Origin of the sequence: Endozoicomonas sp. 8E (assembly GCF_032883915.1) — a bacterium.
Classification (GTDB): Bacteria; Pseudomonadota; Gammaproteobacteria; order Pseudomonadales; family Endozoicomonadaceae; genus Endozoicomonas_A.
Map to the genome: position 1 here is coordinate 7,219,955 of NZ_CP120717.1, position 57,671 is coordinate 7,277,625.

The 57,671-nt window shown below is 48.0% G+C and carries 51 protein-coding genes, 2 tRNA genes and 2 rRNA genes (2 of these 55 running past the window's edge); 25 read left to right on the forward strand and 30 right to left on the reverse strand.

Features of this window, described 5'->3' with window-relative positions:
* The 4 genes from P6910_RS25860 to P6910_RS25875 form a co-directional block, all read right to left on the reverse strand.
* Positions 1-413: ribosomal RNA gene (locus P6910_RS25860) — 23S ribosomal RNA — on the reverse strand; it reaches 2,542 nt to the left of the window's first position.
* Positions 414-830: 417 nt separating this feature from the next.
* A tRNA-Ala gene (locus tag P6910_RS25865) sits at positions 831-906 on the reverse strand.
* A 17-nt stretch (positions 907-923) separates the two neighbouring features.
* Positions 924-1,000, reverse strand: a tRNA-Ile gene (locus P6910_RS25870).
* Between the two features lie 141 nt (positions 1,001-1,141).
* Positions 1,142-2,681 (reverse strand): 16S ribosomal RNA (locus P6910_RS25875).
* Together the 16S and 23S rRNA genes with 2 tRNA genes alongside form the textbook arrangement of a ribosomal RNA operon.
* Before the next feature lie 336 nt (positions 2,682-3,017).
* Between P6910_RS25875 and P6910_RS25880 the strand changes: the two genes are divergently transcribed.
* A complete protein-coding gene (locus P6910_RS25880; RefSeq protein WP_317144104.1) occupies positions 3,018-3,146 on the forward strand; it encodes a hypothetical protein in 129 nt (42 codons plus the stop codon).
* Positions 3,147-3,250: 104 nt separating this feature from the next.
* Here the strand turns inward: P6910_RS25880 and epmA are convergent, their stop codons facing one another.
* Both epmA and efp read right to left on the reverse strand, forming a co-directional pair.
* On the reverse strand, positions 3,251-4,240 hold the full coding sequence (epmA, locus tag P6910_RS25885; protein ID WP_317144105.1) for an EF-P lysine aminoacylase EpmA: 990 nt from the start codon (positions 4,238-4,240) through the stop codon (positions 3,251-3,253).
* Positions 4,241-4,361: 121 nt separating this feature from the next.
* A complete protein-coding gene (gene efp / locus P6910_RS25890; RefSeq protein WP_317144106.1) occupies positions 4,362-4,931 on the reverse strand; it encodes an elongation factor P in 570 nt (189 codons plus the stop codon).
* Positions 4,932-4,960: 29 nt separating this feature from the next.
* Between efp and epmB the strand changes: the two genes are divergently transcribed.
* The 3 genes from epmB to P6910_RS25905 all read left to right on the forward strand — a co-directional run bounded on the left by epmB (position 4,961) and on the right by P6910_RS25905 (position 8,173).
* Positions 4,961-6,016, forward strand: coding sequence for an EF-P beta-lysylation protein EpmB (epmB, locus tag P6910_RS25895; RefSeq protein ID WP_317144107.1), 1,056 nt, complete (start codon positions 4,961-4,963; stop codon positions 6,014-6,016).
* Positions 6,017-6,109: 93 nt separating this feature from the next.
* Positions 6,110-7,786: a hypothetical protein gene (locus P6910_RS25900; protein ID WP_317144108.1), complete on the forward strand. Its 1,677-nt coding sequence runs from the start codon at positions 6,110-6,112 to the stop codon at positions 7,784-7,786.
* A 132-nt stretch (positions 7,787-7,918) separates the two neighbouring features.
* Entirely contained in the window at positions 7,919-8,173 is a 255-nt protein-coding gene (locus P6910_RS25905) for a hypothetical protein (protein ID WP_317144109.1), read from the forward strand.
* Positions 8,174-8,251: 78 nt separating this feature from the next.
* Here the strand turns inward: P6910_RS25905 and P6910_RS25910 are convergent, their stop codons facing one another.
* The gene (locus P6910_RS25910; RefSeq protein ID WP_317144110.1) at positions 8,252-9,115 is read right to left on the reverse strand and encodes a YicC/YloC family endoribonuclease; all 864 of its coding nucleotides are present in this window, start codon (positions 9,113-9,115) and stop codon (positions 8,252-8,254) included.
* Positions 9,116-9,432: 317 nt separating this feature from the next.
* On the opposite strand from P6910_RS25910, the gene rph reads away from it, so the two are divergent.
* On the forward strand, positions 9,433-10,152 hold the full coding sequence (rph, locus tag P6910_RS25915; RefSeq protein WP_317144111.1) for a ribonuclease PH: 720 nt from the start codon (positions 9,433-9,435) through the stop codon (positions 10,150-10,152).
* Between the two features lie 313 nt (positions 10,153-10,465).
* Positions 10,466-11,965: a hypothetical protein gene (locus tag P6910_RS25920; protein ID WP_317144112.1), complete on the forward strand. Its 1,500-nt coding sequence runs from the start codon at positions 10,466-10,468 to the stop codon at positions 11,963-11,965.
* A gap of 299 nt (positions 11,966-12,264) precedes the next feature.
* Here P6910_RS25920 and P6910_RS25925 read toward each other — a convergent pair whose 3' ends face one another.
* On the reverse strand, positions 12,265-13,041 hold the full coding sequence (locus tag P6910_RS25925) for an exodeoxyribonuclease III (RefSeq protein ID WP_317144113.1): 777 nt from the start codon (positions 13,039-13,041) through the stop codon (positions 12,265-12,267).
* 913 nt (positions 13,042-13,954) lie between these two features.
* Between P6910_RS25925 and pyrE the strand changes: the two genes are divergently transcribed.
* A complete protein-coding gene (gene pyrE / locus P6910_RS25930) occupies positions 13,955-14,599 on the forward strand; it encodes an orotate phosphoribosyltransferase (RefSeq protein WP_317144114.1) in 645 nt (214 codons plus the stop codon).
* A 146-nt stretch (positions 14,600-14,745) separates the two neighbouring features.
* Here pyrE and slmA read toward each other — a convergent pair whose 3' ends face one another.
* From slmA to coaBC, 4 genes are all read right to left on the reverse strand, one after another.
* Complete coding sequence (slmA, locus tag P6910_RS25935) at positions 14,746-15,336, reverse strand: nucleoid occlusion factor SlmA (protein ID WP_317144115.1); 591 nt, start codon at positions 15,334-15,336, stop codon at positions 14,746-14,748.
* Between the two features lie 120 nt (positions 15,337-15,456).
* Positions 15,457-16,362 carry an acetylglutamate kinase gene (argB, locus tag P6910_RS25940; RefSeq protein ID WP_317144116.1) on the reverse strand — a complete coding sequence of 302 codons (906 nt, stop codon included), beginning with the start codon at positions 16,360-16,362 and terminating at the stop codon, positions 15,457-15,459.
* A gap of 105 nt (positions 16,363-16,467) precedes the next feature.
* Positions 16,468-16,923 (reverse strand): dUTP diphosphatase, encoded by a 456-nt coding sequence (gene dut / locus P6910_RS25945; protein ID WP_317144117.1) that lies wholly within the window; start codon positions 16,921-16,923, stop codon positions 16,468-16,470.
* On the reverse strand, positions 16,920-18,164 hold the full coding sequence (gene coaBC / locus P6910_RS25950; RefSeq protein WP_317144118.1) for a bifunctional phosphopantothenoylcysteine decarboxylase/phosphopantothenate--cysteine ligase CoaBC: 1,245 nt from the start codon (positions 18,162-18,164) through the stop codon (positions 16,920-16,922). Before coaBC ends, dut begins: the two co-directional genes overlap by 4 nt.
* 191 nt (positions 18,165-18,355) lie before the next feature.
* Between coaBC and P6910_RS25955 the strand changes: the two genes are divergently transcribed.
* The 3 genes from P6910_RS25955 to P6910_RS25965 all read left to right on the forward strand — a co-directional run bounded on the left by P6910_RS25955 (position 18,356) and on the right by P6910_RS25965 (position 20,903).
* Positions 18,356-18,550, forward strand: a complete 195-nt coding sequence (locus P6910_RS25955) for a hypothetical protein (RefSeq protein WP_317144119.1) — start codon at positions 18,356-18,358, stop codon at positions 18,548-18,550.
* A gap of 378 nt (positions 18,551-18,928) precedes the next feature.
* Entirely contained in the window at positions 18,929-19,474 is a 546-nt protein-coding gene (locus tag P6910_RS25960) for an RING finger domain-containing protein (protein ID WP_317144120.1), read from the forward strand.
* Positions 19,475-19,913: 439 nt separating this feature from the next.
* A complete protein-coding gene (locus P6910_RS25965; RefSeq protein ID WP_317144121.1) occupies positions 19,914-20,903 on the forward strand; it encodes a hypothetical protein in 990 nt (329 codons plus the stop codon).
* Positions 20,904-21,156: 253 nt separating this feature from the next.
* Here the strand turns inward: P6910_RS25965 and P6910_RS27055 are convergent, their stop codons facing one another.
* The gene (locus tag P6910_RS27055; RefSeq protein WP_410493954.1) at positions 21,157-21,450 is read right to left on the reverse strand and encodes a flagellar protein FlhE; all 294 of its coding nucleotides are present in this window, start codon (positions 21,448-21,450) and stop codon (positions 21,157-21,159) included.
* A 201-nt stretch (positions 21,451-21,651) separates the two neighbouring features.
* On the opposite strand from P6910_RS27055, the gene P6910_RS25970 reads away from it, so the two are divergent.
* From P6910_RS25970 to P6910_RS26020, 11 genes are all read left to right on the forward strand, one after another.
* The gene (locus tag P6910_RS25970; RefSeq protein ID WP_317146602.1) at positions 21,652-21,867 is read left to right on the forward strand and encodes a hypothetical protein; all 216 of its coding nucleotides are present in this window, start codon (positions 21,652-21,654) and stop codon (positions 21,865-21,867) included.
* On the forward strand, positions 21,800-21,991 hold the full coding sequence (locus P6910_RS25975) for a type II toxin-antitoxin system HigB family toxin (RefSeq protein WP_317144122.1): 192 nt from the start codon (positions 21,800-21,802) through the stop codon (positions 21,989-21,991). The genes P6910_RS25970 and P6910_RS25975 overlap by 68 nt, the downstream gene beginning before the upstream one ends.
* On the forward strand, positions 21,966-23,177 hold the full coding sequence (locus P6910_RS25980; RefSeq protein ID WP_317144123.1) for an ImmA/IrrE family metallo-endopeptidase: 1,212 nt from the start codon (positions 21,966-21,968) through the stop codon (positions 23,175-23,177). Before P6910_RS25975 ends, P6910_RS25980 begins: the two co-directional genes overlap by 26 nt.
* Positions 23,178-23,261: 84 nt before the next feature.
* Positions 23,262-23,957: a RadC family protein gene (gene radC, locus P6910_RS25985; protein ID WP_317144124.1), complete on the forward strand. Its 696-nt coding sequence runs from the start codon at positions 23,262-23,264 to the stop codon at positions 23,955-23,957.
* Between the two features lie 356 nt (positions 23,958-24,313).
* A complete protein-coding gene (gene rpmB / locus P6910_RS25990; protein WP_317144125.1) occupies positions 24,314-24,550 on the forward strand; it encodes a 50S ribosomal protein L28 in 237 nt (78 codons plus the stop codon).
* 20 nt (positions 24,551-24,570) lie between these two features.
* Positions 24,571-24,738 carry a 50S ribosomal protein L33 gene (rpmG, locus tag P6910_RS25995; protein WP_135508917.1) on the forward strand — a complete coding sequence of 56 codons (168 nt, stop codon included), beginning with the start codon at positions 24,571-24,573 and terminating at the stop codon, positions 24,736-24,738.
* A gap of 193 nt (positions 24,739-24,931) precedes the next feature.
* Complete coding sequence (locus tag P6910_RS26000) at positions 24,932-25,261, forward strand: AAA family ATPase (protein WP_317144126.1); 330 nt, start codon at positions 24,932-24,934, stop codon at positions 25,259-25,261.
* A 91-nt stretch (positions 25,262-25,352) separates the two neighbouring features.
* A complete protein-coding gene (locus P6910_RS26005) occupies positions 25,353-26,123 on the forward strand; it encodes an AAA family ATPase (protein WP_317144127.1) in 771 nt (256 codons plus the stop codon).
* A 53-nt stretch (positions 26,124-26,176) separates the two neighbouring features.
* Complete coding sequence (locus tag P6910_RS26010) at positions 26,177-26,371, forward strand: hypothetical protein (protein WP_317144128.1); 195 nt, start codon at positions 26,177-26,179, stop codon at positions 26,369-26,371.
* A gap of 128 nt (positions 26,372-26,499) precedes the next feature.
* Positions 26,500-27,822 (forward strand): tRNA 5-hydroxyuridine modification protein YegQ, encoded by a 1,323-nt coding sequence (gene yegQ, locus P6910_RS26015; protein WP_317144129.1) that lies wholly within the window; start codon positions 26,500-26,502, stop codon positions 27,820-27,822.
* A 145-nt stretch (positions 27,823-27,967) separates the two neighbouring features.
* Complete coding sequence (locus tag P6910_RS26020) at positions 27,968-28,630, forward strand: DUF47 family protein (protein ID WP_317144130.1); 663 nt, start codon at positions 27,968-27,970, stop codon at positions 28,628-28,630.
* 41 nt (positions 28,631-28,671) lie between these two features.
* Here the strand turns inward: P6910_RS26020 and P6910_RS26025 are convergent, their stop codons facing one another.
* The 10 genes from P6910_RS26025 to P6910_RS26070 form a co-directional block, all read right to left on the reverse strand.
* Entirely contained in the window at positions 28,672-29,103 is a 432-nt protein-coding gene (locus P6910_RS26025; protein ID WP_317144131.1) for an H-NS family nucleoid-associated regulatory protein, read from the reverse strand.
* A 48-nt stretch (positions 29,104-29,151) separates the two neighbouring features.
* Positions 29,152-29,820: an epoxyqueuosine reductase QueH gene (locus tag P6910_RS26030; protein ID WP_317144132.1), complete on the reverse strand. Its 669-nt coding sequence runs from the start codon at positions 29,818-29,820 to the stop codon at positions 29,152-29,154.
* A 441-nt stretch (positions 29,821-30,261) separates the two neighbouring features.
* On the reverse strand, positions 30,262-30,615 hold the full coding sequence (locus P6910_RS26035; protein WP_317144133.1) for a hypothetical protein: 354 nt from the start codon (positions 30,613-30,615) through the stop codon (positions 30,262-30,264).
* On the reverse strand, positions 30,600-32,444 hold the full coding sequence (locus P6910_RS26040) for a hypothetical protein (protein ID WP_317144134.1): 1,845 nt from the start codon (positions 32,442-32,444) through the stop codon (positions 30,600-30,602). Before P6910_RS26040 ends, P6910_RS26035 begins: the two co-directional genes overlap by 16 nt.
* Positions 32,445-32,681: 237 nt before the next feature.
* On the reverse strand, positions 32,682-34,520 hold the full coding sequence (locus P6910_RS26045; RefSeq protein WP_317144135.1) for an F-box/WD40 repeat-containing protein: 1,839 nt from the start codon (positions 34,518-34,520) through the stop codon (positions 32,682-32,684).
* Between the two features lie 272 nt (positions 34,521-34,792).
* Positions 34,793-36,643, reverse strand: a complete 1,851-nt coding sequence (locus P6910_RS26050) for a hypothetical protein (RefSeq protein WP_317144136.1) — start codon at positions 36,641-36,643, stop codon at positions 34,793-34,795.
* 271 nt (positions 36,644-36,914) lie between these two features.
* Entirely contained in the window at positions 36,915-38,765 is a 1,851-nt protein-coding gene (locus P6910_RS26055; RefSeq protein WP_317144137.1) for a hypothetical protein, read from the reverse strand.
* A 215-nt stretch (positions 38,766-38,980) separates the two neighbouring features.
* Positions 38,981-40,831, reverse strand: a complete 1,851-nt coding sequence (locus tag P6910_RS26060; protein ID WP_317144138.1) for an F-box/WD repeat-containing protein — start codon at positions 40,829-40,831, stop codon at positions 38,981-38,983.
* Positions 40,832-41,254: 423 nt separating this feature from the next.
* Positions 41,255-43,105 carry a hypothetical protein gene (locus tag P6910_RS26065; protein WP_317144139.1) on the reverse strand — a complete coding sequence of 617 codons (1,851 nt, stop codon included), beginning with the start codon at positions 43,103-43,105 and terminating at the stop codon, positions 41,255-41,257.
* Between the two features lie 193 nt (positions 43,106-43,298).
* Positions 43,299-44,867 carry an FAD-dependent oxidoreductase gene (locus tag P6910_RS26070; RefSeq protein WP_317144140.1) on the reverse strand — a complete coding sequence of 523 codons (1,569 nt, stop codon included), beginning with the start codon at positions 44,865-44,867 and terminating at the stop codon, positions 43,299-43,301.
* A gap of 419 nt (positions 44,868-45,286) precedes the next feature.
* Between P6910_RS26070 and P6910_RS26075 the strand changes: the two genes are divergently transcribed.
* Positions 45,287-45,505, forward strand: a complete 219-nt coding sequence (locus tag P6910_RS26075; RefSeq protein WP_317144141.1) for a hypothetical protein — start codon at positions 45,287-45,289, stop codon at positions 45,503-45,505.
* A 107-nt stretch (positions 45,506-45,612) separates the two neighbouring features.
* Here the strand turns inward: P6910_RS26075 and P6910_RS26080 are convergent, their stop codons facing one another.
* On the reverse strand, positions 45,613-46,746 hold the full coding sequence (locus P6910_RS26080) for a glycerate kinase (protein WP_317144142.1): 1,134 nt from the start codon (positions 46,744-46,746) through the stop codon (positions 45,613-45,615).
* Positions 46,747-46,991: 245 nt separating this feature from the next.
* On the opposite strand from P6910_RS26080, the gene P6910_RS26085 reads away from it, so the two are divergent.
* Together P6910_RS26085 and parC are read left to right on the forward strand one after the other, a co-directional pair.
* On the forward strand, positions 46,992-47,585 hold the full coding sequence (locus P6910_RS26085; RefSeq protein ID WP_317146593.1) for an endonuclease: 594 nt from the start codon (positions 46,992-46,994) through the stop codon (positions 47,583-47,585).
* A gap of 87 nt (positions 47,586-47,672) precedes the next feature.
* Complete coding sequence (gene parC, locus P6910_RS26090; protein ID WP_317144143.1) at positions 47,673-49,940, forward strand: DNA topoisomerase IV subunit A; 2,268 nt, start codon at positions 47,673-47,675, stop codon at positions 49,938-49,940.
* Between the two features lie 95 nt (positions 49,941-50,035).
* On the opposite strand, the gene P6910_RS26095 is transcribed toward parC, so the two are convergent.
* The 5 genes from P6910_RS26095 to trxA all read right to left on the reverse strand — a co-directional run bounded on the left by P6910_RS26095 (position 50,036) and on the right by trxA (position 55,434).
* A complete protein-coding gene (locus P6910_RS26095) occupies positions 50,036-50,686 on the reverse strand; it encodes a TetR/AcrR family transcriptional regulator (RefSeq protein WP_317144144.1) in 651 nt (216 codons plus the stop codon).
* Positions 50,687-50,854: 168 nt separating this feature from the next.
* Positions 50,855-51,589 (reverse strand): NAD(P)H-flavin reductase, encoded by a 735-nt coding sequence (locus P6910_RS26100; RefSeq protein ID WP_317144145.1) that lies wholly within the window; start codon positions 51,587-51,589, stop codon positions 50,855-50,857.
* Positions 51,590-51,706: 117 nt separating this feature from the next.
* Positions 51,707-53,173, reverse strand: a complete 1,467-nt coding sequence (ubiD, locus tag P6910_RS26105; RefSeq protein ID WP_317144146.1) for a 4-hydroxy-3-polyprenylbenzoate decarboxylase — start codon at positions 53,171-53,173, stop codon at positions 51,707-51,709.
* A gap of 83 nt (positions 53,174-53,256) precedes the next feature.
* Entirely contained in the window at positions 53,257-54,516 is a 1,260-nt protein-coding gene (gene rho, locus P6910_RS26110; protein ID WP_257276489.1) for a transcription termination factor Rho, read from the reverse strand.
* Positions 54,517-55,110: 594 nt separating this feature from the next.
* The gene (gene trxA, locus P6910_RS26115) at positions 55,111-55,434 is read right to left on the reverse strand and encodes a thioredoxin TrxA (RefSeq protein ID WP_317144147.1); all 324 of its coding nucleotides are present in this window, start codon (positions 55,432-55,434) and stop codon (positions 55,111-55,113) included.
* 489 nt (positions 55,435-55,923) lie between these two features.
* Between trxA and ppx the strand changes: the two genes are divergently transcribed.
* The gene (ppx, locus tag P6910_RS26120) at positions 55,924-57,420 is read left to right on the forward strand and encodes an exopolyphosphatase (protein ID WP_317144148.1); all 1,497 of its coding nucleotides are present in this window, start codon (positions 55,924-55,926) and stop codon (positions 57,418-57,420) included.
* On the opposite strand, the gene P6910_RS26125 is transcribed toward ppx, so the two are convergent.
* A protein-coding gene (locus P6910_RS26125) for a Na/Pi symporter (RefSeq protein WP_317144149.1) crosses the window boundary here: on the reverse strand, positions 57,406-57,671 show its 3' end. The gene runs 1,579 nt beyond the window's last position; the window shows 266 of its 1,845 coding nt (coding positions 1,580-1,845); its start codon lies beyond the right edge, outside the window — the gene reads right to left on this strand; its stop codon occupies positions 57,406-57,408. The two genes, ppx and P6910_RS26125, sit on opposite strands and share 15 nt — an antisense overlap.

Consider the following 57,671-nt stretch of genomic DNA (forward strand, 5'->3'; position numbering starts at 1 on the left):
TGGAGGATGGTCCCCCCATGTTCAGACAACATTTCACGTGTGCCGTCCTACTCGATTTCACAATAACTGGCTTTTCGCGTACGGGGCTATCACCCACTATGGCCACACTTTCCAGAGTGTTCCGCTAAACCAAAAATTGCTTAAGGGCTGGTCCCCGTTCGCTCGCCGCTACTGGGGGAATCTCGGTTGATTTCTTTTCCTCCGGGTACTTAGATGTTTCAGTTCCCCGGGTTCGCCTCCTAAACCCTATGTATTCAGGTCAAGGATACTCACTTGTGTGAGTGGGTTTCCCCATTCGGACATTCCTGGATCAGGGCCTGTTTATCGGCTCCCCAAGACTTTTCGCAGATTACCACGTCCTTCATCGCCTCTGACTGCCAAGGCATCCACCGTGTACGCTTAGTCACTTGACCATATAACCCAAAACGATCTGTTTGGCTGCGTCTTTTTGCTTTACTCGGCGTCGCAATCTTCACTCTGTCAGTCACATACCATGGGTATGCTCTTTCCGTCGTTCAGCTTGCGCCTTGATTAAAACAAAAATACTTTGCCAACCCCCGAAAAAGGGGTCCGATCCATTGGGCAGTCATATAACTACCTTTAACGATCTTCAGTTCATCACTGGCCACTGTTAACGGACCACTGACAACCGAACGCCATACACTTGAGAGTGTCTCAGCAAGAATATCATTAAAAGACAAAAGCCTTTTAAATCAACTCAGCTTATTTAAGTTTGGATTCCACATTGTTAAAGATCGCATTATCCGCTTTCTGTTAAAGAAAAGGACAATGAAGCAAAATATGCTTAATGAATGAGTCGTCCGGATTAATGGTGGAGCTAAGCGGGATCGAACCGCTGACCTCCTGCGTGCAAAGCAGGCGCTCTCCCAGCTGAGCTATAGCCCCATATTCCGAATCACGATTGGTGGGTCTGGGCAGACTCGAACTGCCGACCTCACCCTTATCAGGGGTGCGCTCTAACCAACTGAGCTACAGACCCAATCCTGCTGGTTCAGCGCACCGCTAAAACAACCGATTCATTAAACACTCTTTTTTAAAGAACAAAACAACACCAGACGACTTTCGCCGTTGGTGTTATCAAACAATTCGTGTGAACGCTTATGGAAGGTCGGTCTTCGTTTAAGGAGGTGATCCAGCCCCAGGTTCCCCTAGGGCTACCTTGTTACGACTTCACCCCAGTCATGAATCACTCCGTGGTGATCGCCCTCCCGAAGGTTAGGCTAACCACTTCTGGAGCAACCCACTCCCATGGTGTGACGGGCGGTGTGTACAAGGCCCGGGAACGTATTCACCGTGACATTCTGATTCACGATTACTAGCGATTCCGACTTCATGGAGTCGAGTTGCAGACTCCAATCCGGACTACGATGCACTTTCTCAGATTAGCTCCACCTCGCGGCTTGGCAACCGTCTGTATGCACCATTGTAGCACGTGTGTAGCCCTGGCCGTAAGGGCCATGATGACTTGACGTCGTCCCCACCTTCCTCCGGTTTGTCACCGGCAGTCTCCCCAGAGTGCCCACCCGAAGTGCTGGTAACTGAGGATAAGGGTTGCGCTCGTTGCGGGACTTAACCCAACATCTCACGACACGAGCTGACGACAGCCATGCAGCACCTGTCACTGCGTTCCCGAAGGCACCAAACTATCTCTAGTAAGTTCGCAGGATGTCAAGGCCAGGTAAGGTTCTTCGCGTTGCTTCGAATTAAACCACATGCTCCACCGCTTGTGCGGGCCCCCGTCAATTCATTTGAGTTTTAACCTTGCGGCCGTACTCCCCAGGCGGTCTACTTATCGCGTTAGCTGCGTCACCAGAAATGCAAGATCCCCGACGACTAGTAGACATCGTTTACGGCGTGGACTACCAGGGTATCTAATCCTGTTTGCTCCCCACGCTTTCGTACCTCAGCGTCAGTGTCAGACCAGAGTGTCGCCTTCGCCACTGGTGTTCCTTCCTATATCTACGCATTTCACCGCTACACAGGAAATTCCACACTCCTCTTCCGCACTCTAGCTTGCCAGTTTTGGGTGCCGTTCCCAGGTTAAGCCCGGGGCTTTCACATCCAACTTAACAAGCCGCCTACGCACGCTTTACGCCCAGTAATTCCGATTAACGCTCGCACCCTCCGTATTACCGCGGCTGCTGGCACGGAGTTAGCCGGTGCTTCTTCTGCGAGTAACGTCACAGATGCAGGGTATTAACCTACACCCTTTCCTCCTCGCTGAAAGTGCTTTACAACCCTAGGGCCTTCTTCACACACGCGGCATGGCTGCATCAGGCTTGCGCCCATTGTGCAATATTCCCCACTGCTGCCTCCCGTAGGAGTCTGGGCCGTGTCTCAGTCCCAGTGTGGCTGATCATCCTCTCAGACCAGCTACGGATCGTTGCCTTGGTAGGCCTTTACCCCACCAACCAGCTAATCCGACGCAGGCTCATCCGATAGCGCAAGGTCCGAAGATCCCCTGCTTTCCCTCTTAAGGCGTATGCGGTATTAATCCGGATTTCTCCGGGCTATCCCCCACTACCGGGCAGATTCCTACGTGTTACGCACCCGTCCGCCGCTCGTCAGCAACTAGCAAGCTAGTCCTGTTACCGCTCGACTTGCATGTGTTAGGCCTGCCGCCAGCGTTCAATCTGAGCCATGATCAAACTCTTCAGTTTAAATCGTTTTGTCAGTCGCCCCGAAGAACAAACCGACTGCTCAATCATTTGCAATTAAACGTACATGAATTACAGGTATGTTCGCTTGCTTGATCAGCATTTAAATCATTTCAGAGCCAAGCTCTGTTGACCGATGCCATTCGCACAAGCGCCCACACGAATTGTCTGATAATTTGTTAAAGAACTGGATTAAAACAAGAAGGTTTTAATCGGCTGAACCAGCGGTCAGTGCTGTTCAGCGAGGCCGCTATCTTACCGCGACCGTTTTTGTTGTCAAGCCTTGTCTTTGCCAAGGAGCCAAAGCGGCTTTCCAACCCGCTAAACTGGCAAACACTTATGATTAATCAGCGTTGCTTTTCCTGTTCAGCGGCGGCGCATTTTACATTGCCAAACCAAACTGTCAATCAATATTTTATTGATTGCGCTGCCGCCTGCCAGCAATGGAATGTTGCGCCGAAGAAGTGAATGAATTATACGTCTGAAACCGACTATGACAACAGGGGATTAATACCTAATCATCAATAGTGCTATTTAGGCACTCAATCATTCCAGCGACAAATGTCGCTTGTTCAGGCTCTGAAGAAATCGAACGCAATGACATCTGCAATTTTCTTTTTATTCAGCATTAACATCAGGAGGCGATCGAGCCCCATAGCGACACCAGCGCAATCGGGCATACCTGATCTCAAGCCTTCAACAAGATGATGATCATAGGGGTAAACAGGTCTGCCCCGTTCTCTACGATGAGTCTGCTCCGTTTTGAAACGCATCTGCTGCTCTTCAGCATGGGTCAGTTCGTGGTAACCATTGGCCAGTTCGACACCGTTAACAAAAAGCTCGAATCTTGCTGCCACCCGGTCGCCTTGATCATTTGTATAAAGCTTCGCCAGAGCAGCCATACTGGCTGGGTAGTCGTAGACATAAACGCCATTGAGCTCACCGATCTCACCAACACCGAGCGCGGGTTCAATCTTCTTTGAAAACAACAGATCAAGACAGTCATTTCTTTCCAGGCCTGAGAGCCCCTCATCGACATGTTTTTTAACCAGATCAGAAAGCGCTTCATCTGATGCCCCATGAGGATTCAGTCCCAGTTTTTCCTGAAAAATGTCCCCATAGCTGACTCTCTCTATCTCTTTAAAGGCTGTCACTGAAGACAGGAGTGTGGTCATGTCATCCATTAATTGGTGCTGATCTATTCCAAGCCGGTAATATTCAAGCATGGTGAATTCAGGATTATGCCGCCCACCTGCCTCTCCATTACGGAACACTCGACCCAGGGAATAAATATCACCACTGCCTGCAGCCAGAAGCCTTTTCATTGGAAACTCGGGTGATGTATGCAGATAGCAGGTTTGCTCACTAACCCCACCGATAGGTGCAAAGCGAGTGACAAAACTGTCGATATGAAGATCTACCGTCGCGCTGGCAGAAAGCATGGGCGTATCCACTTCCATCACCTGCTGCTCGTCAAAGTAGTGCCGGATTCTGGTGAACAGCCGGGCTCTTTCTTGCAGTGTCGAGATTGAGGCAGTGGGCTTCCAGTTGTCGGATGACATGTAAGTCATACTCCATTCGTCGAAATGAGTCACATGTTAGCCCTTAGAGGGACGCAATCAATTAAAGCAGCGCACGATGTGCGTAAGCCCTCCAGCCAAAGAGGCTGGAGGTAACGGCCAATTACTTCACACGACCCACGTACTCACCAGTACGGGTATCGATTTTCAGAACTTCACCTTCAGTGATAAACAAAGGCACCTTCACGGAAGCGCCTGTACTTAGTCTGGCTGGCTTGGAGCCGCCCTGGGCGGTATCACCTTTCAGGCCCGGATCGGTTTCAATGACTTCCAGTTCTACGAAATTAGGTGCGCTCACAGAAAGGGGGGATCCGTTATACAGGGTTACAGAGTATACTTCCTGCTCTTTGAGCCAATCGAGAGTGTCTCCCACGGCTTCCCTGCTGGCAGCGTGCTGCTCGAAAGAACCGTCAGTCATCATGAAGTGCCAGAATTCACCGTCGGTATACAGGTACTCCATGTCATAGTCCATCACGTCTGCCGCTTCGATGCTTTCACCAGACTTGAAGGTACGCTCCCAGACACGGTTGCTCATCAGGTTGCGGAACTTGACGCGGTTGAAGGCCTGACCTTTACCCGGTTTTACAAACTCGTTCTCAATAATGACGCAGGGATCACCTTCCAGCATCACTTTGAGACCCGAACGAAATTCGTTGGTACTATAACTAGCCATTGGACACTACCAGCAAAATGAAAACCCCTATGATAACCCGTTACGAGGACGGTGTGCATACTGACAAGCTATCAACCCGCTTTCTGCTTCCTGGAGAACAGCCAGACGACTGGAAAAAAGTGCTGGCAGACTCAGTCACCGATCCTGAAGTATTACTCAACATTCTGAATCTTCCAGACACTCTGCTGCCGGGAGCCATTAGAAGCGACAAGTCTTTTCGTATGCGGATTCCACGTCCTTTTATAGACCGGATGACCAGGGGTGACCAGCATGATCCGCTGCTCAGACAGGTTCTGCCTCTGGGTGAAGAGTCTGAGGAAGTCAGTGGGTTCAGCCTCGACCCTCTGGCAGAACAGTCTCAGAACCCAACCGAGGGCATTATTCATAAATATCAGGGAAGACTGCTTCTGATCATCAGCGGAGCCTGTGCCATAAACTGCCGCTTCTGCTTTCGACGACATTTCCCTTACGAGGACAACCGGCTGGGCGGAGACAACTGGATGCAGGCGATAGATTACATTCGCTCTCAGGACAGTATTCATGAGGTTATATTAAGCGGCGGAGACCCACTGGCTGCCACGGATAGTCGCCTTGCCCGCATGGTAGAGGCACTGTCCGATATACCTCATGTAAAAACGCTTCGAATACACACCCGCCTGCCTATTGTTATTCCCCAGAGAGTCACCAAAGAAATGCTTCATTGGTTTTGTGGCGGAAGGCTGAAACCCGTTATGGTGATTCATTGCAACCATGCCAATGAGATCGATGAACAGGTTGAACAGGCGCTGAAAAAGCTGAGGCAAGCGGGTGCAATAGTATTGAACCAGACGGTGCTGCTTAAAGGCATCAATGATGATTCCGGATCACTGGCTGATCTGAGTCACGCCCTGTTTAATGCCGGAGTTCTGCCTTATTACTTGCATCTTCTGGACCGGGTTCAGGGTGCTGCCCACTTTGACGTAAACGAAGAGAGAGCCAAAGTGCTCGTTAATGAGCTGATGCAGAAATGTCCGGGTTACCTGGTCCCCAGGCTGGTCAGAGAAGTAGCAGGAGAAGCCAGCAAAACTCCCATACCGGTTAATTAGCCTGTCTGTCGTGCTGGATTCTTTAAGCCTGTGATCTTAATATAAGGAATGGTCCTAAAGGATTTTTAGCAGTCAGATAATCAGGATGATTTCATGGACGCGCAGAACGAAAGGATTCCGCTGCAGCTCCCGTCTCAAAGCCTGAACACTTTATCGTTCAGCCAGGCCGATGTGCACGGGGTTCACCAATGGCTCAGTGAGCTGACTAAAATTGATAGATCATTGTCGTTTAAAACAATAGGGCAGGCACTGGAGGAACTGGCTCGCCTCAAAGTAAAACCTTCTCTTCAGTGGTCTCTGGTTGAGCAATTCAGACCCGTCGTTTATTTTCTGGTTCATCAGAGTCAGAATCAGGCTCTGAAAGATATCGTCACTTTTAACGATGCTCAGCAAGAAGAGTACAATAACTGTCTGAAACTGCTGCTAAGGCTGCTGAGAGTCTACAAAGTGATTGTACGCAGCAGCCAGAGCCAGGAAGATGCTTCCAGCCCTCTGGCCGCCGCATTGCATCGATCACTGACTGAAAGTGCCTCCATTCTGCTCTTTACCTGTGAGTATTATCGACCTGTTCCTGAGCGGGTGTGGCTGGAAATGCACACCCTGTACTTTGCTGCCCACACACAAAATCTTGAAACTTTCAGCCTTGAGGATTCCATCACTACCAAGGCCAGAAAACTGTCTCTTTCAGATCTCTATAAGCGTGCATTGCTACTCAGTCGCTCCCGATCCAACCAGCTGAGACCTCAGGAAATCCGACAGATTTTCAAGGCCCTCTGTCTCTGGGCACCGCACAGCAAACTCGAGCCGGTTGAAAATAGCCGGTCGCACTTTATGGTCAATCTGGATTCCGATGAAGGGCTGCTCTACAGCTCTCTATTGGAAGGAGAAAAAAATGATCACCTTCTGGCTCTGGATTCCAGACTGCTGACCGCGCACCTCAAAAAGCTGAGCGAATCGGTCTCGGAAGAAAAGCCCGGGGCTCTGACAAAACGGGTCATCGATCATCTGGCCGCTGCATGGAGCCTTCCCGGGCAACGAAAACACCAACGTCAGAAAAGCTCAGACACCTGTGAAATCTGCTTTGGCTTCAGCGCTGTTCATTATTTCCTGCACGGCCAGCAGTCGTTTGATGAAATGGTTTCCGGACATATCGCCCATAACAAATCCGGTATGAGTAGTTTCTCTTCCAATGACAGCAGTGATGCTTGGTCCGAAGCCCATGATACCCATACGGATGAAGATACAAAGATGTCCACGAGCTCTTCACTCATTCACTTTACCCGCTCTGGCAATCAGGGCTCTCTCTATCCCGTCTATGATTGCTCGATCATCAATACCTGCGCAGGGGGTTACTGCCTGAGCACCAGTGGTGATCTTGAACGCCAACTGCGAACCGGGGAGCTTCTGGCCGTCAGGGAAACCGGCCAGAAAAACTGGTTACTGGCCGCAGTCCGTTGGGTTCAGGTGAATAATCAAAAAGATCTGCTCATGGGTTTGGAACTTCTGTCTGCCTCAACAAAACCCTGTGCACTCACGCCTCTGAAAAAAAACATGGACACCAGTCACTATCAGAGAGCTTTCCTTCTACCGGTCATGCCACCCGTGAACGATATGCCCACCCTGATAACGCCCAGGGTCTCATTCAAAAGTGGACTGAAATTCACTCTGCTTCAGGGAGACAAAATCCGAAAAGGACAACTGCTGGAATGCATCTCCAGCTCACCAGGCTATAGACAGTTCAAATTTCGACTGCTGGAAGATCAGTACTGATCGCTTCTATACTTTTTTCGATTCAACCCTGAAGGTCGAAGCAGGGGCAATAAAGTGTTCAGCAACCATTCTTTGCAATATGTACTACCATTCATCTTCCTTCTGACAGGCTGTAGCACCACTCAGGAGGTCATGGACTCCTGGCACGGCCACCACGTAGAAGAAGCCATCAGTAACTGGGGAGCCCCCAGTTCCATGCTGGAACTGAAGAATGGTAATAAAGTTTATAGCTGGGTCTCTAACTGGGGCTCAGCCTACCTGATGAGCACTTGTCGGCAGTCGTTTACTACTTCTTCCAAAGGCGTCATTCAAAACTGGCGATACACGGGTTGCCCGTACTGGCAATCCATATCGATGGATAAAATTAAAAAGATGTCGTCTGAGTGACACTCCCACCGCCTCCAGAACACAAGGGAGGCGGAATGATTAGCACTTAACGATGTTCAGAACTGATACCAGAACAATTTACTCTATATTCTGAACCTGCTCCCGCATCTGCTCAATCAACACCTTAAGATTAACGGCACTCTGTGTCAGACCGGCGTTGATGGATTTTGAGGACAGCGTATTGGCTTCCCGGTTGAGTTCCTGCATCAGGAAGTCAAGTCGGCGCCCGATAGCTCCTTTCTTGCCCAGGGTGTGTTTAACTTCAGAAACGTGGGTCGACAAACGGTCCAGCTCTTCATCAACATCCATTTTCTGAGCCAGAAACACCAGTTCCTGTTCCAGTCGATCCGGGTCCAGTTCAGCCTTGGCCTCTTTCAGACGGTCCATGATTTTTTGTCTCTGGGACTCCAGCAAATCAGGAAGAACAGAACGCACGCTCTCTACTTCTTCGATAACGCCTTCCAGCCTTAACCGGATGAACTTCTCCAACTCGGCCCCTTCTCTGCGACGGGAGTCCGACAGCTGTATCAGAGCCTCTTCAAAGGCTTTGATAGCCGCAACATGAACCGTAGCCATGTTGGTCTCTTCATTGTCCATAATGCCGGGCCATTGCAAGACCTCCAGAGGATTTACGCCAGAAGCATTGATGAAGTAGGTTTCAACTTTGTTGACCAATGACTGCAGAGCTTCCAGGGCTGATTCATTGACGTTCATCTGCTGCTGACCTTCTGCCAGTTGCAGCTTTAATGAACATTCTACCTTGCCCCTATGCAGATGCTTTCTCAATACTTCCCGCAATGCAGGTTCTACTTCCCTGACAGCTTCTGGCAGACGAAAATGAGGCTCCAGGTAGCGATGATTGACTGAACGAATTTCCCACACCAGATTGCCCCAGCCCTCCTGGAGCTGAGTGCGAGCAAATGCCGTCATACTGGAAGTCATAAGTGTTCCTGTTAAAAGAACCGTCAGCCACAACGGCTGAACATAAATTACTGCACTGAAAAGCAACCGCCCCGAGTGCCGCCTGTGAAGATGTCGGAATCCTGATCAACCCGGATCAGGGAACGGAACGGGAGCCAAACGGTCTTTTTCAAAGCGAAAGTTTGTGATCCGATGTTGCAGGATACATCAACAGCAAGCAGTATCAAGCCTCGATCAACTTCCGGTCATCAACGGTTATTTTATGGCAAACATAGAGGCCAAAGCCGGCCTTGGTTATAATTCCGCTTTTAATATTCCCGGCGGTAGAAGGTAAGAAAATGCGGCGTCCCAGTGGAAGAACTGCAGATCAGTTACGTAACATTAAAATCACTCGTGAATACACCATGCACGCTGAAGGATCAGTGCTGGTTGAGTTTGGCAACACCAAAGTGATCTGCACAGCGTCTGTCGACAGATCAGTTCCCCGATTTCTGAAAGGTTCCGGACAAGGCTGGGTGACTGCCGAATATGGTATGCTGCCCCGTTCAACAACAGACCGTATGGGCCGCGAAGCCGCCAGAGGCAAGCAGGGTGGCCGCACTCTGGAAATTCAGCGTCTCATTGGCCGCTCACTGCGCGCTGCTGTGGACCTGAAAAAGCTGGGTGAGAACACCATCACCATCGACTGTGATGTTATCCAGGCAGACGGTGGTACTCGTACAGCATCTATCACCGGTGCCTGCGTGGCTCTGGTTGATGCTATCCGCCATATGCAAAGGAAAAAGATCATTAAGAATGATCCATTCCTTCAGCTGATTGCTTCTGTTTCTGTTGGTATTTACAAAGGCAGCCCGGTTCTGGATCTGGATTATCCTGAAGACTCCAACGCTGAAACCGATATGAACGTTGTCATGACAGAAGAGGGTGGCTTCATTGAGATTCAGGGTACCGCTGAAGCAGCACCCTTCAGTCAAAACGAGATGACAGCCATGTTAGCTCTGGCCAAAGCGGGCATTGATGACCTGGTTAAACTGCAGAAAGAAGCTCTGGCAGAATAAACCGCTTGATCCAGACCGCCTGCCGGTCTGGCGTAACCCGATGGGACGCAAGGATATGGATAACCGATAGTCTGGCAGCAGCTATCAGTTAAATGCGAAAAAGTCTGCGAGAATGCAAAAATCCTGTCGAATCACAAAAGAGCACATCGAAAGCGCAAGACCTTTTGATGTGAACCGGGATGATTTCCCAAGCCCTGTTACTGACATCTGCCCTTTCATGAGTGAAGACACAAAAACACACTTATTTTCTTGATCTATTCTTCCTCTCTGTAAACCAGGAGGCAGGGATAGAATTATTAAACACTTACTCTTTGTGGCACTGCTGTTACTGACGTTGTCTGTCATCTGCCAGGCTAAACTCTCGACAAAACATTTTGTTATCGAGCTTGAATGGAATGCAGATTTTTCAAACCAGAACTTTTTGATAAAGCTTGATCGACGAACATTGTCAGGCAACCCGTCTGACATTGCCGACACAAACGGCTATACAGAACCCGATTCACAGACTGATAAAAAACGACACGAACCTGACAGTTACTGGATAAAACCAACACTCATTGATTCAATTTCGTGGCAATGGCTATACGCTACGAATCTGCTGGTTGCTTATGAACTGATCCTGACCAACAAAAATACCTCTCAGTGCCCAACCCCTTATTCATGGCTGCTTCTGGAAGCGGTTGTCACTGTCGGCTGGCTTTTAAAAAGCTATTGGAACCCCGACTCATCGCTGTTTAACCCAATTGAAGGGCAGGAGACGAGTCAAAATCCCCCGTTTGCGATCACCACTATGATGCCTGGCACTGAACAGGACCAACCACAATATCAACCATCACAATCACCGGGTCAGAATACCTCACAGGCCACTACTCATATTACAGGCTATTACACCAGCCTCCTGCATTCTGACACTGGCGGCGGTAATGAAGACCCTGGACAATCCCTCCATACTTTGGGTTTAAATTGTTTTGTCTATCCCTGTGACGATGTTTGTCGATTCCGACAATCTCCCAACCCTTCCGATAGCGTAAACGGGGTCGCCTCAGGCTCGATTTCAGAGGCAGCCGATACAACTCCTCCTGTCGGACAAGCAACCTGCAACGTGATCCTGATGATAGATGATGGCCAGCTGCGACAATGCGGGAAGGTCTTCAAGAATAAAAAAGTACTTCTTTCTCACAAAAGCAAATACCACACCGGGCAAAAAACCTGCGACTTAACCTCAGTCGGGGAGGATGGTCAGCTTGAGCCATGCGGAATGGTCTGCAAGAATGCCAGAGCCCTGTCGAACCACAAAAACCGATATCACACCGGGCAAAAAACCTGTTATGCCACCGTGTTTGGAGAGGATGGCCAGATTTACCCATGCGGGAAGGTGTGCAAGAATGCTCAAGCCCTGTCGAACCACAAAACCCATTATCACACCAGGCAGAAAACCTGTGGCGTAAGAGTCTTCGGGGAAGTTGGCCAGCTTCGGCCATGCGGAATGGTCTGCCAGAATGCACAAGTCCTGTCGAATCACAAAAGGTACGCCCATACCAGGCAACAAATCTGTGATGCAACCGTTACCGGGGAAGATGGCCGACAGCGACTGTGCGGGAAGATCTACAAGCATACGCTAGCCCTGTCGTATCACAAAACCACATACCACACCGGGCAAAAAACCTGTGACGTAACACTAGTCAGCGAGGATGGCCCGTCAAGGCCGTGCGGAATAGTCTGCAAGAATGCTAAAGCACTTTCGAATCACAAAAGAATACATCGAAAACGCAAGCCTGTTGATGCGAACCAGGACAATGACCTCACTCCTTGAACTAATACCCGCCCTTTGATGGGGAAGACAAAAAAACATACCTATTTTCTTGATCTATCCTTCCTCTCTGTAGATGGAGGCAAGGATAGAATTATTAAACACTCACTCTTTACGACACTGCTGTTACTGTCGTTGTCTGTCGTCTGCCAGTCTAAACCTTTGACAAGACGTTTTGTTATCGAGCTTGAACAGAATGCAGATTTTTCAAATCAGAACTTTTTGATAAAGCTTGGCCGACAAACATTGTCAGGCAACCCGTCTGATATTATCGACACAAACAGCTATAAAGAAGGTACAGATCAGCTCTCCAGCTCCCAGTCAAAGTCGATGATGACCGGCGCGTGACTGGAGAAAGTCTGGTTTTTGTAGATACCGCCATTCAAGACACTGTGACGCATCCCGGCCGTGATGATCTGATAATCAATACGCATGCCCAGATTATCGTGACGCAGAAACTCATTTTGCCACCAGCTGTATTTGCCAGACTCACGATCCACTTCACGATAAGCATCAAAGAAGCCCATATCACCCAGCAGGCCTTCCATCCAGCCACGTTCGGCAGGCTGAAAACCGGAAACTTCTTCAGAATCGCGCCAGTTGGCCACATCAATCTTGCGATGAGCAATATTCCAGGTACCCGCCATAATGAATTCACGGCGCTTGCGACGCTGCTTGTTCAGGTGGTGGGAGTAATTGTCCAGGAAGCGATACTTGAAGTTCTGGCTGGCAGCATCATGACCTTCAGGCACATACATGCTGGCAATACTGATCTTGTCAAAGTCAGCCTGAATATAACGCCCTGTTTCATCCGCCTCGGGAAAACCAAGCCCGCTGATAATAGCTTTGGGCGCCTGACGTGTATAAATAGCTACACCGCCACAATCTTTCCTGTCATAACCATCGTATGCATAACAGAAATATCCATTGAGCTGATAATGGTCTTCTTCCATTGCAAACTCATCCTCACGAATGTCCTGCAAACAGATGACATCGGCATCCTGGTCCATCAACCAGCCAAACAGGCCTTTTTCACGCGCGTTTTTTATGCCTTCGCAATTAAAGCTGATAACTCTCATTATTGACTACACCTTGCCTGAACCAGACCTGGCCCGGCATAAAGCAAACTACCTGATTCAATTGTCAACCTGAGTCAACAGTCATTAAAACAGGCTTAATCCTGTATCTGCCTCACGCCAATGAGGGTGCTGCAAAAGTAGCGACAAAGCTGAGACAGGGCAAAAAGTGGCAAAAAGCGCAGTTTACAGGGAGTAAATGAGCATTTTTGAGTCACCTTTTAACGCAGTATCAGCGAAGCGCAGCACCTTTGCGACGGCCTCCAATGACTTGGGAATCGACTCATAACCTGAATAGTCACAGGTCTCTCTCCATAACCAGAGCATTGCCTCCCGGATTCGGGACCAGCTTTATACAGCCCTGATTAAACCCTGGAAATGACTTAATAGTTAAAAGAGCTGCATTTCCACGGTAAAAGTTCAACTACACAGAATACAGGAAAAGAGGAAATTTTAACTGAAGAATGATACAGGGTTGTCGCCGATATGTTTATCCGCATAAATGCTGCACCAGCTTATCAAAATATCAGAGCGGTGCACTGTCGTCAGGCATCAAAACATTACTTTGGCTTTTTCTCACTTAAAGACACCACTTTCGAGAATAGCTGCACCGATGGATAGTTGGCAAAGGTATTTTCAAAATTGAGGGTTCCCATACAGTTTACTGACCTTCTCACTCAGTGCTTAACACATAATTATAATTTCACTGTCGTAAGAATAGCGTTCAGCATTTTCCGATCAATTTTATGAGTTTTATGAAAACCTCCTACCGGTTGACGGTTCGTCTTGCTGCAAGCGGCGCCAGTGACTCAAACTTTATCTGGCCGGAATCATGTAAATCGCTTCAGAGCCTGCATAAGAAGAATTTTCGCGGTAAAATACAGCTACCTTTTTTCGAATAAGCACTTGATAGATCATGCTCGATTATCAGAGAGAGTTTCTAGACTTCGCCCTGCAAGAACAGGTGATTCGCTTCGGTGAGTTTACCCTCAAATCAGGCAGAAAATCGCCCTACTTCTTTAATGCCGGCCTTTTCAACACTGGCGAAGCCATCAGTAAAATGGGGCAGTTCTATGCTCACGCCCTGGTCAATTCTGGTATTGAGTACGATATTCTTTTTGGTCCAGCCTATAAGGGCATCCCTCTGGCCACTACCACTGCGGTGGCATTATCTGAGCATCACAACCTCAATACGCCTCTGTGTTTCAACCGCAAGGAAGTTAAAGAACACGGCGAGGGAGGCAACATTGTCGGAGCACCCCTTGAAGGTCGTGTCATTATTGTGGATGACGTGATCACAGCAGGTACTGCTGTTCGTGAAGTCATGGAAATTATTGATCAGAGCCCTGCCAGTCCGGCGGGAGTCATGATTGCCCTGGACCGTCAGGAAAAAGGCAAGGGCGAATTGTCAGCCATCCAGGAAGTTGAGAGGGATTTTTCCATCCCTGTGGTCAGCATTGTCACACTGAATGACCTGTTGTCGTATGCCGAAGAGCATAAAGACATCAAAATGCATGCCCCTGCCATCAGGGAATACAGGGAACGTTACGGAGTCTCGTAAAACAATCTCTGGCACCAGAAATAAGCAGCTCTTTTCGATCATGCCGGCCTGTTTCGCTGCTTTGACAGTCTCTTGCGCCAGTCTGAGCGCTGACGGCTGTCAAAGCAACAAGGGCAATCACTGAATTGACCACTAACACATCGTGCTCATCTGAAAACGACGGTTGCAAGCACTTCCCATTGTGTGAGCCACTGCTCGGTAGGCTTTCGTTTGAACTCACTGCGCACGTACTGGCAAATACGTCCTTCAGCAATGGAGAGCAACATATTAGCCATAGCACCCGGAGTAGCTTGAGGTCTCAGCCCCTCACTTAATTCAGCACCTCTCAGGACCTGCTTGATCTGGGTTTCTAAACGGTCAAACAGTCTGAAGACTCTCTGCCTCAGGCGATCAGGCTCTCCAGCCAGAGCATCGCCAGTGAGAATACGGGTTAAGCCAGGGTTTTTCTCACAGAAACCCAGCAGAAGTTGCAGAATCATGCCGCAGCGCCGCAAAGCCTGTTGCTCTTCTTCCATTATCAAATTAACCCTTGAGAACAGAGTATCTTCTATGAACTCTATCAGTCCTTCAAACATTTTGGCCTTGCTGGGAAAGTGGCGGTAAAGCGCTGCTTCAGACACCCCCACTTCTCTGGCCAGAGATGAGGTAGTAATTCTCTCCCCGGGGGCATTTTCCAGCATATGAGCCAGTGCCTGCAGAATTTGATCCTTGCGGGAAAACTTTCTGGTTTTATCCATTACTTCTCGACACACTCTTACTATGTCCGTGAAAAAATTTTCAGCCTCCAAACAGCCTTGAGCCGAAAATGCCGCTGACCTCTGACTGTAAAGATCACTGTCTCTTTTTTCAAAGGCTGTTCACGCATGACCGCCAGTAATCAGGGTACCCACACCCTGATCGGTCAGAAGTTCCAGTAGCAGGGCATGGGGGACTCTTCCATCAATGATATGGGCCCGGTTTACCCCATTACTGACTGCACTCAGGGCACACTGGATTTTTGGCAGCATACCACCATAAATCGTGCCATCAGCAATCAGCTTCTCAACTTGCACGGAATCCAGCCCGGTCAACAATTCACCTTCTTTACTGAGCAGCCCCGGAGTATTGGTCAGCAGTAACAGCTTTTCTGCATTGAGAGCTTCTGCAAGATGACCCGCCACTAGGTCAGCATTGATATTATAAGACAGACCCGAATCATCACCACCGATAGGTGCAACGACAGGAATGAAGTCCGAGTTCTGTAACATCTCAACAATACCGGTATCGATGGACTCCACCTCACCCACATGGCCAATATCTATGATTTCCGGTGCAGACATTTCAGGTGTCTTATGAGTCACTTTCAAACGACGTGCCCGGATGAAGCGACCATCCTTTCCTGTGACACCCACTGCACGACCACCGTTGTTATTTATCAGCGTGACTATTTCCTTGTTGACCAAACCACCCAGTACCATCTGGACAACATCCATGGTACTGGAGTCTGTCACCCTCATTCCCTGCACGAAGCGGGTTTCCAGATTCAGGCGTTTCAGCATGGACCCGATCTGAGGGCCACCTCCATGAACAACAACAGGATTGATGCCCACAGCTTTCAGCATGACGACACCCTGGGCGAAGGCATTTTTAAGCTCTTCACTCTCCATAGCGTTGCCACCGTACTTGATGACTATGGTTTTACCTGCAAAACGCTGTAAATAGGGCAGCGCCTCTGTGAGCACCCGGGCCCGATCATGCAATGGCAGTTGGGTTGCTTTATCCATCAATACTCCTCACAAAACACAATCAGCCGAAATAATACCAGAGCAAAAGTTCGACTCTTTATGACACTTCCGGCTCAGGCACAGGCTCGCATTGCCGACACTGATTTATCGAGTTCCAGAATGACCAAAACCACCGACACCGCGATCAGTTTCATCAAAGCTGTCAACAATATCCAGTTTGGCCTGAACCACCGGCACCAGCACCAGCTGGGCGATGCGCTCACCGGGCTCAATGGTGAAAGTCGAACGACTCCGGTTCCAACAGGAAACCATCAGCTGCCCCTGATAATCAGAGTCAATCAAGCCCACCAGATTACCCAGGACAATACCGTGCTTATGTCCCAGCCCGGAGCGAGGCAGGATCATGGCAGCCAGGGCAGCGTCTTCAATATGAATGGCCATACCGGTAGGCAGCAGCTCGGTCTGACCCGGCTCCAGTGTTAATGGCTTTTCCAGCATAGCTCTGAGATCGATCCCTGCAGAGCCATCCGTTGCATAGGCAGGCAAAGGGAATTCAGAACCCAGTCGTGTATCAAGAATTCGGGTTTTCAGTGCTTTCATTGGTCACCTGACGTGTTTTCGTGTTCTCTTTTCCATTTGCCAAAACGACGCGCGACAATTTTCAGAATCTTTCTGGACAGAACGGTCTTGGAAGCTCTTGGCATGGGCTCTTCAAAATCTTCACCCAAAATGGTCACTTCATTATTGTCACTACTGAAACCTATTTCATCATCTGACACGTCGTTGGCAACAATCAGGTTCAGTTTCTTGCGACGCAGTTTATCTATTGCATAACCCAGAACATTTCGGGTTTCTGCCGCAAACCCGATAACGAAGGGAGGTTCTTCCAGATCGGCCACCGAGGCAACGATATCCGGATTCTTGACCAACCTGATCTCCAGCGTTTCAGAAGGATCGTCAGGGTTCTTCTTGATCTTGTCTTCCTGGACTTCAACAGGACGATAATCACAGACCGCTGCACAGCCAATAAAGATATCAACCCCTTCGATGTTACCCAGAACAACCTGATGCATATCTCTGGCACTGATGACATCAATGCGCTCAACCCGGTCGGGTGTTTCCAGAGCAACCGGACCACTGACCAGCTTGACCGATGCACCGGCTTCCACGGCTGCGGCCGCCAGAGAGTATGCCATTTTTCCAGAGCTGTGATTGGAAATAAACCGCACCGGGTCCAGAGCTTCCTGGGTAGGTCCGGCGGTAATCAGAACATTCAGGCCACTCAATACATCATGTTCAAACATTTCAGCGGTATGCCGGGCAATCAGTTCAGGGTCCAGCATTCGGCCCGGACCAATATCACCACAGGCCTGACTGCCATCGTCAGGCCCGAAGATGCGAAGGCTGCGCTCTATTAACAGTTCTATATTCTGCTGTGTGCTCTGGTCACGCCACATGCCCTGATTCATGGCAGGTGCCAGACAGATAGGAGCGCTGGTCGCCAGACACAATGTGGTCAGCAGGTCATCGGCCTGACCGCTTGTCAGTCGGGCAATGAAGTCGGCTGTGGCCGGAGCCACCAGCACCACGTCAGCCCAGCGGGCCAGTTCAATATGGCCCATTCCGGCTTCAGCCCTGGCATCCAGAAGATCCAGATGGACCGGGTTGAGGGAAAGGGCCTGAAGCGTCAGAGGCGTGATGAATTCACAGGCAGCTTTGGTCATGACCACCCGAACATCCGCATCCCATTTGCGAAGCATGCGAATCAGCTCAGCACTTTTATAGGCAGCAATGCCACCTGTTACACCGAGCAAAATCCGTTTATTTCTTAAACGTTGCATAGTAGGCCTATGTTCGATAAATAAAGGGTATTTCTCAATCCCTATAAACCTTTGGGGCTATTTTAATTTATAAGGCAGGCATTAGATAGGTGACCTTGATCGGTCATTGTCTGCCAGATCCGTCTGGACTCATCTTCAGACTTTGAAGGCATCCACTTTGCGTAAACTTCGTTGATCATTTTTGTGTTCTTGTGGCCAAGCCGAGTCGCCAGCAGGCGGACAGCACCAGCCAATTTCTCAGGTGGGCCCATGAGAACCAGGCCAGCTTTGACTTTGCTGCCAGTGGTAAAAAACGAGTGGGAGCTGAAGCTCACGGCGACAACAGAATTGATTCCGATAGAGGTTACGGCAGTGTGCGTGGCAACAAAGATTTCAGAGGTTATTAATGACATTTGATGAATTGACAGAGACCACAGATCTGGACTCTGCGCTCATGATAAGGGACATGAACTTCAAAGCCTGGTACTGCACCATTGGGAAGTTTAAAGAACATGGAGGCTCTGGGTTTTCTGGAACGTGATGAGAACATTAGAGGGATACCCTGACTGAAGTGGCCTGAGATTCAGCATTCGTCATGAAGTCTGTAAACTGAAGGAATAAGATGAAATCTGATCTGGACGAACACAACACTGCCCTCTATACATAAAGCACAAATCTCAAAACAGCACTTAATTACAAATTCAGGGACTGCGAAGTAGATGCATTCCTTAGGAAATTTTTTAATGCTTGTTCTTTTGATTAAAATCAAAGCGGTGTAGCTGTTTATGCGCTTGTTTATTTTTTTAGTTTTCAACTTAAGTTTAACAATCAGCACAGGATACGCTGACATATGTCCAATTTGTCTGCATGAAATTAACAGTGGTCAGCAAAGTACCAGCCTTTGCTGCGGACATGATTTTCATGAGGATTGTATAAAGACATTGCGAATAAATCATCGTGATCTATCATGCCCGGTTTGTAGGCAGCGAACCCCAATACACCTTGGTGCAAATTCAGGAGATCATAGAACTTGTTTTGGGGAAGAACCTCTGTCACAGGCACTTACCAGACCAGAGTTTCAGGCAGCAATGATTGCTGCACTACAAAAGGGTCCGGCCAGTCCAAAGTTTTTAGTTTTTGCAGCTCCATTCGTAAAATCACAAGAACATTTCCCAGCAAGAGACGATATTAGCAGAGAATTATACGAAAAATTATCTACTTTGTTTTTTCACCGTTTATCAGAGTTAAGCGAAGCCGATCATTCGAAATATGAAAAAGGCCTTGAAGACCTCACGGACTTTCTAAATGTGCCAGAGACAGGAGCACAATGACAGCTGGCTTTATTTAGAGCATGCCGCATGCTTAAGTCGAGCCACCAAAGGCGGTGTCGGGTGAGCGTCAGCGAGTACCGGACAGTGCTGTTATTATGTTGCATTTGCACTGAGGTAAAAGCGATGTGCTCAGAGACGTAAACTGGCAGAGTGTTACTGGAATTCTTAGATAAACATGACAAAAGGGAACCCGTTTTTTTACATAAAATTGTGCAGAATGAAGGATGAGCCCAGATCGTTTTGGGGGCAGAAATTCAATAACCTTGCTCATTTACAGGGAAGACTGACCAGACTCGATTCAGCGGCACTGAAGACATCCGCTGGAATTATTTGTTATGCATTCTTTCTATACTGTTTTCTTTACTAACAAATCAATGAAACTTATTCCACATAAGAAGCTCTAAATATTTATATGGAAATTACTAAGGAAAGTTTCATTATGAAAAGTTTGTTTTTTTTGTTCATCATTTTTATTGCGACAAACTCTGCACTCGCCCAAGATAATATAGTATTAGTTATTACTGATTCTAGTTATGCATCTCCACTTGAAAAAGAGTTAGAGGTATACAAAAATGACCTTGAATCAGAAGGTTGGAATGTTAGTTTTCTTTTTAAAGATAAAAAATATTATTCATATAGTGAATTTCATAAAGAATTAGAATTACAACATTCAATGCAAAAAATGAAAGGTGTAGTCTTAATTGGCAATTTTCCATATGAAGACGATCATTTAATTAGTTGTAGTGAGTGCACTTTTGCTAATTCATTTTTTTTCTCGATAAAACCAGATTTTTGGGTGAGCCGTATCGATCCTAGCTTGATAACAAATCTAAATAACGTACCGCTGCTTAAGAATTACTTTAAGCGGAACCATGAGTATCGAAAAAGCAACTATTATCGGAATAACCATATCAATGCAATATCATCAATTACCTCTTACCGTGATACATATAATTACTATCTACATGCTTTATATTCCTTGGGAAGTTATTTGCCCAATATTGTTTATAGTACGGATGATTTTTGGGAAGCTGTGAATGAATCTAACGCAACAATAACTGAAATTGGCGTTCATGGTCATAAGGATTTAATTACTGTAAATCATCAGAATATTAAAGCTGAAGAAATTCTTTACAAGTCCCATTCAAAAAGCAGCTTTATTGATCTTTATTCTTGTTACGGCGGATTTCCAGCTAAGAACAATGTTGCCTCTGCATTCCTTTTTTCCCCATTTAGTAGAGTGTTAGCTGTTTCAGCAAGATCTGATCTTGCAAGCATGATTAGTCGAGTACATGCACATTATGTGAACTCAGTGAATATGGTCATTGGTGAAAGTTTCTTAGAAAATTATTCTTGGGCAAACCATGCTCTTCCGTACTACAACGGTAGAATTTTATTAGGTGATGGAACGTTAAAGCTGGGAAAATAATTATTTTATGGCACTGAATGCATAACCGCAGAAGTAACGGGCAGCGGCTGTCCCCACTCAAGTGTGAAGAGATCCTGCGTGATGATCAGGTAAAGTCCTGTTTCCAGTTGTTTCTTTTGCCAGCCTACTCATTCCTTTAGCTCTAGCAATAAATCCAGAATCAGTTGTTACTTGTCCAGTTCACGATAATGTTATTTGTCATACCAAAAGGTACTGGCGAAATGTTACCGCTACCAGGCACACCGAAAGCAAATTAGTACTCTGCGTTTTCAGAGCGTCCCCGGAAAGCCTCACTACCAGCAGATTGATAGTCAGAAACGTTTAAACAACCACCGATAGTATCGCAGAGATATACAATCAGCCCTGCCGGTTTATTGGCAATGTTCCAGCTCCACTGAACAAGAGTCACTGTGGCATTGGTTGGAATGGATGTTATAGATCCCATCAAACAGGAAATATAGTACCGCCCTCTGAGATACATAGTCGGTCCAGTCACAGAGTCAGCCCATGCTCCAGAAATAGTGGAGGCATTGAAAGGCTGAGCCATCAGACCAAGGGCAGGTGCAGAATTGGCATCTCCAAGCAATTCAAACTAATGCTTTTTCATAGGGATGGATTCTGAAGCATTAGAAGTGATGGAGAACGTCAGAGAAGAAAAAATCAGAGTCAACAAAGCAAGAAAGTTGCGATTAAGCAGTTTCATTGGTCTCATTCCTTTGAGATATACCAACCGACATCTACAATTTCTATGAAATCAGTAACAACTTCACCCTTAAACCCAGTCGAGAAAATCGACTCACCACCCACCAGCGTGGAACCTCAGACAAAAGCACCAGAGTTGTCAAACCTCACCAAGATCGGAAACCAGAAAGGCTTTAATCCGGGAGGCATCTACCATGACACAACGACAGGTAAGAAGTACTACATCAAAGAAGCGGTACCGAAGTGCAGGCTTTATTTCTGATAACCGGCTCATCTTCAATATCAAAGGCAATGACTATCGCCTGATTGTAAAGGTAGCTTATCGCAAAGGTATTGTTTTAATCGAATGGGTTGGTACTCATGCGAATTACGATCAAAGTCATTAAGACAGAAAAAGATCATGCGGATGCCATGGAGCGCCTGATGTTCCTCATGGATAGCTGTCCGGAAGAAGGATCAAAAGAAGATAACGAACTGGAAGTATTGGCTCTCCTTATTGAGAAATATGAAACAGAAAAGTTTCCTGCAGACCTGCCAGACCCCATTGAAGCCATTAAGTTTCGTATGGAACAAGAGGGTCTGACCCGAAGTGATATGAAGCTTTATTTTGGTTCAGCCAGTAAGGTGTCCGAGATACTGAATGGAAAGCGGGATCTGAGTCTTACAATGATTCGCAAACTGCACAGTGGGCTAGGCATACCTGCGGATGTTCTCATTAAGGAGCGAGGTGCCTCTTTGCCCGAATCAAATGGCATCATTTGGGAAAATTTTCCACTGGCAGAGATGAAGAAAAAAGGCTGCTTTCCGGGCTTTTCTGGCTCGATTAATGAATTAAAAACCTATGCAGAAGAGCACCTGCGCCGTTTTTTAGGAAGTGTGGACTCCAGGTATGTTGAACCTGCTCTTTGCCGGACGTCTGCTCACTATGTTTCAGACAAAGAGGTTGATCAGTTCGCCTTGCTTGCCTGGCAAGTGAAAGTTTTACAAGAGGCAGAAAAAACGAAAACTGACGGCCCTTACATTCCTGGCAGTATTACACCAGAAGTAATGAAAGAGCTTGCAAGACTGAGTTGGTCAGCTCAAGGGCCAAAACTTGCTCAGGAATTCTTATCGCATCTGGGGGTCAAGTTAGTTATAGAACCTCACTTTGGTAAAACTTATCTTGATGGTGCAGCTATGATGAGTAAATCAGATTATCCCGTCATCGGAATGACTCTGCGGTATGATCGTTTGGATAACTTCTGGTTTACGTTGATGCACGAACTTGCTCACGTCGCACTGCATTTAAATTCTGACACAACTGCATTTTTTGATGATACCGACTCACCTGAAAAGGACGATTTTGAACATGAGGCAGACAGCGCCGCAGCTGAGGCTTTAATTGAAAAGAGCATTTGGTCTAAAGCCAAGGTGCGTCAAAGTAAAAGTGAACGTGATTGCAAATCGTTAGCAAGAGAGCTAAAGATTAACCCGGCTATTGTTGCTGGACGTATCCGTCACGAGGATAAAAACTACAGCATCCTGAACAATATGATCGGAAACAAAATGGTTCGTCAGCACTTCCAGTCATAGCGGAACATTCGATAAATCAGGGAATTTTTCAGGTTTTATTGTGTCTGAAATAACACCAACTTAACAGTCGATACTTCAGACCCTATGACTCATCAACCTCAGGACACAGCCATTAAAGCACTTCCAGTAGAGGAACGCCCCAGGGAAAAGTTGATCTCCCGGGGGCCTGCCGTACTGAGTGATGCCGAGCTGCTGGCCATTCTGCTACGTACTGGTTATAAAGGCACTCATGTGCTGACTCTTGCTAACCAGCTGATTCAGCGCTTTCAGTCGTTAGATGGTTTGCTTTGTGCAACACCTGCGCAATTACAAGCTTTGAAAGGACTTGGGAAAGCGAAAGCGACTGAACTCAGCGCCATTCTCGAAATCTGCCAGAGAGTACTCTCTGAAAAAATGTCTGAACAAAGCACGATCAACTGCCCGGACGCCACCCGTCAATACCTACAGCTCCATTTCAGGGGCTGTCAGAGAGAAGAGTTTGCCTGCCTTTTTCTAGACACCCGTCACCGGGTTCTGGCTCTGGAAACCCTCTTTCAGGGCACACTCGATGCAGCGCCTGTCTACCCCAGAGAGGTGGTAAAAAGAGCCCTTGAACTCAACGCGGCGGCGGTTATAGCCAGCCACAATCACCCATCAGGTGACCCGCAGCCCAGCCAGGCTGATATAAGAATTACTGAAGCCCTCAAGAAAGCACTGGCATTGCTGGATATCAGACTACTGGACCATATTATCATTGGCAAAGGTGTATCGGTTTCCCTGGCCGAGCAAGGCTTTATGTGATCCGCCTGAATCCAGGTTACTGAACAATTCCAAAAGGCTTCCTACTACATTGATACGTGATAATCAGATGCCCTGGCATCGCAAATATCGTTTTTTACTACTGCAGATTCTGTTCAAATCAGTGGATAATTCAGTCTGCGGCTCTAGTAGAACTTATCCTTTCAGTTATACAGGAGCCTGACCAAAAATAGCACCCAACTTGCACCGAAGCCTTGACTTTGATATAAAGCCCGGTCTTTGTATATGGGTAGCTGCTGAGAGTTCTGACTCTTAACTTTGGGCAGACCTGCCCGAAAACGAATAGCGGAATCCTCCGGCCTCATGGCTGGGTTTTTTTGGTTTGAGAGGCCACTACTATGTCCAAAGTTTGTCAGGTTACCGGCAAGCGCCCGGTTACCGGGAACAATGTTTCCCACGCGCACAACAAGACCAAGCGTCGTTTCGTGCCAAACCTGCACCACAAGCGTTTCTGGGTAGAGAGCGAGAAGCGTTTCGTTCGCCTGCGTGTATCCGCTAAAGGCATGCGCATCATCGACAAGAAAGGCATCGACACCGTTCTGTCCGAAATGCGTGCTAACGGTCAAAAAGTTTAAGATAGCGGGAGCAATAAGTCATGGCTAAAGGTATTCGTGAAAAGATCAAGCTGGTTTCATCGGCTGGCACAGGTCACTACTACACAACGACCAAAAACAAGCGTAACACTCCAGACAAGCTGGTGTTCAAAAAGTACGACCCGGTTGTACGCAAACACGTTGAATACAAAGAACACAAGATCAAGTAAGATCCTGAGTTCTTTCCGGCCCGATACTCTGTCGGGCCCACTTTTCCTCCTCATCTTCTTCTTACGTTCAAATAAATTACGATTTAATATAACCTGCAACTGCTCTGTAACCGAGTTGTCTATTTTGGACCAGTTTGGTCAACCCTCAATCCAGCATTCATTCCAAACGTTCCAACACTTACCATCTGGAGTAGTGTCAAAAGAAAAAGACAAGAAAGCCTTTCTCCCAGCAGATCAAGCAAACGGTAGCTTTATGATAAAAGAAATCCGAGTAGAAGACTGGAAAAGCTTCGAAAACTCGACCCTTTACATAGACCCTCTCACAGTTCTCATCGGCACCAATGCCAGTGGTAAGTCCAATGTACTGGACGCCTTACTATTTCTGAACCTCAGTGCATCAAGCGTGCCTTTGAATGTTATTCTTCAGGGAGACAGTAATTTCCCGGGATTGCGTGGCAGCATAGACTGGGTATGTCGTTCGGGTACAAAACAGTTTGCCTTGGAAGTAAAGGTCTCTGACTGATGATTGCGGACTTGATGCACCCGCTATTACAGCCCGTCTCTACAACAGAAAACAAGGTAAACCCAGACCCTCGGCACGACAATCCACTATTTTGAGTCAGCTACACCCGGAAGCATTCTCTCAAAATCTGAGTAAAGATATTACCGAGGGGGTTGAAGCCGTTATCGGGGTACTAACAAGTATTTTTATTCTTGACCCTATCCCATCTCACATGAGGAATTATGCCCCCTTGTCAAAAGATCTGGATAGCGATGCAGCCAACATGGCCGGAATCATTGCGGCTCTTGATGTGCAACAAAAACAGCACATTGAAGAGACATTGACAAAGCATGTCAGTTTATTGCCAGAAAAGGACATTGGTCGGATATACTCTGAAACTGTTGGCCGTTTCAAATCCGATGCCATGTTATATTGTGATGAGTTGTGGGGCGATAAGAAGGTTTCCGTTGATGCCAGAGGTATGTCAGATGGTACATTGAGGTTTTTGGCCATACTGGTTGCCTTACTCACCCGCCCCGAGCACAGCCTTCTGGTAGTAGAAGAAATTGATAATGGTCTTCATCCTTCAAGATCCAATGTCCTTTTGAGCGTTTTGAGGTCCATTGGAGAACAACGTCATATCGATATCCTGGTGACCACACACAATCCAGCACTATTGGATAGCCTGGGACCGGAAATGACGCCTTTTATCACGATAAGTCATCGTGATAGTGAGACAGGGCACAGTCGTCTGACTCTTCTGGAAGATTTATCGAAACGCCCCAAACTGCTTGCTATAGGTCCTGTTGGCACTCTTTCAAGCCAGGGAAAGCTTGAACAGGCGCTTCGTGAGGAGCAAGTCTCTGGAGGGATAGGTCAGTAACGAGCAGTAAAGTCATTATCTTTGATACATCTGTACTATGTTGCTGGTTGCAGGTGCCAGGAAAAGAGACTTGCGGCCCAGAAGGTGATCGTTGGTACTTTGAACGCATAGAACAAAAAGTTTCAGAAGATGTCGCCGATTATTATGCCAGCACCAATGCCATAGCAGTGGAAATCTTAACTGGAGACAAAGGCTTAAAAAGCTATCAACCTCATAGCCCGGCTCCCAAACCTAGAAGAAGACGCTGATAAAAGTAAGGCCGATGAAAATTGTGCAAACTTTTGCCTGGCTAACCTTCACAAACTGCTTATTTTCTATCGTTTTCACACTGATATAATGCTCACCCTTGCATTGATAACAGAGCGCCTGCAGTCCCATGAAACCGGAACTCCTGTCCCCTGCCGGAACCATAAAAAACATGCGCTACGCATTCGCCTATGGCGCTGATGCAGTGTATGCAGGGCAACCCCGATACAGCCTCAGAGTTCGTAATAACGATTTCAAAAATGAAAACCTGCAAAAAGGCATTGATGAAGCCCACGCACTGGGAAAAAAGTTTTATCTGGCCAGCAATATCGCGCCTCATAACACCAAGGTAAAAACCTATCTGAGAGATATGGAGCCGGTCATTACCATGAAGCCTGACGCCCTGATTATGTCAGACCCTGGTCTGATAATGATGGTACGGGAAGCTTTTCCTGAGATGCCGCTGCACCTGTCTGTGCAGGCTAACGTCGTGAACTTCGCCACCGTTAAGTTCTGGGCAAAGCAGGGTGTTGAGAGAATTATCCTGTCCCGCGAACTTTCCCTTGAAGAGGTTCAGGAAATTCGTGACGAGTGTCCGGAAATGGAGCTGGAAGTTTTTGTTCACGGCTCTCTGTGCATCGCCTACTCCGGCCGCTGCCTGTTGTCCGGCTATATCAACAAACGCGACCCCAACCAGGGAACCTGCACCAATGCCTGCCGCTGGAACTATCAGGCACACGAAGCCAAAGAAAACGACAATGGTGACGTAGTACCAGTCAGCGCAGAACCCCAAACCGTTCAACCTACATTAGGAGACGGTCAACCATCGGATAAGATCATACTGCTGCAGGAAGAGGGCAGACCCGACCAGTATATGCCTGCTTTTGAAGACGAGCATGGCACTTACATCATGAACTCAAAAGACCTCAGGGCTGTGCAACATGTCCATCGTCTGACGTCCATGGGCATTCACTCCCTGAAAATCGAAGGACGAACCAAGTCTTTTTATTACGTTGCCAGAACGGCACAGGTTTATCGCAAAACAATTGACGACGCTGCTGCTGGCATTCCTTTTGACATGAGTGCCATGGACACGCTGGAGAACCTTGCCAACCGGGGCTACACAGAAGGCTTCTACCGTCGTCATGTTCATGATGAATATCAAAACTACGAGTATGGCAATTCGAGAGGTTCCAAACAGCAGTTTGTCGGTGAGATTTTGGACAACAATGGTCAGCAAATCACTGTTGAGGTGAAAAACCGTTTTGAGACAGGCGACACAATGGAATTGATGACTCCCAAAGGCAATGTAGCTTTTACTCTTGATAACATCGAAAACAAAAAAGGCGAATCTGTCTCTGTTGCTCCGGGCTCAGGCCATATCGTCAAGATTCCTCTTCCAGCAGGTGTTAAGCCTGACGAAATGTCTTTGCTGGTTCGTAACCTGCCCTGATGTCAGAAAGCACTGCCCCGACGGCGGTGCTAACCCTTATTTCAACTCAATGCAATACGGCAATCGTTATCCAGAACCCTGACCGAGAATAGCGCCCGCAACAAGGACACTTCAGTCCGTCAGACTCCTGGCCGATAACGGCCTTATGGATCTTGAAACCTTTACCAGCCTCTTCTCAGGCTCACCGTTCAAACCCCTGTTACGTCATCGTAATGCCGTATTGAATGCACTTTTGCACCTCAACCGACAACTTCAAGGTTTTGTGTATGAAAACACGCCGACCCCTTCCAGCAAGCCCTGGATCAAAGAACTTCCACATCAGCTTGAAGCCATGGAGCAAGAGGTGCTGTCCCGGCTGCAAAAACCATCACTGACGGCTCAACCCAGGGAAGTAATCGTCGATATACTGCAGGCGCAGAGCCAGCTCGCCCATCAGATCTCTCGACTTTCAGAACGACTAAGCTACCGCCCCCTTCGATTGCCAGCCGAAATGATTGTTCCGCTGAATAACCTGACCCGACACTTTGGTAAAACGGCGTATCAATTAAAGCTGGCCGCTATCGAATTAAATGAACTCAGCCAGGGCGGATTCAGGAAGCAGCACAACAAATCTCGAGGTTGCTACAGGAAAAGTCTGGCCTGTGATGTCGATGAACTCAGAAAGGCCTGTCACGAAATTCGTGAACAAACCTGCCTGACGGAAAGCGAAATAGATCCTGTGGATGTCGCCCTGCTGTTTCTGATTCTGGACGACATCAGTGATCTGTCTTTATGGATGCGTTCCCTGATAACTCATCTGCAAGCCTGATAAAATCCACTGGCAGACACTATTACCATCATCATCAACAACTACTCGCTTTCAACAACACATTCAATCCGCTTTTTACCGGTACGATCCAGATAGTCCTGAAAATCTTTGGGCAGGCGTCCTGTTGTTGAGCCGAACCAGCGCACCGTGTCTCCGGAGTTTGTCTGAAACTCAAAGTTATGTTTGGAGACGTTTCTCTTACGCTTGCCTTCCTTGCCTACCTCTTGTAAAAGATTCAGGTCAGACATCGAGAGGCCTTTGGCCTCCATGACTTTCTTGATCTCTTCTACGCTCTGAAGCTTTTGTTTTCTTTTTATATCAGCGGCTTCTTTTTCCTGATTTTTTTCTTCCAGCACCTCATTCAACCGGTTAATGATGCGCTCCATCTCATCCATACCCACATCCTTGAAGAGAGAACGGATTCTGGTTTTACTACCCAGACGATGCAGAAGTTCATCAAATATATTCATCATCAGACCTCAGTGTATCAAACAAATGCCGTCAGCTTGTGAAGGCACCCTTCAGCGTTCACCATAAAACTTGATAAGTCGTTTAATTCTAGGGCGACCCCGACTCATTCGCCATCGATTAGTATCTCTCAGGCTATACACACAGCCACAATACTCCTGTTGATAGAAATGCTGATCTTTGGAAATTTCAACCATTCTTGAAGCGCCACCCTGTTTGCGCCAATTAATAGTCCAGTACGTCAGGTCCGGGTACCGACCAGCAGCTTCAACGCCGCAGCGATTGATTTGCTCAAGGTTCTTCCAGCGAGAAATACCCAATGTACTAGAGATGAGATTAAACCCATGTTCAAAAGCATACAACGCTGTTCTCTCAAAACGCATCGAAAAGCATATTGAACATCTTTCTCCACGCTCCGGCTCGTCCTCGTAACCCTTAACACGATCAAACCAGTTTTCAGTATCATAGTCGGCATCAATAAATTTGATGTCATTTTTTTCACAGTAACGCTTGTTCTCTTTTTTCCTTAACTCATATTCTTCCAGAGGATGAATATTAGGATTATAAAAATATACCGTCTGCTCAAAACCAGAGGCTTTAATGGCACTAATGATTTCGCAGGCACAAGGTGCACAACAAGAATGCAGTAAAATTCTCCTTGAGCCGTTGGGAGACTTCAGGACAGGCCTTTGATAGTTATCTGCAGAGTAGGGTGAATTCATAATACGGATACCTGAATCCAGTTGTAATCATCAGTTAAATAGCAAACGCATCAATTGAGAAATGCTTTTTTCTTATATCCATGAGTTAAGGTGAGTTCAACGCAGAAAAGCTCCAGACATCTTAGCTACCGTCAAAATACCAAACCATAGACAGCTACCGAAGGCTTCGTGTCTATGACCAGTGTATTCTCTGATGTCGATGATTTCTGCCTGAGTTTTGCAACCGAGCAGCATAAGCAACTTGTCTGCGATGCCAATAGCGCAAAAGTGATATATCAAAACTGTCGCCCAGTGAAATAATGACCATCATCATCTATTTCCATCAGAGTGCCTTTCGGGAGTTCAGGCATTACCAACAGGTTTGTCATTTATTGATTCAAGGCCAATCATCGATCGAAGACCTTTACCAGGCCTTGTTGAGGAGTCCAATAAAAGACATTTTTATTCAAATGGCCTGAACAGGAGAATGGATACCCATGCACAGCAAGGCTGTCGCAAAAGCCCAACAACTCGTTCCCATGCTCTGAGGTCGTCATTCCCGCGAAGGCGGGAATCCAGCGCCAACGGTGGATCTCTGTCTTCTCGGGGATGACAAGGCCAGGGGGGCACCGGGCAGTAGGGTTCTGGTGGTGAGTCAGTGTGGATTCCCGCCTTCGCGGGAATGACGAGAATGAAGGCGGGAATGACGAGAATGACGCCGGGAATGACGGGAGTCAACTCGTTCCCACGCTGGAGAGAGTTTTGCGACAGCCTCACAGCGTGGGGGCCAGAACCACGGATCAAAAGAGGCGGCATATACCCTCACGCTGGGGTTCATCCTCCACCCTAAGTTCGGTGATTTTCACATCTAGAACACCATCCTGATCATTTTCAGAGACGGTTATCACATAGTCGCCATCGGCGCTGAAGCTGGCTGACAAGACTGGACCGAGATGGGAAATGATCGCTTTCACTAACCAGGATCCATCGAGCATCTGACCACAGATTTTCGCCGTGCCGTCATCACTGGCAGTCACCACATGTCGGCCATCAGTACTGAAGGTCGCTGAATAGACCCTGCTCTTATGAGAAACGGTCATTTTCTCCTGCCATGTTCCATCGTCCTTTAGGCCATAGATTTTCACCGTGCCGTCATCACTGGCAGTCGCCACATGCCGGCCATCAGTGCTGAAGGTCGCTGAATAGACCCTGCTCTTGTGAGAAATGGTCACTTTCTCCTGCCATGATCCATCGTCCTTCAGGCCATAGATCTTCACCATACCATCATGACTGGCAGTCAACACATGGCGGCTATCAGTGCTGATGATGAGTGATAGAATCCCTTGATAGGAAATGATGCCTTTTTCTTCCCATAATCCATCGTCATTCTGACTAGAGATTTTCGCTAATAAATCGTCAGCAGTGACCAGGTGGCGGCCATCGGGGCTGAAGCTGGCTAACTTGACTGACCTCCTGTGGCGGATGCTGGCTTGTGGTTGCCATGACCCGTCAATCTCCAGGCCATGGACTTTGGCATTTTGATCGTTACTGACAGTCACCACAAGGCGGCTATCGGCGCTGAAGCTGGCCGAACTGATTGAATAATTGTGCCGAATGATGGCTTTTGGTTGCCATGAGCCATCGTCCTCCAGGCCGGAGATTTGCGCTGTCTGATTCTGATCGCCACCGATGGTCACCATATAGCGACCCTGGGCGCTAAAGGTCGCTGGAAGAAAGAAATTCTGATTGGGAATCATGGTTTTTTTTACCCATGTACCATCGGCTTCCAAACCGCTGACTATTGCCATACCATCTTGACTGTTGGTTACCAAATAGCAACCATCAGGACTGAAGGCGGCTGAATGGACAGCGTCCTCATGATCAATAATGACTTCTCGTTCCCATGATCCATCGGCCTTTTGACCATAGATTAGTGCTCTGCCGTCGTAATCGAAAATAACCGCACGGCGGCCATCGGCGCTCAAGCTGGCATCATATGATGTATCCTCCTGATTAATGACGACTTTTGGTTTCCATGAACCATCGGCCTCCAGGCCAAAGATTCTCGCCGTGCCATCCTGACTGGCAGTCACCACATGGCTGGCATCAGCGGTGAAACTGGCCGAGTTGACACGGCTATCATGTGAAATAGTGGCTTTTGTAACTAATTTAAAGGCTCCAGATTGAGACTTTCGTTCGGTATTAGTGAAATGAAGCAGAGCAGGGAAATGAGGATCGCTTCGGTGTTGTATCAGTGATTCGATTAAATCTTTATCGTTTATAAACCGCTCCATCCAACAACGGAGCTGATCGTCATCTTTTGAAGTGATGATTGTGTTAAGTAGAAGCTGGTGTGATGAAGGAAAACGACGATACCACGCCTTTGCCAGCGCACTATCTTCTTGAATCACTTCTCGAAAGTGGGTAGATACCTGTTTTAAACGGGCAATATCTCTAAGCCTCAAACAGCCAATAATTTTCAAATGCTTGTCTACGGACAAATCGAGTAGTGAAGGTTTACTCTCGTCAGATACACTGATATTTCTGCCCTCACTGACACCCGTCGGAGCTTGCGCCAATGTAGACTGGTAGAGTTCTGGTGGAGTTGAACCACCGGTGGTGCTGTTATTTTCTAGTCCATTCATGTTCGGAATCCTCAAAGTCAGTATTTGTTTTCGATTAGAAAGAAAATTCTAAATTAATGAGGTAATGTAGAGTCGGGTTAAGGATGAAAGTTCATAACATGTTGTTAAGAACAACTAACAAAAATGCCGCCATGCATTTTCAGTGTTTTCTCCACAACAAATGATAAAAAGAGCGGATGGATGTTGCTCAGGGTCGAAGGACCACCGTGCACGGCGTGGGAGCCAGGGTGTCATGGATCAAAGGAGGCGACATATATCCTCACGCAGGGGTTCATCTTCCACCCAAAGTTCGGTGATTTTCACGGTTTGACCACAATTATTACTACGATCATTGTCAGCGACGGTCATCACATAGTCGCCATCGGCGCTGAAAGTGGCTGATCTGACGGGACCGCCATGGGAAATGGTCGCTTTTGCTAACCAGGATCCATCGAGCATCTGACCACAGATTTCCGCTGTGCCGTCATCACTGGCAGTCACCACATGTCGGCCATCAGTACTGAAGTTCGCTGAATAGACCCTGCTCTTATGAGAAATGGTCACTTTCTTCAGCCATGATCCATCGTCCTTCAGGCCATAGATTTGCGCTGTGCCGTCAGCGCTGGCAGTCGCCACATGTCGTCCATCAGTGCTGAAGGTCGCTGAATAGACCCTGCACTTGTGAGGAATGGTCACTTTCTCATGCCATGATCCATCGTCCCTCAGGCCATAGATCCTCGCCATATCAAGACCGGCAGTCAACACATGGCGGCTATCAGTGCTGATGATGAGTGATAGAATCGGACCATGGGTAATGATGCCTTTTTCTTCCCAAAATCCATCGTCATTCTGACTAGAGATTTTCGCAGACAAATCGTCAGCAGTGACCAGGTGGCGGCTATCGGGGCTGAAGCTGGCTAAATTGACTGGCCTATTGTGGCGAATGCTGGCTTTTGGTTGCCACGATCCGTCAATCTCCAGACCATGAACGTCCACAATGCGATCGCCACTGACAGTCACTGCAAGGCGACCATCGGCGCTAAAGCTGGCCGACCTGACTGAAGTATCGTGGTGAATGATGGCTTTTGGTTGCCATGATCCATCGTCCTCCAGACCGAAGATATGCGCTGCCTGATCGCCACCGATGGTCACCATATAGCGACCATCGCCGCTAAAGGTCGCTGGACCAAAGCAACTCTGATTGCAAATGATGGCTTTTTTTATCCATATACCATCGTACAGACCGCTGATTGTTGCCGTGCCATCTCCACTGAAGGTCACCAAATAGCCACCAACGGGACTGAAGGTGGCTGAATAGACAGATTTCTCATGAACAATAATGACTTTTCGTTCCCATGAACCATCGGCCTCTTGACCATAGACACTCGCTGTGCCGTCGTAACCGAAAATCACTGCACGGCGACCATCGGCGCTGAAGCTGGCTGAATATGCTATGTACCTCTGGTGAATGACGACTTTTGGTTTCCATGATCCATCGGCCTCCAGACCAAAGATTCTCGCCCTACCATCCTGACCAGCAGTCACTATATGGCGAGCATCAGCGCTGAAACTGGCCGAGTTGACAGAGCCATCATGTGAAATAGTGGCTTTTGTAGCTAATTTAAATGTTCTAAATTGAGACTTTCGTTCGGTATTAGTGAAATAAAGCAAAGCAGGTAAATAAGGACTGCTTCGGCGCTCTATAAGTGAATCGATTGAATCCTTATCATTTATGAACCGCTCCATCCAACAACGGAGCTGATCATCATCTTTTGAAGTGACGATTGTGTTAAGCAGAAACTGGTGTGGTGAAGGAAAACGTCGATACCATGCCTTTGCCAGCGCATTATCTTCTTGAATCACTTCCCGAAAGTAGCTAGATACCTGTTTTAAACGGGCAATATCTCTAAGCCTCAAACAGCCAATAATTTTCAAATGTGTGTCGACGGACAAATTGAGTAGTGAAGGTTTACTCTCGTCAGATACAGTGATAATTCTGCCCTCACTGACTCCCGTTGGAGCTTGCGTCAAAATAGGCTTATAGGGTTCTGATGAAGGTGAACCACCGACGGTGCCGTTATTTTCCAGTCTATTCATGGTCGGAATCTTCGAAGTGAGTATTTGTTCTCGATTAGAAAGAAAATTCAGAATTAATGCGGTAATGTAGAGTCGGTTTTAGGATGAAAGTTCATAACATTTTGTTAAGAACAACTAACAAAAATGCTGCCAGCCTTTGTATTTTCTTTGCCTTTTTCCGCAACAAATGATTAACAGACCGGATGATACATACCTGAAGACATTTTTTGTTCAATTATCCTTAAAAGAGGTATGGATAACCATGCACAGCGCGGGAACCAGAAAATTATGGATCAAAAGAGGCGACATATATCCTCAAGGATGTCATCTTCCCCCCAAAGTTCGGTGATTTTCACGGTTTGACGACGAGCATCGTCGTCCCAATCATTGTCAGCGACGGTCATCACATAGTCGCCATCGGCGCTGAAAGTGGCTGATGTGACGCGACCAGCATGGTAAATGGTCGCTTTTACTAACCAGGTTCCGTCGAGCATCTGACCACAAATTTTCGCCGTGCCGTCACGACTGGCAGTCACCACATGTCGACCATCAGTGCTGAAGGTCGCTGAATTGCCCCAGCTACTATGAGAAATGCTCACTTTCTCCTCCCATGACCCTTCGGCATTCAGGCCATAGATCTTCGCCATACCATCATCACTGGCAGTCACCACATGGCAGCCATCGGGGCTGAAAATCGCTGAATCGACACAATTCCTATGAGAAATGGTCACTTCCTCCTCCCATGCCCCATCGTCCTTCAGGCCATAGATTTTCGCCGTTTTATCAATACTGGCAGTCACCACATGGCGGCTATCAGCGCTGAAGGTAAGTGATTGAATCGAATCATTGTGGGAAATGATGCCTTTTTCTTCCCATAATCCATCCTCTTCCAGACTACATATTTTCGCAAAATTATCGTCACCGACTGTCACCACGTGGCGGCTATCGGGGCTGAAGTGGGCTGATTTGACCGGGGGAACATGGGGTAGAGTAGCTTCTTCTTGCCACAGCCCGCCTATCTCCTTGCCATGGACTGTCGCATTTTGCTCTCTACTGACAGTCACGACATGACGGCAATCGGCGCTAAAGCAGGCTGACCTGACTGTATTATTGTGGCGAATAATGCCTACCCGTTGCCATAATCCATCGTCCTCCAGACCTAAGATGTGCGCTGTGTGATCTTCACCGACGATCACCAAATAGCGACCATCGGCACTGAAATTCACCAAAGCATCGGAATTGTGACCGAGAATAATGAGTTTTTTTACCCATGAACCATTACTCTCCAGACCGGAGATTATCGCCCTTCCATCCCAACTGCTGGTTACCAAATAACAACCGTCGGGACTGAAGGTGGCTGAAGAGACAGTGCTCCCATGAACGATAATGAGTTTTCGTTCCCATGAGCCATCGGCCTCTTGACCATAGATACGCGCTTTGCCGTCGCAGCCGAAGATTACCACATGGCGGCCATTGGCGCTGAAACTGGCTGAACAGCCAAAATCGCTTTGATGAGTGAGGACTTTTGGTATCCACGATCCATCAGCCTTCTGGCCAAAGACTCTCGCCGCGCCGTCTCGACCGGCAGTCAGCACGTGGCTGGCATCAGCGCTGAAACTTGCTGAGTTGACAGGCTTATCATGTGAAATAGTGGCTTTTGCAGGTAAGTTAAATATTCTAAATTTTGACTTTCGTTCGGTATTAGTGAAATGAAGCAGAGCAGGTAAATGAGGACTGCTTCGGCGTTGTATGAGTGATTCGATTAAATCTTTATCGTTTATAAACCGCTTCATCCAACAACGGAGCTGATTATCATCTTTTGAAGTGACGATTGTGTTAAGTAGAAGCTGATGTGATGAAGGAAAACGGCGATACCAGGCCTTTGCCAGCGCATTATCCTCTTGAATCACTTCTCGAAAGTAGGTAGATACCTGTTTTAAACGGGTAATATCTCTAAGCCTCAAACAGCCAATAATTTTCAAATGTGTATCAACGGACAAATTGAGCAGTGAAGGTTTACTCTCGTCAGATACAGTGATATTTCTGCCCTCACTGACTCCCGTTGGAGCTTGCGTCAAAATAGGCTTATAGGGTTCTGCTGAAGGTGAACCACCGACGGTGCCGTTATTTTCCAGTCTATTCATGGCCGGAATCTTCGAAGTGAGTATTTGTTCTCGATTAGAAAGAAAATTCAGAATTAATGCGGTAATGTAGAGTCGGTTTTAGGATGAAAGTTCATAACATGTTGTTAAGAACAACTAACAAAAATGCTGCAAGCCTTTGTATTTTCTTTGCCTTTTTCCGCAACAAATGATTAACAGACTGGATGATACATACCTGAAGACATTTTTTGTTCAATTATCCTTAAAAGAGGTACGGATACCTTGCACAGCGCGGGAACCAGAGAGTTATGGATCAAAAGAGGCGACATATATCCTCAAGGATGTCATCTTCCCCCCAAAGTTCGGTGATTTTCACGGTTTGACGACGAGCATCGTCGTCCCAATCATTGTCAGCGACGGTCATCACATAGTCGCCATCGGCGCTGAAAGTGGCTGATGCGACGCGACCAGCATGGTAAATGGTCGCTTTTACTAACCAGGTTCCGTCGAGCATCTGACCACAAATTTTCGCCGTGCCGTCACGACTGGCAGTCACCACATGTCGACCATCAGTGCTGAAGGTCGCTGAATTGACCCAGCTATTATGAGAAATGCTCACTTTCTCCTCCCATGACCCTTCGGCATTCAGGCCATAGATCTTCGCCATACCATCAACACTGGCAGTCACCACATGGCAGCCATCGGGGCTGAAAATCGCTGAAATGACACAATTCCTATGAGAAATGGTCACTTCCTCCTCCCATGACCCATCGCCCTTCAGACCATAGATTTTCGCCGTTTTATCAAAACTGACAGTCACCACATGGCGGCTATGAGCGCTGAAGGTAAGTGATGGAATCGAATCATTGTGGGAAATGATGCCTTTTTCTTCCCATAATCCACCCTCCTTCAGCCTATATATTTTCGCAAAGTTATCGTCACCGACAGTCACCACGTGACGGCTATCGGGGCTGAAGTGGGCTGATTTGACTGGGGGAACGTGGGGTAGAGTGGCTTCTTCTTGCCATAGCCCGCCCATCTCCTGACCATGGACTTTCGCATTGTGCTCTCTACTGACAGTCACGACATGACGGCAATCGGCGCTAAAGCAGGCTGACTTGACTGTACTATTGTGGCGAATAATGGCTTCCCGTTGCCATGATCCATCGTCCTCCAGACCGAAGATTTGCGCTGTATGATCGTCACCGATAGTCACCAAATAGCGACCATCAGCACTGAAAATCACTGAACCAATGGGATCCTGACCGTGAATAATGACTTTTTTTACCCATGAACCATCACTCTCCAGACCGGAGATTATCGCCGTTCCATCACGATCGCTGGTTACCAAATAACAACCATCGGGACTGAAGGTGGCTGAAAAGACAATGCTCTCATGAACGATAATGACTTTTCGTTCCCATGAACCATCGGCCTCTTGACCGTAGATATGCGCAGTGCCGTCGATGCCGAAGATTGCCAGATGGCGGCCATTGGCGCTGAAACTGGCTGAACATCCTAAATTGCTTTGATGAGTGAGGACTTTTGGTATCCACGATCCATCGGCCTCCTGGCCAAAGACTCTCGCCGCGCCGTCTCGACCGGCAGTCACCACATGGCTGACATCAGCGCTGAAACTGGCTGACTTGACAGGCTCATCATGTGAAATAGTGGCTTTTGTTGCTAAGTTAAATCTCCAAAATTTAGACTTTCGTTCGGTATTAGTGAAATGAAGCAGAGCAGGTAAATGAGGACTGCTTCGGCGTTGTATGAGTGTTTCGATTAAATCTTCATCGTTTATAAACCGCTTCATCCAACAACGGAGCTGATCATCATCTTTTGAAGTGATGATTGTCTTAAGCAGAAACTGGTGTGGTGAAGGAAAACGTCGATACCATGCCTTTGCCAGCGCATTATCTTCTTGAATCACTTCCCGAAAGTAGGTAGATACCTGTTTTAAACGGGCAATATCTCTAAGCCTCAAACAGCCAATAATTTTCAAATGTGTGTCGACGGACAAATTGAGCAGTGAAGGTTTACTCTCGTCAGATACATTGATATTTCTGCCCTCACTGACTCCCTTTGGTGCTCGCGCCGATATAGATTCATGAGGTATCAGGGGAACTGGACTGCCAAGGGTGCCGTTATTATTTACTCTATTCATGCTCGGAATCTTCGAAGTGAGTATTTGTTCTCGATTAGAAAGAAAATTCAGAATTAATGCGGTAATGTAGAGTCGGTTTAAGGATGAAAGTTCATAACATGTTGGTAAGAACAACTAACAAAAATGCTGCCATGCATTTTCAGTGTTTTTCTCCGCAACCAATGATAAACAGAACGGATGGATGTTGCTCAGGGTCTATAAAGGAGTGTCATGAATCATAAGAGGCGACATATATCCTCACACAGGGGTTCATCTTCCACCCAAAGTTCGGTGATTTTCACGGTTCGACGACCATCATGGTCCCAATTATTGTCAGCGACGGTCACTACATAGTCGCCATCGGCGCTGAAGGTGGCTGATCGGACATAACCATCATGGGAAATGGTCGCTTTCACTAACCAGGTTCCATCGAGCATCTGACCACAGATTTTTGCCGCGCCGTCGTCACCGGCAGTTACCACATGTCGGCCATCAGTACTGAAGGCCGCTGAATAGACCCACCCACTATGAGGAATGGTCGCTTTCTCCTCCCATGACCCATCGTCCTTCAGGCCGAAGATCTTCGCCATACCATCGTCACTGGCAGTCACCAGATGGCTGCTATCAGGGCTGAAGGTCGCCAATCTTACCCAATCTTTATGGAAAACGGTCTCTTTCTCTTCCCATGACCCATCGGCTTTCAGGCCATAGATTTTCGCCGTTTCATCAGCACTGGCAGTCACCACATGGCAGCTATCAGCACTGAAGGTAAGTGATTTAATCGAACCATTATGGGAAATGATGCCTTTTTCTTCCCACAAGCCACCGTCCTTCTGACTATATATTTTCGCAAAGTTATCGTCACCGACAGTCACCACGTGGCGGCTATCGGGGCTGAAGCGAGCTGATGCGACCGAGAGATCATTGGGTAAAGTGGCTTGTTCTTGCCATAATCCGTCTATCTCCCGACCATGGACTTTGGCATTGCGATCGCGACTGACAGTCACCACAAGACGGCTATCGGCGCTGAAGCTGGCTGACCTGACTGAAGTATTATGCCGAATGATGGCTTTTGGTTGCCATGATTCATCGTCCTCCAGGCCGAAGATTTGCGCTGTGTGATCTCTACCGACGGTCGTCACATAGCGACCATCGGCGCTAAAGGTCGCTGATACAAAGTAATCCTGATGAAAAATGACGGTTTTTTTTACCCATGCACCATCAGCTTCCAAACCGTAGATTCTCGCCTCGCCATCTGCACTGATGGTTACCAAATAGCATCCATCGGGACTGAAGGTGGCTGAATAGACAGCGTCCTCATGAACAATAACGGCTTTTCGTTCCCATGAACCATCGACCTCTTGACTATAGATACGTGCTGTGCAGTTGTCACTGGAGACTACTACATGGCGGCCATGGGCGCTGAAGTTGGCTGAACATGATGAATGGCAGTTAAGAATGAGGACTTTTGGTTTCCATGATCCATCGGACTCCAGGCCAAAGATTCTCGCCGTGCCGTTATAACTGGCAGTCACCATATGGCGAACATCAGCGCTGAAACAGGCCGAGTTGACAAGGCCATCATCTGAAATAGTGGTTTTTGTCGCTAACTTAAAGGTTCTAAATTGAGACTTTCGTTTAGCATTAGTGAAATGAAGCAGAGCAGGTAAATGAGGACTGCTTCGGCGTTGTATGAGTGATTCGATTAAATCTTTATCGTTTATAAACCGCTCCATCCAACAACGGAGCTGATCATCATCTTTTGAAGTGATGATTGTCTTAAGCAGAAGCTGGTGTGATGAAGGAAAACGGCGATACCACGCCTTTGCCAGCGCATTATCTTCTTGAATCACTTCCCGAAAGTAGGTAGATACCTGTTTTAAACGGGCAATATCTCTAAGCCTCAGACAGCCAATAATTTGCAAATGTGTGTCGACGGATAAATTGAGCAGTGAAGGTTTACTCTCGTCAGATACAGTGATATTTCTGCCCTCACTGACACCCGTTGGAGCTTGCGCCAATCTAGTCTGATAGAGTTCTGGTGGAGGTGAATCGCCGACGGTGCCGTTATTTTCCAGTCTATTCATGTTCGGAATCTTCGAAGTGAGTATTTGTTCTTGATGAGAAAGAAAATTCAAAATTAATGCGGTAATGTAGAGTCGGTTTAAGGATGAAAGTTCATAACATGTTGTTAAGGGCAACTAACAAAAATACCGCCAGCCCACGCATTTTCTTCGCCTTTCTCCGCAACAAATGATTAACAGACTGGATGATACATAAGTACCTAACCAGTTGGTTTCGCATATTCTGGACGGCGGCTTTTTCCATCCTTCTGCGTTCCAACTCTGGTTGCGTAGCTACGGCTACGCGACCGTCGTTGCGCCTTGAAGGATGAAAAAATCCTCTCGCCAGAATATGCGAAACCAACTGGCCAGGTACTTACTGAAGACAATTACCCTGAACAGAGGTATGGATAGCCGTGCACAGCGCGGGAACCGCAGAGTCATAGATCAAAGGAGACGACATATATCCTCAAGGATGTCATCTTCCACCGAAAGTTCGGTGATTTTCACGGTTTGACTACCATTATTGTCCCAATCACTATTGTCCCAATCATTGTCAGCGACGGTCATCACATACTCTCCATCGGCGCTGAAGGTGGCTGATCTGACGCGACCAGCATGGGAAATGGTCGCTTTTACGAACCAGGTTCCATCAAGCATCTGACCACAGATTTTCGCCGTGCCGTCTTTACTGGCAGTCACCACATGTCGGCCATCCGTGCTGAAGGTCGCTGAATTGACCCAGCTACTATGAGAAATAGTCACTTTCTCCACCCATGACCCATCGTCCTTCAAGCCGTAGATCTTCGTCTTACCATCACAACTGGCGGTCACCACATGGCAGCCATCAGGGCTAAAGGTCGCCAATCTAACCCAATCTCCATGGAAAACGGTCTCTTTTTTTTTCCATGATCCATCGGTTTTCAGTCCATAGATTTTCGCCGTTTTATCAGCACAGGTAGTCACCATATGACGGCTATCAGAACTGAAGGTAAGTGATTGAATCGAACCATTATGGAAAATCTTGCCTTTTTCCTCCCATAATCCATCGTCCCTTTGACAATAGATATTCGCAACCCTATGGTCACGAGTCACCACGTACCGACTATCGGGGCTGAAGCGGGCTGATGCAATCGAGAGATGATGGTTTAAGGTGACTTGTTCTTGCCATGATCCATCCATCTCCCGGCCATGGACTTTCACATTGCGATCGCCACTGACAGTTACCACAAGGCGGCCATTGGGGCTGAAGCAAGCTGAGATGACTGGACTATTGTGCCGAATGATGGCTTTTGGTTGCCACGATCCATCGTCTTCCAGGCCGAAGATTCGCGCTGTCTGATTGTTACCGACGATCGCCAGATAGCGACCGTCGGAGCTAAAGGTCGGTAGGCCTTGCCTGTCGGAAATACTGGCTTTTATTTTCCATGTACCATCGGCCTCCAGACCATAGATTCTCGCACTGCCACCCCAAGAGCATATTACCAAATAACAACCATCGGGACTGAAGGTGGCTGAATAGACAGCGTTCTCACGAACAATAACGGCTTTTCGTTCCCATGAACCATCGGCCTCTTGTCCGTATATTCGCGCTGCGCCGTTGCAACTGACGATTACCACATGGCGGCCATTAGCGCTGAAACTGGCAGAACGTGAAAAGCGTTGAAGAGTCAGGACCTTTGGTATCCACGATCCATCGGCCTCCAGGCCAAAGACTCTCGCCGCGCCGTCTCGACCGGCAGTCACCACGTGGCTGCCATCAGTGCTGAAACTGGCTGAGTTGACAGGCTTATCATGTGAAATAGTGGCTTTTGTTGCTAAGTTAAATCTCCAAAATTTAGACTTTCGTTCGGTATTAGTGAAATGAAGCACAGCAGGTAAATGAGGACTGCTTCGGCGTTCTATAAGTGAATCGATTAACTCCTTATCATTTATAAACCGCTCCATCCAACAACGGAGCTGATCATCATCTTTTGAAGTGACGATTGTCTTAAGCAGTAACTGGTGTGGTGAAGGAAAACGGGGATACCACGCCTTTGCCAGCGAATTATCTTCTTGAATCACTTCTCGAAAGTAGGTAGATACCTGTTTTAAACGGGCAATATCTCTAAGCCCCAAACAGCCAATAATTTTCAAATGTGTGTCGACGGACAGATTGAGCAGTGAAGGTTTACTCTCGTCAGATACAGTGACATCTCTTCCCTGACTGACACCCGTTGGAGCTTGCGTCGATATAGTCTGATAGGGTTCTGGTGGAGGTGAACCGCCGACGGTGCCGTTATTTTCCAGTCTATTCATGTTCGGAATCTTCGAAGTGAGTATTTGTTCTTGATGAGAAAGAAAATTCAAAATTAATGCGGTAATGTGGAGTCGGTTTAAGGATGAAAGTTCATAACATCTTGGTAAGAACAACTAACAAAAATACCGCCAGCCCATACGTTTTCTTTGCCTTTCTCCGCAACAAATAATGAACAGACTTGATGGTCGTTGCTCAGGGTCTATCAAGAAGTGCTTCTTGCGCTTCCATCATCAGGATTTCCTCAAGTGCCCGCAAGCCGGCAAGGTAGCCAGAATAAGAGGCCGTTATCGCTTGTCTGGGCAGGTCGTGCTGGACGGCAACATCCCCTGCAGTCAAAACGCCGCTCTGACAGGTATGGCTCCAACGGTATTCGTTATCCAGACTCTCGAGCGCTATTGAGCCAATTCCCAGGCTCTCTGGCGCGTATTCCAGTGTATTGGCAATGATGCCATCCACCACGATGGAACGATTGTCAGCCTGAACATGGTAGAGATTTTCTAAAGGCGTCAAGGTAATAGTATCTGCCGTTGTTGCAGAAACGGATAACTTGAGAAGCTGCTCATCCAGACTTGTGAGCAGGCTGGGTTCATTGTCAGAGACTGGCCAGAAGCTTTTCAATGGCTTTCTGTTTCGGGTATCAATGAGAACAACATCAAATCCCGATCGACTGGCGTATAAAGCAGCGGTTTTTCCGCCAATCCCTGCGCCAAGAACAGCGACCTTCCTTTTCGGCCAAATACTTTCTGTCACCGTTTTATGCAGCCACTGGGCAGTGGTGGTTCCCCTGGCTGCAGCCATCAGGAGAGTAATGAAGGGGCTATCAACAGAACCCAGTGTCAGTATGTTGCTCTTCATCAAGGGCTGGGACCATGGGGTTTGGTTGAGATCATAGCGTTGGATATAGTCCCTGTTATTCAGACAAATATCAGGGTACATACTGGATTGAGGTTTCTGTCCGATGGCTGAGAACACGCCAGAAATGGGAAGACTCAGCTTGCGCCTGCCACCCTCAAAACTCAATGTAGTGGCATTTAGCAAGCCATCCTGATTGATGTAAACAGACTCCAGATTATGTTCAAAATAGAGAAAAAGAGCCTTCTTCCTTCTCTCCAGTGCATGGTAGAGAAGATCAATCAAGATGCTTTCTGCCTTGAAGCTACTGCCTTGAACAGCCAGATGCACCTTATTGGCATTGAGGCTAAGCAGACTGATGGCCTGTTCAATGGCTGAGGCTCCTCCACCCACCACGAGAACATCTTTTTCTGCAAACCTGGGGCCGTCACAATCGGTACAGGTAAATACTCCGTTGCCTTTGTAGGGCTCCAGAATCGTCGGCAGGTTAGGTTTTGCCCCCGATGCCAATATAACAAGGGGGGCATAATAGACGGAGCGCTCCCCCTGTAAAATCTTCATTTTTCCCTTCAGTTGAGTGGCAACGATATGATCTTCGATGATTTCGACATTAGGACTGCTCCTTGCCTTGTCTTCCATCAACTGTTGCAGGCCTCTCCCCGAGATTGTCAGGCTACCAGGCCAGTTCTCAATGGTGCCCGCCCCCTCAAGCTGCCCCTGACTCTTATGACTTTTTATCACCCGTATCCTGACCATTGGGTTGTATCTGGCAATCGTCTGGGCGGCCGTCATGGCTGCAGGCCCGCCACCTACGATCACAACTGAAGGCGTCAATGCCCGGAGTGTCGGACTCAAAAATAAGGTGAGCAGCAGACAGGCTGCTACCTTACTGATATTTTTAGACTTCATTCTTAAAAGTGTTCAGCAATCAGCAGCTCGTTGCAGAGTATTTTCCAATAACTCTTATTGTTCTTTACCGGCCTGATTCTGATTAAGCTGCCGGATTTCCCGAGCGTCTGGGAAATGGATTGGGTTACGACTTACCCAAGGTAATGGATAAAAATAGAGCAAATTATTTATTTGTGAATGCGATTTCCAAAATTTCAGGTCTTTCTCCCGTCATTGCCAGGGACTGAAGGATTAAAAAATCAAAGACTGCGTTAAACCCTGATGCCTGATTGCAACTCCCGGCGCTAGTCTTAGAAATCACAGTTTTAATACATCACACTACGAGGCTGTCAAAAAACTCTAACAATTCGCTCCCACGCAATCAGGCCCCGAGGGAAACAGAGTTTTGCAACAGCTTCAATAACGAGGAAAAGACCAAGATGAGGATTGCATTGTCGGTGCTGCTGAAAGTCGCCGCTATTGCTTCACTGGGTTTCTGGTGGCTTTGGCTGTTTATTGGTACAGCGTATTACTATGTGTTGCAGGAGGACTCTCTCTGGGCGTCTGCACAGTCGGGTGCGGGCATTGCCTTGGCTGTTTTCGTTGCTGGTATGCTCAGCAGTCATCTGTCGGAGCTGCTGATAACAGCCAAAGAGTAATCGTTCCTCAAAGAGGTCATTTGGGGGCCGTATAAGTGCAAGCAAATCCTGCACGGTATCGCCCCTGAAAAGCGTTGACACTTAAAAGCCTTTAGCTCCTGAACGTTCTACAGCTTCATCGTCAAAGCCACAGCCAGATTTCTGGCAGTCCTGATCAGGTTTTCTTCTCCTTTCATCAGTGCCTGTTCCAAAGTCACTGCTCCATGAACTACAGGAAACAAGGCATCAATCCCCTGAGCATAAACGGCCTCTGCCCCTTGCCCAACTGAACCGGCTAATGCTACCACCGGAAGATCCAATGATTTGGCAATACGGGCCACACCTACTGGGGTTTTACCCTGAGCAGTCTGACCATCAATGCGGCCTTCACCCGTAATAACCAGATTGGCCCCTTTGACCTTTTCAGCCAGCTCAACAGCAGCCATGACGATTTCAATACCCGACTCCAGCCGGGCATTGAGAAAACCCAGTAATGCCGCCCCCATGCCACCCGCTGCTCCGGCACCCGCTCTGTCGCAGACAGAGACACCCAGGTCGCGTTCCATAATCAGGCCATAATGGCCAAGGGACTGATCCAGAACTTCTACCATTTCGGGTGTTGCTCCCTTTTGCGGACCAAAAATAGCAGAAGCTCCATTGTCACCGGTCAGCGGATTATCAACATCACAGGCAGCAATAATCTCAACTGCTTGCAGGCGCTGATCCAGGTTAGAGGTATCGATCTTGCTCAGGCTTGATAACAGCACCCCACCGTATTGCAACTCCTTGCCCTGGTCGTTCAATAAACGAACCCCCAGAGCTTGCATCATACCGGCACCACCATCATTGGTTGCACTGCCACCTATCCCGACAATTATTTTCTCGACGCCCCTGTCCAGTGCACTGAGGATCAGTTCACCGGTACCCAGTGTGGTCGCGATCATCGGATCACGCTGATCAGGGCTTACCAACTCCAGTCCGGACGCTCTGGCCATTTCAATGACAGCGGTTGTGCCGTCACCCAGTATGCCAAACTCAGCCTGAATCTGGTGACCCAGAGGACCTGTGACGGGCACTTCTATAAGATGTCCACCAGTGGCATCAACCAGAGACTGAAGTGTTCCTTCGCCACCGTCAGCAACGGGCACTTTGATGTACTGTGCATCAGGAAGAATTTCCTTAAAGCCGGTTTCGATCGCAGAGGCTACCTGGGCAGCCGTGAGACACTCTTTAAAAGAATCGGGGGCAATGACAATTTTCATCGGTCTCTACTCTTCCGTGTCAGCCAGTCTTTATGATGCCTCAATAGATAGTAGACGTCAGCGATATTCTGAAACATATGTGGAATCATAGAGCAAATTTTTAATAAAATAAGACCCGCGTCTTTTATATCCGGGTCTGATTCGTGTCCATTGTTCCTCGCTTATTGGTTTTATTTTGCATTACTTCACTTCCTTTTTCTGTCTGGTCTGCACCCGCCAGTTTTTCTCAGGCCAAGCGGGAAGCGGTGAAAATCTATTCCGATCACCTCACCAGTTTTTATTGCGGTTGCGATATAACAGTCCGCGGCAAGAAACTGGTGCCTGACCTGGAATCCTGCGGCTACAAGGTACGAAAACAACCAAACCGTGCATCAAGGATTGAGTGGGAACATGTTGTACCGGCCTGGGAATTTGGTCATCAGCTCCAGTGCTGGCAGGAAGGGGGCCGCAAGCGCTGTAGAAAGAATCCCGATTTTCGCAAAATGGAATCGGATCTCCACAATCTGGTGCCCGCAGTAGGAGAGGTGAATGGCGATCGATCCAACTACCGCTTCGGCTTTCTGCAAGATACGCCCAGCATGTATGGCCAGTGTGACTTTAAAGTCAATTTCAAGGAGCGAAAAGCACAACCACCGATAACAAAACGAGGCAAGATTGCCCGTATCTATCTGTATATGGCAAGCCGTTACGCTTTCAGAATCAGTAAAAGTCAGAGAAAGCTCTACGAGTCCTGGGATCGCCTCTATCCGGCAACCGACTGGGAAATTGAGCGTAATGCTCGTATTACCGAGGTTCAGGGCTGGGAGAATCCATACGTTTCAAGGCATCCAAAGGGATGAATGAGTTCATTCCACTGTCCTATCGGCGATCGGGGTATTATGATATTCGGATTAGCTCACTTTTAAAGCTCCCAAGGTTTATTGAGAATGGAACAGACCTTCATAGGTGATGATGGAATAGAACGTCAGTCACTGAGGGCCTATACAGAAAGCGCATACCTGAACTACTCCATGTATGTCATTCTGGATCGCGCTCTGCCCCACATTGGCGACGGCCTGAAGCCGGTACAACGCCGTATTGTTTATGCGATGAGTGAGCTGGGGCTGAAAAATACCGCCAAGTTTAAAAAGTCAGCCCGTACGGTGGGTGATGTTCTGGGTAAATTTCATCCCCATGGCGACTCTGCCTGTTACGAAGCCATGGTATTGATGGCGCAGCCCTTCTCATACCGTTATCCGCTGGTCGATGGTCAGGGTAACTGGGGGTCGCCGGATGACCCCAAGTCTTTTGCTGCCATGCGCTATACCGAGTCCAGACTGACTCGTTATTCTGACGTACTGCTCAGTGAACTGGGGCAGGGCACGGTAGACTGGGTGCCTAACTTTGACGGAACACTGGAAGAGCCATCCATCTTGCCTGCCAGGTTGCCCAATCTGCTGTTGAACGGTACCACCGGTATCGCAGTGGGTATGGCGACCGACATCCCTCCTCACAACCTGAGAGAAGTCGCAAACGCCTGTATTCATCTGCTGGATCATCCGGGGGCAACCACTGCCGAGCTTGTTGAGCATGTTCAGGGGCCGGACTTCCCCACCGAAGCTGAAATCATCACACCCCGCGAAGAAATTCTGAAGATTTACGAGCAGGGACGCGGTTCTCTGAGAATGAGAGCCGTCTATCAGCAGGAAGGGGGAGAAATCATTGTCACGGCGCTGCCCTATCAGGCTTCCGGAGCCAAAATTCTGGAGCAGGTAGCCGCCCAGATGCAGGCCAAGAAGTTGCCCATGGTCGCAGACCTGAGGGACGAATCAGACCATGAGAATCCTACCCGACTGGTGATTGTTCCCCGCTCCAACCGTATTGATGTCGATGGTTTGATGAACCATCTGTTTGCCACAACCGATCTTGAAAAGACCTACCGGGTCAATATGAACATGATTGGTGTCGATGGCAAGCCCCAGGTCAAGGCTCTGGATACCCTGCTGAAGGAGTGGCTGGTCTGGAGAACCGATACCGTCAGACGTCGTCTGCAACACCGTCTGGATAAAGTACTGGCCAGACTTCATATTCTTGAAGGCTTACTGGCAGCCTTCCTGAATATTGATGAAGTCATCGAAATTATCCGCAATGAGGACAAGCCCAGGGAAGTCATAATGACTCGATTTGGCCTCTCCGAGCTTCAGGCGGATGCCATTTTGGAAATCAAGCTGCGCCAGTTAGCCAAATTGGAAGAGATCAAGATTCGTGCTGAACAGGAAGAGCTGGAAAACGAACGCAAAAATCTTGAGCTGACCCTCAGCTCCGAGCGTCGACTGAAAACCCTGGTCAAAAAAGAGATCAAGGCCGATACCGAAGAATTTGGTGATGATCGTCGTTCACCCTTGATGCTTCGACAGGAAGCCCAGGCTCTCTCGGAAACTGACCTGATGACATCTGATCCAGTGACTGTCGTGCTGTCTGAAAAAGGCTGGGTGCGATGTGCCAAAGGGCATGAGGTTGACCCTGGCAGTCTCAACTACAAGGCAGGGGATAGATATCGACTGTCTGCCAAGGGCAAGAGTAACCAGTCTTCGGTTTTTATAGACTCCACCGGTCGTGCTTATTCCATTCAAACTCATACTCTTCCCTCTGCGCGAGGTCAGGGTGAGCCGCTGTCCGGACGTGTCAATCCACCTTCCGGGGCAACCTTTGAAGGGTTGTGTGTCGGTGACAATGATGACTGTTATTTACTGGCCAGCGATGCCGGTTATGGCTTTGTCGTTCAGCATTCTGATATGGTCAGCAAGAACAAAGCCGGTAAGGCTCTGCTGACTTTGCCCAAGTATTCCCAAGTCATGTCACCTATACCGGTAACAGGCCAAGACCAGGTACTGGCAGCCATTACCAACGAGGGACGTATGCTGATCTTCCCGCTGTCTGAATTACCCAAGCTGGCAAGAGGCAAAGGTAACAAGATCATTAATATTCCTGCGGCACGGGCATCGGATCGAATCGAATTGATGGTTCATCTGGCGGTGATGAACTCGAGCGATGCTCTGGTTCTCTACGCTGGCAAACGGCATGTGACTCTGAGACCGGCAGATATTGAGCATTACCACGGAGAGAGAGGTCGCAGAGGTAATAAACTGCCCCGAGGCTTCCAGAAAGTGGATAGTGTTGAGGTTATTCGGGCGAACAGGAAGGAGGATAGTTAAGCTCGAAGCTTGAGTCATCTGGTCACAGGGTTTTTACAGTCGCCGCTGACGACCGTTAAAAACCCATGACGGCTTGTTGACCCCGGTGACTGCAATCAACGATTCCTGATCCCACACCCCTTGATGATGAGATTGCAGAGATGCTCCGTCGCAGCCTCTAAATCCTCATCGGACAGGGCCTCCTTACCAATGACACAGGCTACCTGTGGACTGTAATCCACATAATATTGGGTGGTGGCCCAGATGGTAAATAACAGGTGCAGAGGGTCGACAGGGTCCATTTTGCCTTGCTCTACCCAGGATTCAATAACTCGTGATTTCTCTTTGATCCATGACTTGAAGTACTCAAAATGTTCTTTGAGATGTTGCCCGCCATGAATGATCTCACTGCTGAATATACGGGAAGCGTTGGCGTGAGCCAGACAGTATTGCATTTTTGCCTGTATGTACTGACGAAAGGCTGAAGCCGGATCATCCTCTATGTTCAAGCCGGAAAAAACCGCTTCCCAGAGTTCCATAATATGACCGAGAACAGCGCCATATAGATCGACCTTGCTATTGAAATAATAATGAATATTGGCCTTTGGCAACCCGGCTCTGGTTGCAATATCCCTGATTGAGGCTCCTTTGAAGCCACTAAGAACGAATTCGTCCTCTGCAGCTTGCAATATGACCTTAATATTTTTCTGGCGCACACGGCTGCTTCTCACAGCCGTCTGCTGAATTTTGGCAGCGGAAGATTGCATAAAATCTCCGTATATTGATGAGGTGTTATGACGATCGACTATGAATATAGACAAGAGTTGCGCAATTACCATTCGCTGCACATAAATAACGACAGTGTTTTTTTTACTGTACCAATGAGTCAGGGTTTATATTTGCAATTCAGAAGGGTAGCGAGAGTTGTGGCGATATTATTTTCTTGGTGCGTAGTCAAAAACGTCAGAGTGCAGGTTTTTTTCCGGGAATCCGTCTCCAATCATTGCGTCATATGTCGCATAAACCATTTGTGGTGAGCCACTGATATAGGTCTGACAATCGAGCAGCTTTTCGCGATCGACCAGTATCGCTTCATATAGCAACCCATGACGCCCACACCAGTCATCTTCATGATAGGTTTCACTGACTACTGGATGATAATGAACGCCCTGGCCAGACCATTGCACAGGGAGGTTGGGCAGATAGAAGTCTGCAGGTGTTCTGGCTCCCCAGTAAAGATGCATCTCACCATGATGACGGTGACGCAGGCAATACTCGATCATGCTTTTCATTTGGGAGAAGCCGGTGCCGGCGGCAATGAAAAGCAGAGGCTGCTGTTTGTCGATTGAGTCAGGGAGATGGCAATTCCCTGCAGGCAAACTGACGTTCAGCACACCTTCTTTTATTTCCCGAAAGAGCTGTTGAGAGTTAGGACTGCCTTTCAGCTGTTGAATATGCAGCTCCAGATGCTGCTGGTTTTTTTGCGGCGCTGAAGCAATAGAAAAACAATTGTTTTCATTATTCTGAAGGTGAACAACAAGATACTGACCCGGATAATAGCCAGGAAAGCAGTCCGACTCTGCAGTCAGTTTGATCCGGTAAATGTCGGAACTGAGAAGCTGAGTATCGGCAACTGAGCATCGCAGCCCGGAAGACTCGCTTATCTGCACAATACCTCCCTCCGGAATGCCACAGCCAGCAGGAGTGCCCGAGGTATCCCTGATGACCGTATTAAGAAGAACTCTGTATCTCGGGAAACCGAGTGATAATCAAGAGCTGTAACTGTTTCAGTCTATACCTAAATCACCCCAGAGTGCATCAACCCGTTCTTTGACATCCTTTGTCATAGTTATGGTTTGACCCCATTCCCGATCAGTTTCTCCGGGCCATTTATTTGTAGCATCAAAGCCCACCTTGGAACCAAGACCTGCAACTGGCGAAGCGAAATCCAGATAATCAATGGGAGTGTTTTCAACAAAGACACAGTCCCGCTTGGGATCCATACGAGTCGTCATGGCCCAGATTACATCGTTCCAGTCTCTGGCATTGACGTCATCATCAGTGACAATAACGAACTTGGTATACATAAATTGTCTGAGGAATGACCATACACCGAGCATGACTCGCTTGGCATGACCCGGATATTCCTTGCGCAGAGTCACCACCGCCATTCGGTAAGAACAGCCTTCCGGAGGCAGATAAAAGTCCACGATTTCCGGAAACTGCTTTTTCAGAATGGGGACAAATACCTCGTTCAGGGCCACTCCCAGAATAGCGGGCTCATCGGGAGGCCTGCCTGTGTAGGTGCTGTGATAGATGGGATCTCTTCTATGAGTTATACACTCTACGGTAAAGACCGGGAAACGTTCCACTTCGTTGTAGTAACCGGTGTGATCACCGAACGGGCCTTCGTCCGCCATCTCTCCCGGATAGATATGCCCCTCAAGAACAATCTCGGCACTGGCAGGTACCTGAAGATCGTTGGTGATGCTTTTAACCAGTTCGGTTTTACTGCCTCTTAACAGGCCTGCAAAGGCATACTCTGAAAGACTGTCAGGCACAGGGGTCACTGCCCCCAGGATAGTAGCTGGATCAGCACCCAGAGCCACCGTTACGGGGAAGGGTTTATCAGGGTATTGCTGTTGCCAATCCCTGAAGTCCAGAGCACCGCCCCGATGAGAGAGCCAGCGCATGATCAGTTTGTTTTTACCAATCAGCTGTTGGCGATAGATTCCGAGGTTCTGTCGATCCTTTTCAGGACCCTTGGTGATGACCAGAGGCCAGGTGACCAGAGGGCCTGCATCGCCGGGCCAGCAAGTTTGAACAGGGATCCGGTTCAGATCTATCTCATCACCTTTGAGCACGACTTCCTGACAGACCGCTTTACTGACCACTTTGGGCCCCATGTTCAACACTTGTCTGAAGACAGGCAGCTTTGTCAGAGCATCACGGAAACCCTTGGGTGGATCGGGTTCCTTAAGATACGCCAGGAGCTGACCTACCTCCTTCAGCGCGCTGACATTATCCTGCCCCATACCCAGAGCCACCCGCCGCTCTGTGCCAAACAGATTGGCCAGTACCGGCATGTCATAACCCTTTGGATTTTCGAACAGCAATGCCGGCCCTTTCTTGCGAAGGGTGCGGTCGCTGATTTCAGTCATTTCCAGATACGGATCAACTTCGGTCTTGATTCTGACGAGTTCACCCTGCTTTTCCAGCAGCTTGATGAAGTCCCGTAGGTCCCTGTATTTCATTGGAAGTTAAAGCTGAGGCTGAGAGAGAATGGGGACAGGCCAGAAGCCTATCGGACTTAAGACTGTCCCCGGATAATGATGGATTACTTCCGCTTCATAGACTGGAAGAATTCTTCATTGGTCTTGGTGTGCTTCATGCGGTCCAGCAGGAATTCAATGGCGCCAATTTCGTCCATTGGGTGCAGGATCTTGCGCAGAATCCACATGCGCTGCAATTCTTCTTCTGTGGTCAGGTAGTCTTCACGACGAGTACCGGACTTGTTGAAGTTAATGGCAGGGAAAACACGCTTTTCAGCGATGCGCCGGTCGAGGTTCAGTTCCATGTTACCAGTACCTTTGAATTCCTCGAAGATCACTTCGTCCATTTTGGAGCCAGTGTCCACCAGGGCGGTAGCCATGATGGTCAGGCTGCCACCTTCTTCGATGTTACGGGCAGCACCAAAGAAGCGTTTCGGACGCTCCAGAGCGTGGGCATCAACACCACCGGTCAGAACTTTACCGGAAGAAGGAATAACTGTGTTGTAGGCACGAGCCAGACGGGTAATGGAGTCCAGGAGTATCACCACGTCTTTCTTGTGCTCAACCAGACGCTTGGCTTTTTCCAAAACCATTTCAGCCACTTGCACGTGTCGTGACGGGGGCTCGTCAAAGGTCGAGGCCACCACTTCACCACGCACGGAACGGGCCATTTCGGTCACTTCCTCTGGACGCTCATCAATCAACAGAACGATCAGGTGGCATTCGGGGTTGTTACGGGTGATATTGGCTGCAATATTCTGCAGCATCAGGGTCTTACCAGCCTTAGGGGGGGACACGATCAGACCACGCTGACCTTTACCGATTGGAGCCACCAGGTCGATAATTCGACCCGTTAAGTCCTCGGTGGAGCCGTTACCCATCTCCATGACCAGGCGATCCTGTGGAAACAACGGGGTCAGGTTTTCAAATAGAATTTTATTACGGGCGTTTTCCGGCTGGTCAAAGTTAATTTCATTAACTTTTAGCAGTGCGAAATAGCGTTCACCCTCTTTAGGTGGTCGAATTTTACCCGCAATGCTATCACCGGTTCTCAGATTGAATCGACGAATCTGACTGGGTGAAACATAAATATCATCAGGACCCGCCAGATAAGAACTGTCGGAAGAACGCAGGAAGCCGAAGCCATCCTGCAGGATCTCAAGAACACCATCGCCATAGATGTCTTCCCCGCTGCGGGCGTGGCGCTTCAGGATTGAGAAGATTACGTCCTGCTTCCGGGAACGGGCCAGATTTTCAAGGCCCATTTCATTAGCGATCGCCAGAAGTTCAGGAACAGATTTTTTTTTCAGTTCGGTAAGATGCATAAGAGTTCGCGAACGTTAAATTGAAAGGTAATGGCCGTCGTAGTTGCAGGAAGATCAGATATTATTGAGATTATTATTTTCAGCATCGTTTAATATCGATGCCTGCCTAAGCTCATTAAAAACGGCTTTCAAGTGTAGCCTGCACATCTAAAGGCAAGCTCGAAACAAACATGGCCGGAGTATTCTCTACTGCTGATCAGAAGGACCGCCAAGACTCCAGAAAAGCACTCAACAAGTTTTCCTGAAACAAGTGGATCTAATAACTCCCGAATTCACAGTCTATATCCTTTTCTGGAAAATAATCAAGAACTCCTGCTACGTCAACTTTTCAGAAACTTTTTGCTGAGAAATATTTCCCTTCGGAGAAAGCATGAAAACAGCTATTTCATATCTGTGTTTTTGAATTTCACCAGCCTCATTCTGACGATGACGGATAGAGACCGGACTATGCTGACTGATTTTTTGTATGGTATCACCCAGTGTTATCTAACCAGCTGGATGATTCGATTTCATCCGGCTGGTTTTTTCCAGAAATCTTTTGGCCGAGAGTATCAGAAAGTTTCTGAAATCTCTAAAGCTGTATGATTGATTCTGTTACAGGTTGCTGTCAAGAAATGCTGTCAGCTGAGACTTTGACAGGGCTCCAACCTTGGTCGCTTCAACATTGCCACCCTTGAACAGCATCAGTGTTGGAATGCCTCGAACGCCATACTTTGGAGGTGTGGCTTCGTTGTCATCAATGTTCAGTTTACAGATTTTCAGCTTGCCGTCGTAGTCCAGTGCAATTTCGTCCAGTACGGGCGCGATCATTTTGCAGGGACCACACCATTCAGCCCAATAGTCGACCAGTACAGGACATTCTGCCTTCAGCACGTCCTCTTCGAAGGTAGCGTCTGTCACATTGACAATTTCGCTCATGGAATGGATCTCCTAGCCATTTTGCTTAATGTCAGAGCCCGAATCATAGCAAAGGGATGATCCCGGAAACAAATTCGATCACTCTGATTTTATTGTGGGTGGTAGTTTACAGAGTTATGATTATTTGTATACGGCTGTCAGCATGAATCAGATTTGCTGCCTGTAGTTTATGACTCATGGGACGTTTATTTTTCATCACCAGAAGCTTGGGAGCGTGGCTTTTTTCCTTTCACGAAATCTCTGCCAAAACCTGTAAACAGAAGCTTTAAGCAGAAGCGGTCCGGTTTACAGCACTCTGCGGCTGACAGTAAATGTGCTGTAACCAGAGCCTTCTGTTATATTGCTGGTTTATGTTAGCCAGCACCATGATTTGCATGACAAAAACTGATTGTCTGGTCATGGCCTGATCATTCAACCAACCGTCAGCTCAGCGGGTCCCGGGTGAAAAAAACCGGACTGATTGCTACGGGAGTGTCGAAGAAGAACATTATGACAGACCAGGGTCGTATTGAGTCCAACAGCCAGCCTCTCGTGGCAGCTATTGATCTGGGTTCCAACAGCTTTCACATGATTGTCGCCAGAGTGGAACAGGGGGAAATCAGGCCCATTGAACGGCTTGGAGAAAAAGTACAGTTGGCTGCCGGTCTGAGTAAGGATGATTGTCTTTCTGAGCAGGCCATGAAAAGGGGACTGAATTGCCTGGCACAGTTTGCCCAGTATATGTCCGGAAGGCACTTCCAGGCACTTAGGGTGGTGGGCACCAATGCCCTTAGAAAAGCCAAGAACAGCAGCGAATTTGTCGAAAAAGCTGAAAAAATCCTCAATCATCCAATTGAAATTATTGCCGGCCGGGAAGAGGCCCGTCTGATCTATCTGGGCGTAGCCCAGACCCAATCAGACGACAATGATCGTCGAGTTGTGGTCGATATTGGTGGTGGCAGCACCGAGCTGATTATAGGTGAGCGTTTCGAACCCAGACTGCTTGAGAGTCTTCATATGGGTTGTGTTGCCTATACCGACCGGTTTTTTCCCGGCGCAGAGCTGTCCCCAGAGCGCTTTCAGTCGGCTTATTATGCGGCGCGGCTGGAACTCCTGAATATTGAACAAGCCTATAAAAATCTTGGTTGGGTAGATGCGGTGGGCTCCTCTGGCTCTATTCGGGCAGTGAGTTCGATTCTCTCAGCCATGGGCCATGGTGAAATCATTACCCGTAAAAAAATGGACATGCTCAAAAGTCAGGTTCTGGAATTCACTCACACTGGCAGAGTCCGTTTCCCAAGCCTGAAACCGGATCGTCAGGCTATCTTCCCCGCCGGGCTGGCCATTTTGATGGCCTGTTTTGACGCTTTAGAGATAGAAAGGATGCAATACTCAGAAGGTGCTCTTCGGGAGGGCGTTCTATACGACATGCTGGGCCGGGACCGTCATGAGGATGTCAGGGGCCGAACCTTGTCGGCATTGATGAAACGCTATCATGTTGACCTTACCAATGCAGAAGGCATTAACCGTTACTCACTGGCCTGTTTTGATCAGATCAGAAAGAGCTGGGGGCTGGAGGATTCTGATCGGGAGTTATTGAACTGGGCTTCACTGGTGTGCGAGGTGGGTCTGGATATTTCACATTCACAATACAACCGACATGGCGCTTATCTGATCCAGCACTCGGATCTGATGGGGTTTAATAAAGAGCAGCAGAGAAAACTGGCTCTGCTGGTGCATGGGCATCGCAGGGCCATACCGAAAGGCTTGCTTGAACATTCAGACAGCAACCTGCTGTTGAAGCTGACTGTGCTCCTGCGTCTGGGGATTGTGCTCAATCATATACGGAACGGGGCGTTCTCCGATTACGATTTAAAAGCGGGCCACCGTACTCTGAATGTTGGCTTTGAATCAGGTTGGTTAAGAGATCATCCCCTGACAGCAGTCGACTTTGAACGAGAAAAAATGTATCTGAATAAAGTCGGCTTCAAGTTAACTGTGAACTGATGGATCGGGGGGCTGTTCGGAAGACATATCAAATTCCTGGTATTCTTCCCTGTCCCTTGTGAGCATGATGACGGCACCATCAATCAGGTTTGTGCAGGCATCGTGAACGTGAGCGCTGTCGTTCAATAGCGAGCTTGCAATAAATGGGTCGACCTGTCCGGAGCGAATCAATTCGTTCAGAGTCTCGTTGGTTTGCCCGTCTCTTTCCCTGAGTTCTTGCTTCAGTTGTTCTGCATGTTCACGGATACGAC

Excerpts from the sequence above, each read along its gene's own strand:
- P6910_RS25880 (WP_317144104.1), top strand. The coding sequence starts at position 3,018 with ATGATTAATCAGCGTTGCTTTTCCTGTTCAGCGGCGGCGCATTTTACA.
- epmA (WP_317144105.1), bottom strand. The coding sequence starts at position 4,240 with ATGTCATCCGACAACTGGAAGCCCACTGCCTCAATCTCGACACTGCAA.
- efp (WP_317144106.1), bottom strand. The coding sequence starts at position 4,931 with ATGGCTAGTTATAGTACCAACGAATTTCGTTCGGGTCTCAAAGTGATG.
- epmB (WP_317144107.1), top strand. The coding sequence starts at position 4,961 with ATGATAACCCGTTACGAGGACGGTGTGCATACTGACAAGCTATCAACC.
- P6910_RS25900 (WP_317144108.1), top strand. The coding sequence starts at position 6,110 with ATGGACGCGCAGAACGAAAGGATTCCGCTGCAGCTCCCGTCTCAAAGC.
- P6910_RS25905 (WP_317144109.1), top strand. The coding sequence starts at position 7,919 with ATGGACTCCTGGCACGGCCACCACGTAGAAGAAGCCATCAGTAACTGG.
- P6910_RS25910 (WP_317144110.1), bottom strand. The coding sequence starts at position 9,115 with ATGACTTCCAGTATGACGGCATTTGCTCGCACTCAGCTCCAGGAGGGC.
- rph (WP_317144111.1), top strand. The coding sequence starts at position 9,433 with ATGCGGCGTCCCAGTGGAAGAACTGCAGATCAGTTACGTAACATTAAA.
- P6910_RS25925 (WP_317144113.1), bottom strand. The coding sequence starts at position 13,041 with ATGAGAGTTATCAGCTTTAATTGCGAAGGCATAAAAAACGCGCGTGAA.
- pyrE (WP_317144114.1), top strand. The coding sequence starts at position 13,955 with ATGCTCGATTATCAGAGAGAGTTTCTAGACTTCGCCCTGCAAGAACAG.
- slmA (WP_317144115.1), bottom strand. The coding sequence starts at position 15,336 with ATGGATAAAACCAGAAAGTTTTCCCGCAAGGATCAAATTCTGCAGGCA.
- argB (WP_317144116.1), bottom strand. The coding sequence starts at position 16,362 with ATGGATAAAGCAACCCAACTGCCATTGCATGATCGGGCCCGGGTGCTC.
- dut (WP_317144117.1), bottom strand. The coding sequence starts at position 16,923 with ATGAAAGCACTGAAAACCCGAATTCTTGATACACGACTGGGTTCTGAA.
- coaBC (WP_317144118.1), bottom strand. The coding sequence starts at position 18,164 with ATGCAACGTTTAAGAAATAAACGGATTTTGCTCGGTGTAACAGGTGGC.
- P6910_RS25960 (WP_317144120.1), top strand. The coding sequence starts at position 18,929 with ATGCGCTTGTTTATTTTTTTAGTTTTCAACTTAAGTTTAACAATCAGC.
- P6910_RS25965 (WP_317144121.1), top strand. The coding sequence starts at position 19,914 with ATGAAAAGTTTGTTTTTTTTGTTCATCATTTTTATTGCGACAAACTCT.
- P6910_RS27055 (WP_410493954.1), bottom strand. The coding sequence starts at position 21,450 with ATGGCTCAGCCTTTCAATGCCTCCACTATTTCTGGAGCATGGGCTGAC.
- P6910_RS25970 (WP_317146602.1), top strand. The coding sequence starts at position 21,652 with ATGAAATCAGTAACAACTTCACCCTTAAACCCAGTCGAGAAAATCGAC.
- P6910_RS25975 (WP_317144122.1), top strand. The coding sequence starts at position 21,800 with ATGACACAACGACAGGTAAGAAGTACTACATCAAAGAAGCGGTACCGA.
- P6910_RS25980 (WP_317144123.1), top strand. The coding sequence starts at position 21,966 with ATGCGAATTACGATCAAAGTCATTAAGACAGAAAAAGATCATGCGGAT.
- radC (WP_317144124.1), top strand. The coding sequence starts at position 23,262 with ATGACTCATCAACCTCAGGACACAGCCATTAAAGCACTTCCAGTAGAG.
- rpmB (WP_317144125.1), top strand. The coding sequence starts at position 24,314 with ATGTCCAAAGTTTGTCAGGTTACCGGCAAGCGCCCGGTTACCGGGAAC.
- rpmG (WP_135508917.1), top strand. The coding sequence starts at position 24,571 with ATGGCTAAAGGTATTCGTGAAAAGATCAAGCTGGTTTCATCGGCTGGC.
- yegQ (WP_317144129.1), top strand. The coding sequence starts at position 26,500 with ATGAAACCGGAACTCCTGTCCCCTGCCGGAACCATAAAAAACATGCGC.
- P6910_RS26020 (WP_317144130.1), top strand. The coding sequence starts at position 27,968 with ATGGATCTTGAAACCTTTACCAGCCTCTTCTCAGGCTCACCGTTCAAA.
- P6910_RS26025 (WP_317144131.1), bottom strand. The coding sequence starts at position 29,103 with ATGATGAATATATTTGATGAACTTCTGCATCGTCTGGGTAGTAAAACC.
- P6910_RS26030 (WP_317144132.1), bottom strand. The coding sequence starts at position 29,820 with ATGAATTCACCCTACTCTGCAGATAACTATCAAAGGCCTGTCCTGAAG.
- P6910_RS26035 (WP_317144133.1), bottom strand. The coding sequence starts at position 30,615 with ATGCCGCCTCTTTTGATCCGTGGTTCTGGCCCCCACGCTGTGAGGCTG.
- P6910_RS26040 (WP_317144134.1), bottom strand. The coding sequence starts at position 32,444 with ATGAATGGACTAGAAAATAACAGCACCACCGGTGGTTCAACTCCACCA.
- P6910_RS26045 (WP_317144135.1), bottom strand. The coding sequence starts at position 34,520 with ATGAATAGACTGGAAAATAACGGCACCGTCGGTGGTTCACCTTCATCA.
- P6910_RS26050 (WP_317144136.1), bottom strand. The coding sequence starts at position 36,643 with ATGAATAGACTGGAAAATAACGGCACCGTCGGTGGTTCACCTTCAGCA.
- P6910_RS26055 (WP_317144137.1), bottom strand. The coding sequence starts at position 38,765 with ATGAATAGAGTAAATAATAACGGCACCCTTGGCAGTCCAGTTCCCCTG.
- P6910_RS26060 (WP_317144138.1), bottom strand. The coding sequence starts at position 40,831 with ATGAATAGACTGGAAAATAACGGCACCGTCGGCGATTCACCTCCACCA.
- P6910_RS26065 (WP_317144139.1), bottom strand. The coding sequence starts at position 43,105 with ATGAATAGACTGGAAAATAACGGCACCGTCGGCGGTTCACCTCCACCA.
- P6910_RS26070 (WP_317144140.1), bottom strand. The coding sequence starts at position 44,867 with ATGAAGTCTAAAAATATCAGTAAGGTAGCAGCCTGTCTGCTGCTCACC.
- P6910_RS26075 (WP_317144141.1), top strand. The coding sequence starts at position 45,287 with ATGAGGATTGCATTGTCGGTGCTGCTGAAAGTCGCCGCTATTGCTTCA.
- P6910_RS26080 (WP_317144142.1), bottom strand. The coding sequence starts at position 46,746 with ATGAAAATTGTCATTGCCCCCGATTCTTTTAAAGAGTGTCTCACGGCT.
- parC (WP_317144143.1), top strand. The coding sequence starts at position 47,673 with ATGGAACAGACCTTCATAGGTGATGATGGAATAGAACGTCAGTCACTG.
- P6910_RS26095 (WP_317144144.1), bottom strand. The coding sequence starts at position 50,686 with ATGCAATCTTCCGCTGCCAAAATTCAGCAGACGGCTGTGAGAAGCAGC.
- ubiD (WP_317144146.1), bottom strand. The coding sequence starts at position 53,173 with ATGAAATACAGGGACCTACGGGACTTCATCAAGCTGCTGGAAAAGCAG.
- rho (WP_257276489.1), bottom strand. The coding sequence starts at position 54,516 with ATGCATCTTACCGAACTGAAAAAAAAATCTGTTCCTGAACTTCTGGCG.
- trxA (WP_317144147.1), bottom strand. The coding sequence starts at position 55,434 with ATGAGCGAAATTGTCAATGTGACAGACGCTACCTTCGAAGAGGACGTG.
- ppx (WP_317144148.1), top strand. The coding sequence starts at position 55,924 with ATGACAGACCAGGGTCGTATTGAGTCCAACAGCCAGCCTCTCGTGGCA.